The organism is Blautia sp. OM06-15AC (assembly GCF_003481425.1).
GTDB lineage: Bacteria > Bacillota > Clostridia > Lachnospirales > Lachnospiraceae > Fusicatenibacter > Fusicatenibacter saccharivorans.
On record NZ_QULD01000004.1, the window covers coordinates 1 to 57671 of the forward strand.

Annotated in this window: 48 protein-coding genes and 1 tRNA gene (1 of these 49 running past the window's edge); 4 read left to right on the plus strand and 45 right to left on the minus strand. The window is 43.7% G+C overall.

What is annotated here, in order from left to right; translation table 11 throughout:
* Window positions 1-134 precede the first annotated feature (134 nt).
* The 6 genes from DXB83_RS07065 to DXB83_RS07095 form a co-directional block, all read right to left on the minus strand.
* Window positions 135-2402, minus strand: a complete 2268-nt coding sequence (locus tag DXB83_RS07065; protein ID WP_118601126.1) for a hypothetical protein — start codon at window positions 2400-2402, stop codon at window positions 135-137.
* Between the two features lie 212 nt (window positions 2403-2614).
* Entirely contained in the window at window positions 2615-4255 is a 1641-nt protein-coding gene (locus DXB83_RS07070) for a TIM barrel protein (protein WP_158555011.1), read from the minus strand.
* Between the two features lie 206 nt (window positions 4256-4461).
* Entirely contained in the window at window positions 4462-4635 is a 174-nt protein-coding gene (locus DXB83_RS07075) for a DUF4250 domain-containing protein (protein WP_022461670.1), read from the minus strand.
* On the minus strand, window positions 4632-7238 hold the full coding sequence (gene clpB / locus DXB83_RS07080) for an ATP-dependent chaperone ClpB (protein WP_118697384.1): 2607 nt from the start codon (window positions 7236-7238) through the stop codon (window positions 4632-4634). Before clpB ends, DXB83_RS07075 begins: the two co-directional genes overlap by 4 nt.
* Before the next feature lie 304 nt (window positions 7239-7542).
* Complete coding sequence (locus DXB83_RS07090) at window positions 7543-8766, minus strand: tyrosine-type recombinase/integrase (protein WP_118044997.1); 1224 nt, start codon at window positions 8764-8766, stop codon at window positions 7543-7545.
* Between the two features lie 231 nt (window positions 8767-8997).
* Window positions 8998-9192, minus strand: coding sequence for a hypothetical protein (locus DXB83_RS07095; protein ID WP_118044984.1), 195 nt, complete (start codon window positions 9190-9192; stop codon window positions 8998-9000).
* A 653-nt stretch (window positions 9193-9845) separates the two neighbouring features.
* Here DXB83_RS07095 and DXB83_RS07100 point away from each other — a divergent pair.
* A complete protein-coding gene (locus DXB83_RS07100) occupies window positions 9846-10406 on the plus strand; it encodes a helix-turn-helix domain-containing protein (protein WP_118044985.1) in 561 nt (186 codons plus the stop codon).
* Between the two features lie 167 nt (window positions 10407-10573).
* On the opposite strand, the gene DXB83_RS07105 is transcribed toward DXB83_RS07100, so the two are convergent.
* The 37 genes from DXB83_RS07105 to DXB83_RS07290 all read right to left on the minus strand — a co-directional run bounded on the left by DXB83_RS07105 (window position 10574) and on the right by DXB83_RS07290 (window position 54815).
* The gene (locus tag DXB83_RS07105; protein ID WP_118044986.1) at window positions 10574-12040 is read right to left on the minus strand and encodes an RNA-binding domain-containing protein; all 1467 of its coding nucleotides are present in this window, start codon (window positions 12038-12040) and stop codon (window positions 10574-10576) included.
* A 29-nt stretch (window positions 12041-12069) separates the two neighbouring features.
* Window positions 12070-12798, minus strand: coding sequence for a TatD family hydrolase (locus DXB83_RS07110; protein WP_118044987.1), 729 nt, complete (start codon window positions 12796-12798; stop codon window positions 12070-12072).
* On the minus strand, window positions 12795-14165 hold the full coding sequence (gene qatC / locus DXB83_RS07115) for a Qat anti-phage system QueC-like protein QatC (protein ID WP_066544715.1): 1371 nt from the start codon (window positions 14163-14165) through the stop codon (window positions 12795-12797). Before qatC ends, DXB83_RS07110 begins: the two co-directional genes overlap by 4 nt.
* 2 nt (window positions 14166-14167) lie before the next feature.
* A complete protein-coding gene (locus DXB83_RS07120) occupies window positions 14168-14851 on the minus strand; it encodes a hypothetical protein (RefSeq protein ID WP_066544717.1) in 684 nt (227 codons plus the stop codon).
* A gap of 1 nt (window position 14852) precedes the next feature.
* Window positions 14853-16700, minus strand: a complete 1848-nt coding sequence (locus DXB83_RS07125) for a KAP family P-loop NTPase fold protein (protein ID WP_158581091.1) — start codon at window positions 16698-16700, stop codon at window positions 14853-14855.
* A gap of 42 nt (window positions 16701-16742) precedes the next feature.
* Window positions 16743-19844 carry a type I restriction endonuclease subunit R gene (locus DXB83_RS07130; RefSeq protein WP_118044988.1) on the minus strand — a complete coding sequence of 1034 codons (3102 nt, stop codon included), beginning with the start codon at window positions 19842-19844 and terminating at the stop codon, window positions 16743-16745.
* Complete coding sequence (locus DXB83_RS07135) at window positions 19841-21148, minus strand: restriction endonuclease subunit S (RefSeq protein WP_158581092.1); 1308 nt, start codon at window positions 21146-21148, stop codon at window positions 19841-19843. Before DXB83_RS07135 ends, DXB83_RS07130 begins: the two co-directional genes overlap by 4 nt.
* 1 nt (window position 21149) lies before the next feature.
* Window positions 21150-22910 (minus strand): type I restriction-modification system subunit M, encoded by a 1761-nt coding sequence (locus tag DXB83_RS07140; RefSeq protein WP_118044990.1) that lies wholly within the window; start codon window positions 22908-22910, stop codon window positions 21150-21152.
* Window positions 22911-24626 (minus strand): N-6 DNA methylase, encoded by a 1716-nt coding sequence (locus DXB83_RS07145; RefSeq protein WP_118044991.1) that lies wholly within the window; start codon window positions 24624-24626, stop codon window positions 22911-22913.
* 109 nt (window positions 24627-24735) lie between these two features.
* A complete protein-coding gene (locus tag DXB83_RS07150) occupies window positions 24736-25425 on the minus strand; it encodes a DUF6040 family protein (protein ID WP_118044992.1) in 690 nt (229 codons plus the stop codon).
* The gene (locus DXB83_RS07155) at window positions 25382-26623 is read right to left on the minus strand and encodes a relaxase/mobilization nuclease domain-containing protein (RefSeq protein WP_181976075.1); all 1242 of its coding nucleotides are present in this window, start codon (window positions 26621-26623) and stop codon (window positions 25382-25384) included. The genes DXB83_RS07150 and DXB83_RS07155 overlap by 44 nt, the downstream gene beginning before the upstream one ends.
* Entirely contained in the window at window positions 26572-26952 is a 381-nt protein-coding gene (locus tag DXB83_RS07160; RefSeq protein ID WP_181976076.1) for a plasmid mobilization protein, read from the minus strand. Before DXB83_RS07160 ends, DXB83_RS07155 begins: the two co-directional genes overlap by 52 nt.
* 351 nt (window positions 26953-27303) lie before the next feature.
* Window positions 27304-27501, minus strand: a complete 198-nt coding sequence (locus DXB83_RS16660) for a hypothetical protein (protein ID WP_199696590.1) — start codon at window positions 27499-27501, stop codon at window positions 27304-27306.
* Between the two features lie 223 nt (window positions 27502-27724).
* Entirely contained in the window at window positions 27725-28177 is a 453-nt protein-coding gene (locus tag DXB83_RS07170) for a hypothetical protein (RefSeq protein WP_118044993.1), read from the minus strand.
* Window positions 28174-29118 carry a ParM/StbA family protein gene (locus tag DXB83_RS07175; protein WP_199696591.1) on the minus strand — a complete coding sequence of 315 codons (945 nt, stop codon included), beginning with the start codon at window positions 29116-29118 and terminating at the stop codon, window positions 28174-28176. Before DXB83_RS07175 ends, DXB83_RS07170 begins: the two co-directional genes overlap by 4 nt.
* 250 nt (window positions 29119-29368) lie before the next feature.
* Window positions 29369-29683 (minus strand): helix-turn-helix domain-containing protein, encoded by a 315-nt coding sequence (locus tag DXB83_RS07180; RefSeq protein WP_118044995.1) that lies wholly within the window; start codon window positions 29681-29683, stop codon window positions 29369-29371.
* 148 nt (window positions 29684-29831) lie between these two features.
* Window positions 29832-30179: a TnpV protein gene (locus tag DXB83_RS07185; RefSeq protein ID WP_118044996.1), complete on the minus strand. Its 348-nt coding sequence runs from the start codon at window positions 30177-30179 to the stop codon at window positions 29832-29834.
* A 238-nt stretch (window positions 30180-30417) separates the two neighbouring features.
* Entirely contained in the window at window positions 30418-31500 is a 1083-nt protein-coding gene (locus DXB83_RS07190; protein WP_117510090.1) for a hypothetical protein, read from the minus strand.
* Window positions 31501-31672: 172 nt separating this feature from the next.
* Window positions 31673-32617: a CobW family GTP-binding protein gene (locus tag DXB83_RS07195; protein ID WP_117805215.1), complete on the minus strand. Its 945-nt coding sequence runs from the start codon at window positions 32615-32617 to the stop codon at window positions 31673-31675.
* Between the two features lie 32 nt (window positions 32618-32649).
* Window positions 32650-33711 (minus strand): NAD(P)-dependent alcohol dehydrogenase, encoded by a 1062-nt coding sequence (locus tag DXB83_RS07200; RefSeq protein WP_022461674.1) that lies wholly within the window; start codon window positions 33709-33711, stop codon window positions 32650-32652.
* 143 nt (window positions 33712-33854) lie between these two features.
* Complete coding sequence (deoC, locus tag DXB83_RS07205; protein WP_118601127.1) at window positions 33855-34541, minus strand: deoxyribose-phosphate aldolase; 687 nt, start codon at window positions 34539-34541, stop codon at window positions 33855-33857.
* The gene (locus DXB83_RS07210; RefSeq protein ID WP_055220242.1) at window positions 34538-35257 is read right to left on the minus strand and encodes a GntR family transcriptional regulator; all 720 of its coding nucleotides are present in this window, start codon (window positions 35255-35257) and stop codon (window positions 34538-34540) included. The genes deoC and DXB83_RS07210 overlap by 4 nt, the downstream gene beginning before the upstream one ends.
* A 294-nt stretch (window positions 35258-35551) precedes the next feature.
* On the minus strand, window positions 35552-36253 hold the full coding sequence (locus DXB83_RS07220; protein ID WP_173827592.1) for a hypothetical protein: 702 nt from the start codon (window positions 36251-36253) through the stop codon (window positions 35552-35554).
* A 240-nt stretch (window positions 36254-36493) separates the two neighbouring features.
* The gene (locus DXB83_RS07225) at window positions 36494-37849 is read right to left on the minus strand and encodes a C40 family peptidase (RefSeq protein ID WP_117510092.1); all 1356 of its coding nucleotides are present in this window, start codon (window positions 37847-37849) and stop codon (window positions 36494-36496) included.
* A gap of 197 nt (window positions 37850-38046) precedes the next feature.
* Window positions 38047-39117, minus strand: a complete 1071-nt coding sequence (locus tag DXB83_RS07230) for a BMP family ABC transporter substrate-binding protein (protein ID WP_147326117.1) — start codon at window positions 39115-39117, stop codon at window positions 38047-38049.
* A gap of 165 nt (window positions 39118-39282) precedes the next feature.
* The gene (locus DXB83_RS07235) at window positions 39283-42027 is read right to left on the minus strand and encodes a hypothetical protein (protein ID WP_117805218.1); all 2745 of its coding nucleotides are present in this window, start codon (window positions 42025-42027) and stop codon (window positions 39283-39285) included.
* Window positions 42028-42214: 187 nt separating this feature from the next.
* Window positions 42215-43900 (minus strand): formate--tetrahydrofolate ligase, encoded by a 1686-nt coding sequence (locus DXB83_RS07240; RefSeq protein ID WP_022461681.1) that lies wholly within the window; start codon window positions 43898-43900, stop codon window positions 42215-42217.
* Window positions 43901-44128: 228 nt separating this feature from the next.
* Window positions 44129-45895, minus strand: coding sequence for a sulfatase-like hydrolase/transferase (locus DXB83_RS07245; protein ID WP_117805219.1), 1767 nt, complete (start codon window positions 45893-45895; stop codon window positions 44129-44131).
* A gap of 231 nt (window positions 45896-46126) precedes the next feature.
* A complete protein-coding gene (locus tag DXB83_RS07250) occupies window positions 46127-46750 on the minus strand; it encodes a V-type ATP synthase subunit D (RefSeq protein WP_022461683.1) in 624 nt (207 codons plus the stop codon).
* A 20-nt stretch (window positions 46751-46770) separates the two neighbouring features.
* Window positions 46771-48195, minus strand: coding sequence for a V-type ATP synthase subunit B (locus DXB83_RS07255; protein ID WP_022461684.1), 1425 nt, complete (start codon window positions 48193-48195; stop codon window positions 46771-46773).
* 14 nt (window positions 48196-48209) lie between these two features.
* A complete protein-coding gene (locus DXB83_RS07260) occupies window positions 48210-49976 on the minus strand; it encodes a V-type ATP synthase subunit A (protein WP_022461685.1) in 1767 nt (588 codons plus the stop codon).
* Window positions 49969-50556 (minus strand): V-type ATP synthase subunit E, encoded by a 588-nt coding sequence (locus tag DXB83_RS07265; RefSeq protein ID WP_055220230.1) that lies wholly within the window; start codon window positions 50554-50556, stop codon window positions 49969-49971. Before DXB83_RS07265 ends, DXB83_RS07260 begins: the two co-directional genes overlap by 8 nt.
* 23 nt (window positions 50557-50579) lie before the next feature.
* Window positions 50580-50888 carry a V-type ATP synthase subunit F gene (locus DXB83_RS07270; RefSeq protein ID WP_055220228.1) on the minus strand — a complete coding sequence of 103 codons (309 nt, stop codon included), beginning with the start codon at window positions 50886-50888 and terminating at the stop codon, window positions 50580-50582.
* A gap of 50 nt (window positions 50889-50938) precedes the next feature.
* The gene (locus tag DXB83_RS07275) at window positions 50939-51373 is read right to left on the minus strand and encodes an ATP synthase subunit C (RefSeq protein WP_022461688.1); all 435 of its coding nucleotides are present in this window, start codon (window positions 51371-51373) and stop codon (window positions 50939-50941) included.
* A 127-nt stretch (window positions 51374-51500) separates the two neighbouring features.
* A complete protein-coding gene (locus tag DXB83_RS07280; RefSeq protein WP_373142148.1) occupies window positions 51501-53447 on the minus strand; it encodes a V-type ATP synthase subunit I in 1947 nt (648 codons plus the stop codon).
* A gap of 11 nt (window positions 53448-53458) precedes the next feature.
* Window positions 53459-54499 (minus strand): V0D/AC39 family V-type ATPase subunit, encoded by a 1041-nt coding sequence (locus DXB83_RS07285; protein WP_022461690.1) that lies wholly within the window; start codon window positions 54497-54499, stop codon window positions 53459-53461.
* Window positions 54500-54503: 4 nt separating this feature from the next.
* Complete coding sequence (locus DXB83_RS07290) at window positions 54504-54815, minus strand: hypothetical protein (protein WP_022461691.1); 312 nt, start codon at window positions 54813-54815, stop codon at window positions 54504-54506.
* A gap of 414 nt (window positions 54816-55229) precedes the next feature.
* Between DXB83_RS07290 and trmB the strand changes: the two genes are divergently transcribed.
* Entirely contained in the window at window positions 55230-55880 is a 651-nt protein-coding gene (gene trmB / locus DXB83_RS07295; protein ID WP_117801545.1) for a tRNA (guanosine(46)-N7)-methyltransferase TrmB, read from the plus strand.
* 73 nt (window positions 55881-55953) lie between these two features.
* Entirely contained in the window at window positions 55954-56262 is a 309-nt protein-coding gene (locus tag DXB83_RS07300) for a hypothetical protein (protein ID WP_117805220.1), read from the plus strand.
* Between the two features lie 211 nt (window positions 56263-56473).
* Here DXB83_RS07300 and DXB83_RS07305 read toward each other — a convergent pair.
* Window positions 56474-56546 (minus strand) — tRNA-Lys (locus DXB83_RS07305).
* 210 nt (window positions 56547-56756) lie between these two features.
* On the minus strand, window positions 56757-56906 hold the full coding sequence (locus DXB83_RS16425) for a hypothetical protein (RefSeq protein ID WP_158565933.1): 150 nt from the start codon (window positions 56904-56906) through the stop codon (window positions 56757-56759).
* A 177-nt stretch (window positions 56907-57083) separates the two neighbouring features.
* Between DXB83_RS16425 and DXB83_RS07310 the strand changes: the two genes are divergently transcribed.
* A protein-coding gene (locus DXB83_RS07310) for an MATE family efflux transporter (RefSeq protein ID WP_118601128.1) crosses the window boundary here: on the plus strand, window positions 57084-57671 show its 5' portion. Its footprint extends 780 nt past the window's final position; only the first 588 of its 1368 coding nucleotides appear in the window; the start codon lies at window positions 57084-57086; its stop codon lies beyond the right edge, outside the window.

Consider the following 57671-nt stretch of genomic DNA (forward strand, 5'->3'; position numbering starts at 1 on the left):
CTTTTTTCGAATTTTCTTATTTTTAGAAAAATATAGTTAATTCTGCATATTTTGTATTTTATCTGACTATTTACAATCTATCCGAAACCGTCCAAAAGAAAAGGCGCCTTCCGGCGCCCTTTCCCTTTCAACTCTTATTTCTCACGTTTACGATAAACAACTGCTCCGACCACTGCTGCTGCAGAAACGCCGAGCAGGATCACCCACAGCATCACCTGTGTGCGGTCTCCCGTGTCCGGACTCTTTGTTGCTTTCTTCAGATAGAATACGGTATCCGCCTGGCCCTTGCTTGAAACGATCGAAATCGTATGCTTGCCTTCTGCCAGACTCTTTGTATACTCGGCCTTCAGCGTAACCTGCGTATTCTCTTTTCCAGCCGTCACATAATTCTTCGCATCAATCTCTTTCTGGTCGATGAGAACCTTTTTGAGATCCTTTGCTTCAAAATCTGCGGTGAAGGAAAGCTCCTTGCCCTGCATACCTGACTGATTGACTCCTTTGGTAATCTCCGGAAGATTCTGCGCAGTCATCGGTTTCTGTTTCAGGCCGGCAATCGCTTTTTCCAGCGCTGCCGCATAACCATCCACCGTCTTCTGCTCCGTGATATTCTTTCCGCGTACAATCGCTGCTTTTGCATCATTGACTGCTTTTACGCTCTCGTCCGTGTATTTCTTCAGATCGTTTGGAATCTTTTTCACTGCGGCATCTACTTTGCTGTAGTCCGCATCTTTATACGTAAGGCCGGCAATCGCTGCCTCGATCTTTTTTGCGTAACCGTCTACGCTCTCCTGCTCTGTGACCGGCCGCTCGGTTACGACGCTGTTCTTTGCATCTTCCAGTGCTTTTACAGACGCATCGGTATACAGACTGAGATCCGCCGGAATCTTTTTGATGGCTTCCTCTACTTTGGAATAATCTGCTTTCCGAACCTGCAGTCCTGCCAGTGCATTTTCAATTGCTGCTGCCCAGCCGTCTACTTCTGCCTGATCCAGAATGGTTTTTCCGCTTTCTACGCTGTTGATCGCTGTCTGAAGCGGCTGAATGCTTTCTTCCGTATAAATACTCAGATCATTCGAAACTTTGGCAAGAGCCGCGTCTACGGCGCTGTAGTCCGCCGGTTTCAGGGTCAGTCCGTCAAGAGCTGCTTTCAGGTTTTCTGCAGACTGATCGACTTCCTCCTGTCTGCTGTCATCCAGATCCCATACAATGGCTTCTTTTGCCGCATTCAGTGCTTTTACACTCTTTTCGGTATAAATGGATAAGTCTTTCGGAATCTTTCCCAGGAGTTCTTCCACTCCCTGATAATCTGCCGGAACCGGTTTGCGTACCAGTGCTGCAATTGCATTCTCCAGTGCTTCCGCATAAGCATCAACTGCCTGCTGCTCTTCTACCGTTTTGGTGCGGTCGATGGATGCGATGACTGCATTCAGTGCTTCCACGCTTTCTTCCGTATAGATAGAAAGATCTCCCGGAACTTTGGCAAGTACTGCATCAACTTCTGTGTAATCTGCGCCAAGAAGCGTCAGTGCGTTTACTGCTGTCTGAATGGCTGCCGCATAACCATTTACGGTTTCCTGTTCAGCTGATGGCAGGTTCTCTTTTACCGCATCTTTTGCTTTCTGAACAGCTGCCGCGCTTTCTTCTGTATACCGGCCCATGTCCTCCGGGATCAGCGCCAGCGCTTCTGTTACTTTGGTGTAATCTGCGGCTTTTACAATCACAGTGAATTCCTGTGTGAAGTCAACGCCGGTTTTCTTTCCGTCTTTGATTGTCGCCAGAAGTTTTACGGTTCCGGCATTCGTTACTTTCAGGTTTGTGCCGTCTAAAACAGCACCTGTCATTCCGGCATCCGTGATTTCCCATGTGATCTGTTTCTGATCTGCATTTTCTGGAACTGCTTTGCCCGTCAGTGCGGTGATTCCCGGGATTTCTTTCGGTATGCCCTGGATTTCTGTTACAGCTACGTACTCATAGGTTCTTATCTGGATTTCAATGGCATCTTTTGTTTCCGTTTCTGCGATCTTTGTTACAATCCAGCTTCCGTTCCAGCTGTCTGCCTTTTTAAGCAGATAATCTGCCGGAGCCTTTTTGGCCTTTTCCGTAAGATCCTTCAGATTCCAGGAAGCCGCCGCTGCGATCACAGCCTCTTTTTCTGTTTTTATTCTTTCTTTGTCATCTTTCTTTTCATCCAGATTTGTTTTTTCTGAAAGTATTCGGATTTCTCTGTTCTCTGCATCATTTTTAATCTCCGTATCTTTGCCGAGAACGTCGCCTGCTTTCAGCGAAAGCTCTCCGAACTTCCACGTTTTGGCTTCCTCTTTTGCGAATGCCATGGTTGGGAACATCGTCACGATCAGAAGCATGGACAGTACAAACGAAAGCATTTTTTTCGTTTTCTTCATAACACAAATCCTCCTTTCCTTTTGATTGTTTTGCAGCCGCCAGGGGCCGCAGTTTCTCTTGTTACTTTCATTATACGTGTGTCAGAAAAAGAGTCAACGGGCCGTAAAAATTCGTAAGAATTCTTGTGCATTTCTGCTAAAATACTTTCAACGTTTTTTCACAATACTTCCATGAATTTTTACGGCCCGTCAGATTTTCTTAAGATATTCCTTTATTTGTGATGAAGCACATATTTCACATACGCAATTCTGCGGCTGTCCGGTGCCCAGGAGTTGACGTTGATACTGCCCTGGCCGCCGAAAAGATCCAGCACTTTTTTCTTATTCTGTCCGTCATAATCCATCATTCCAAGCGATACATACATGTTCGGCAGATGCTCATTCGGTTCCAGCTCACCTTTAGCGAAGGTCAGGTAAATGACGTGTTTTCCATCCGGCGAAACGTGGCCGAACCAGTTGTTGGCATCGAAATCGGTCATCTGGGTGAGACCGCTGCCGTCACGGTTCATCCGCCATACCTGCATCAGACCGCTTCTGGTGCTGTTGAACCAGATGTGCTTTCCGTCCGGTGAATACTCCGGACCGTCGTTGTAGCCTTTGCCGTCCGTCAGGCAGGTTTCCTCGCCGCCGTCTGATGGAATCGTACAGATCTCAATGCGCATAGTCTCCTCCTCCGGCTTTTTGCGGAAGGCACAGTACGCAAGCTCTTTTCCGTCCGGCGACCAGCCGTGCAGATAGCTGAGACCCGGTCCGGTGAGGTCTTTTGGTTCACCGCCTGTCATCGGGAGCACGTAGATGTGGGATTCATACGTTCCATCTGTGAGTTCCGGCGGCATGCAGCTTACCGCCAGCAGCTGGTTGTCCGGTGACGGAATGTGGTCATTGTTGCACTGCACGCAGAAACCGGTATCAACCTGCTCCACATGGTCTTTGTCGATCTCATAGCGGTAGATTTTTCCATCCGCATTATAAAGCAGGGTGTTTCCATCGTTCAGCCAGTTCGGTGCCTCGATGATTCCCGGAAACTCATGCAGCACGGTTTCTTCTCCGGTCTCCACATCCATCGTGCAGAGAATGCTGTCGGTGTTGTCTCTGTCCCCTGTCCATCCGGAGAGCATTTTTCCGGCGCGGCAGGTATCCTCCAGTGTTGCCGCATCCATATCCACAATCTGCAGTGCACCGTTTGCACGGGCGAACTGGAAGCAGGCTTTCAGATCAACCATGCCTTTTCCAAGCGGCGCTTCCTGGCCGGTGATTTTCATATCTTTATAATGAACGGCTTTGACTCGGTCCGCATGCGCCCAGAGGAACTCTTCCGGGTCGACGCCGCCGCAGTACATCCAGCCGACATCTACTTCTGCTCCGACTTTTTCACCGCAGGCTTCCAGGAGATATTCGTACGCTGTTTTTCCATTCACGCGGATACAGATATCTTCTTTTTCGTTGTGAATCAGAAGACCTGCTCCGGCTTTTTCCAGTTCTTCTGCCAGTTCGCGGTATCTTGCAGCGGTTTCGTCCAGAACATCTTTTGTCAGGCGTGCCGGGCTCTTTACGACAAACCAGGAAATGTGGTATTTCTGCGCCAGTTCTGTAAGAATGGCAAGTTCTCTTTCATAGTGGTATTCATCCAGGAAAATGTGGACCGCATGAACCTCAATGTGGTATTTTGCAAGCAACGGCATTGCCTGCTCCAGATCCTCCGGGATCCAGAAACCGTAGTCCCTGGCATCAACACGGAATCCGAGACACGGCTCGATCTGGCGGTAGCCTGCCTCATAGATTTTCTTTAAAAATCCTTCGGGATCCTGTTTCCATTCTTTGGATACCCCATACATCTGTACACCAAAATACATATTGGTTTCCTCCTTCTCCAGATCCGCTGTTTCCCCATTTTCAGCGGATTTTCTTTTCCTCCATTTTACCACATTTCTTCTATTATAGATATGATTTTTCCTGTCAGTTATAAGAAACACGCTTTGCGTAAAAAAGGCGCCCCGTATGTGTTTTTTCCACATACGGAACGCCTTTTTCCGCCATTTTTTTCAGGGCCTGGTTATTCTTACACAAACTGGTTCGTTTTCTCATCGTACTCATAGTCGATGAGCGCCAGTTTTTCCCGCAGATCGGATTCCTCTGTCTGCATGGCCGCGCAGAATTCTGCGAGCGACGGGTAAAAATCTCTTAACTGCGTATTGACATAGCTCAGCAGCATTACGGGATCTTTCGGCATCATTCGTCTACTACCTCCACACCTGGTTTGATCATTGCCTTCAGGCCGCCGTTTTCCACATCCAGAAGGATCGTATCGCCCTCGCTGACCTGACCGCCAAGGATCAGTTTTGCGGTGCTGGTTTCTACCTCTTTCTGTACGAAACGTTTCAATGGACGGGCGCCGTAAACAGGGTCGTAGCCGCCCTCAATGACAAACTGTTTTGCAGCCGGGCTCAGTTCGACGGTAAGCTCCTGGTCTGCCAGACGTTTGTTCAGTCCTTTCAGCAACAGATCTACGATATGACCAATGTTGTCTTTTGTCAATGGTTTGAACATAATTGTTTCATCCAGACGGTTCAGGAACTCCGGACGGAAGTGTGCACGCAGATCCTGCATGACCAGGTTTCTCGCCTCTTCGGAGATGCTGCCGTCATCCTGAATGCCGTCCAGCAGATACTGGGATCCGATATTGGAGGTCATGATCAGGATCGTATTTTTAAAGTCTACGGTACGGCCCTGGGAGTCGGTGATACGGCCGTCATCGAGTACCTGCAGCAGAACGTTGAAGACGTCCGGATGCGCTTTCTCGATCTCATCGAACAGAACAACAGAATATGGTTTTCTGCGCACTGCCTCAGTCAGCTGGCCGCCCTCCTCGTAGCCTACATATCCCGGAGGCGCTCCGATCAGACGGGAGACGGAGTATTTCTCCATGTATTCACTCATATCGATTCGAACCATGTTGTTCTCATCATCAAACAGCTTTTCTGCCAACGTTTTCGCAAGCTCTGTTTTACCGACACCGGTAGGTCCAAGGAACAGGAACGAACCGATCGGTTTTGTCGGATCCTTGATTCCGGCTTTGGAACGGATGATCGCATCCGAAACCTTGGTGACTGCTTCATTCTGGCCGATAACTCTCGTGTGAAGTTCATCTTCCAGGCCGAGGATCTTAGTTCTCTCGCCTTCGGTCAGTTTTGCAACCGGGATTCCGGTCCAGCGGGAGACAATTCTGGCAATCTCTTCATCCGTTACACTCTCGTGTACCAGTGAGAGATCTTCATTTTTAACTTTTTTCTCTTCTGCTTCCAGCATCTGCTGTAATTTCGGGAGTTCACCGTACTGCAGTTCAGCGGCGCGGTTCAGATCGTAATCATTCTTTGCTTTCTGGATCTGGCGGTTCATGTCCTCGATCTGCTCACGCAGTTTGGACAGTTTCTCAACGGAACTCTTTTCATTTTCCCACTGTGCCTTTGCAGAATTGAAGGTATCCTTTAACTCAGCCAGCTCTTTCTGCAGTGTTTCCAGACGCTCGCGGCTCAGATTGTCGGTCTCTTTTTTCAGTGCGGCTTCCTCGATCTGCATCTGCAGAATCTTACGGCGCTGCTCATCCAGCTCGGCCGGCATGGAATCCAGTTCTGTCTTGATCAGGGCGCATGCCTCGTCGACCAGGTCGATTGCTTTATCCGGCAGGAAACGGTCGCTGATGTAACGGTTCGAAAGGGTTGCGGCTGCAACGAGGGCACCGTCGGTGATTTTTACGCCGTGATAAACTTCGTAGCGCTCTTTTAAGCCACGCAGGATGGAAATCGTATCCTCTACGGTCGGCTCATCAACCTGAACCGGCTGGAAACGGCGCTCCAGGGCGGCATCTTTTTCGATGTACTGGCGGTACTCATCCAGCGTTGTGGCACCGATGCAGTGCAGTTCGCCTCGTGCCAGCATAGGTTTCAGCATGTTTCCGGCATCCATCGCGCCGTCGGTCTTTCCGGCGCCGACGATCAGGTGCAGCTCATCGATGAACAGAATGATTTTTCCGTCGCTCTTTCTGACTTCCTCCAGAACGGCTTTCAGACGCTCCTCGAATTCGCCACGGTATTTTGCTCCGGCTACCAGGGCTCCCATATCGAGGGAGAAAATGGTTTTATCTTTCAGGCTCTCCGGTACATCGCCGTTGGCGATTCGCTGGGCCAGGCCTTCTACGACTGCGGTTTTACCAACACCAGGCTCACCGATCAGAACCGGATTGTTTTTTGTCTTACGGGACAGGATACGGACAACGTTCCGAATTTCGGTATCACGGCCGATAACCGGGTCCATTTTCTGGTTTCTGGCTTTTTCTACGATATCCTGGCCATATTTTTCCAGGGTGTCGTATGTTGCCTCCGGGTTGTCGGTGGTAACTCTCTGGTTTCCGCGCACGGTGCTTAATGCCTGCAGGAAACGTTCTCTTGTGATGCCGTACTCCTGAAACAGTTTTTTCATGGACGGGCTTGGGTTTTTCAGCATTGCCAGGAAGAGGTGTTCTACGGAAACATACTCGTCTCCCATGGCTTTCGCCTCATCCTCAGCATTTATCAATGCTTTATTCAGATACTGACCGATATACGGCTGACCGCCGGATACTTTGACGCGGTCGTTCAGCGCCGTCTCGACACGGTTCAGAAAATGTTCTTTGTTGATTTCCATCTTTTCGATCATTTTCAGAATCAGGCTGTCGTCCTGATGCAGGAGGTTATACAACAGATGCTCCTGCTCTATTTCCTGGTTGCCGAAATCGTATGCGGTCTTTTCCAGGTCCTGTACAGCCTGCAGCGATTTTTGTGTGAATTTACTGATATTCATAATCGGCTTCCTCCTTATCTATTTGGGTGCTAACATTCGCTCCGAACAAAAAGAGCGTTGATGTGAATTTTCTTTTCTTTCTTTGTTCTAGTCGTACTATAACACTAGTTATTAGCACTGTCAAGTGGTGAGTGCTAATTTTTTTGTGAAGAATTTGTGAAGCCTTGATTTTACGGGCTTCACAGGGATTTTTCACTTGCTTTCGCACTCGATTTTCTTGATTTGACCACATTTTTACGACAAATCTTTTGAAAAATATATTTGTCTGATTTTCTTACCACATTTTACGACAACGACTTCTGGTTTATACCACAGCAGGTACGTTTTCCGGCAGGTTCATTTTAGACATCTCGTTCTCCACGTGAGACTTCTCAGCAATATGATTATAGACATTCATTGTGATCTGTGCATCTGAATGGCCCATCACATACTGCATAACTTTGGGATTGACGTTGTTTTCACCCAGTCTAGTACATCCCGTATGACGAAGGGTATGCGATGAAATAGGAGGCATCAGCTCCGGCTCTCGCTTCTCTTCTTCTGCCAGTTTGCTTTCTTTTTTATTATAGGCATTGACAATATTTTTCAGAAAGCTGTTCACTCCCGCCGGCATGATCGGACGTCCATGCTTTGTATTGAAAATGAATCCACTGCGTCCACCGATCTCCACATTGCTCTGCAAACCAAGCATCAGGTTCAGCTCTCTCTGTTTACGGAACGCATCATATACCATCTGTGTCATAGGAATATCTCTGATTCCCGCATCCGTTTTGGTTTCTGAATCATGGAAACAATATCCGTCATCACCTTCATAATACACAAGCTGTCCACCTACATGGATCTCCCGGTTCTTCATATCCACATCTGACCAGGTTAAGCCGATGGTTTCACTCACTCTCAAGCAAGCCCCAAACATAACCTGCATCATTGGAAGATGAGGCTTATACACATTACTCTGTTCAACAAACTTCAGAAGTTTTTCCTGCTGTTCCAGTGTCAGTGCTTCCTTCTCTTTTGCCGGAGCCCCATAATCTCCAAGTGTTCCTGTTACCGGATTCTTACGGATAATCCCATCTTCCACTGCCAGTTCAAAACTGGGATTCAATAAGCCATAAAGACCTTTGATCGTACTGTGTGCCAGTCCTTCATCTGACAATGCGGAAAAGAACGTCCTTACATGTGATGTCTTGAAATCCACAACACGAATGTTTCCAAGAGTATTTCGTATCCGGTAATCCCACATACGGATATAATTCTTCTTCGTTCTTTCCTTGATATTCTTTGTTGCCATGTATCGCTCAAACAACGTATTCACAGTCAGCTTCTTGACTGATGCATCTGTAATAAGCAGATCATCCATATCCTTATTGATCTTCTTTTCCATTTCTCGTAAACTCGCCAAATCAGCTGCATAAACCGAATTACGCTTTCCGGTAATTTCATCTTTGTAGCGATACTCATAACGTCCATCAGGACGCTGGTATTCACCTGTTTTTAAATTTCTGCCTTTATTATCTTTTCTTGCCATATCAATCATTCCTTTCACTTCATTTTTCGTTATTCGGAATGATTTTTGTCCTGTCGGTATCAGTCATATACTGTCTGATATCTGCTCACAGATTAACATAATATTTTATGATTTCCAAGGGTAAATTCCTGCAAAATGCTAATTTTTATTTGCCTGTTTTACAGGAATATTTTCCCTTTTTTGCTTTTCATTCCGAAGGAAAGTTGTTGTATTTTATCTTCTCATCTTTCATTACACTGCCATTGCATCAAGATATTTTTTTATCTTATCCACGTTATAAAGAACACGTCTTCCAATAATCACTCTTGCTTCTGCATAATCTGCAATTTTCTTTGCAGTTACTTCTCCGCAGGATAACATTGCCATTAATCCTTCAATATCTACCGCCAGACGATTCTCAGTCTTATACTCTGTTGTTTTTCTCATGATGCACATACCTCCTTTCCTCCGTATTCTTCTGCATCACCTCCCAGACAGCGGTTATGCCCGTTGTCAGTACACTCTACTTTTTGTTTAGACTTCTTACGATGATTTTCCATTCCGTTCGGCGTGTTGGCTTCCATTTGTACACCTGCTGTCAATGTTACAATCAACCTCTATCAGAATTATTCTGAATGTCGGCAGCTTCTTTCCAAACATACCGACCGTTTCCGGAGTATCTTCAACGCTCCCCATAAAAAGCTATGGATCTTGGCATCTGTGTTAGCTACATTTTCTATAAAGGAAAATATGGTGTACAGCTCATTCAATTTTCAAGATACAAGAAGGATTTTAAATATCCCCTCATCTATACAGCCCTGCGAGGGTAAAATGTTATTCGATTTTTGGAATTTTAAAAAATCCTTTCACTAATAAAGCCTGACAGAAACGATTTACCAACCTGCTTTTGCGATAATTCACAAAATATTTACATTTCAGCTTTCACTTTCGCTTTAATGCGAACTTTATTGTTCTGTCATTATAATTCGCTTTAATGTTAATGTCAAGTATTTTATTCGCTTAGTTGCGAATGTTTCTGTTTACATTCTGAGATTTTGATAGTAAAATGGAATTATCAAATAGAAAGCAGGAAATCTGATATGACAATTGGTGATAAAATAAAAAGAATCCGGACATTCCGGAATATGACACAGGCAGAACTCGGTGCAGCTCTTGGCTGGGGCGATAAAGGTGCAAACCGCCTTGCCCAATATGAAACTAATTACCGGGTTCCCCGTAAAGATCTGGTTACTGAAATGGCTAAGATTTTGGATGTGAATCCACTGACACTGCATGAGCCAACTACGATGAATGCTTCTGAACTGATGGAAATCCTGTTCTGGATTGACGAATTTAATCCTGGCATGATTAATCTCTTTCAATTAGAGACTTATCCAAGCGAAAAATCAAATTCCAGTGGCGATACCGCTATCCGCTACCATGATTCTGATAGTTGGCCTGCTCATCCGCCTATTGGTATGTGGTTTAATTATGGGATTCTCAATGATTTTCTAAAAGAATGGACACTTAGAAAAGAAGAACTGACATCTGGTGCGATTACCAGAGATGAATATTTTGAATGGAAAATCAACTGGCCACAGACCTGTGATGATTGTGGTAAACGGGAACCGTCGAAACAGTGGCGGAAATCAAGCGAGTAGAGCTTAGTGAAACTTAGCAAAACTTAAATTTATTATATTTTTTTCTTTTTACTCAAGGAAAAGGCACTGAAAAACCGATAATCCATTGTTTTCAGTGCCTTTTTTGCATATTTTTCTATTAAGATTCTCTCACATGCTTATATAAGTGAAACTTAGCGAAACTTAAATTATGCCCAATATGGAATGTACTTTTTATATCTTGGTGCTGTATCCGGGTCCATTACTTTAATATATCCACCTTCGACAGCACTGGTAAGAAGTCTTGATGCCTTGGCCTTCTCTTTTTCTCCCAGACCAAATATTTTTCGAATATCTGAATTAGAAATACCTTCAAAATTGACATATGCTAGACACGCCTGCATATAGCAAGTCCGCATCCGATCTTCTTTGGTAGTTAATTCAAATGGTACTTTTGCAAACAATATTGCTTTTGTGAATTGGTTATTCTGATTTTCAATTCTCGGAGCAAGCAGCTCATTTTTACCGGTTGCTTCAACAATCTTATCATAACCACTGCCACGCTCCTCACAAATACCACATTTGTGCATAAATCCGGCAATGTTTTCATTTCTGGATACTGGCACCGAATCTACAATTCTTTCGATTGCCACCAATGGTGCTCCGGCATTTGAAAACTCGATTCGATTTTTAAACACCTCCACCATTGGATTCGTTCCCCTTTGCTGAAGATCCTGATGTATCATAGCATTTGCCAGCAACTCACGGATAGCGATTTCTGGAAAACTGACAACAGATTTTCTCGTAGTTTCCACAATGACTTCTTCTTGCGGAATAATTGTCATAATATACTGCACGATTTCTTCATGTGAAAATGCATAACCTGAACAAAATTCCTTTTCTCTTATAGCATCCAATCTGGAATTTTCCTTGTACCAAATAACTCGAACCGATCTCCTATGCAAAGATTCGAATTTTTTCAAATCTTTTGCAATCATCAAAGCACCCATATTCGTGATATCCCATGTCCCGGCATCATTTTTCATAATAAATTTTTCATGTTGCAGGTCTTCTAGTACCTTATCTCGATTTCTCGGAATCGGCATTTCAAGTTTGTCATAATATTTAGAATAATCCAGTAATGACACCATTTCATCCTCATTCAGATTTCCCATCGCAATTCGCAATTCATATGGTGTGGAATCAAATGTTCTCCACAATTCTCTTTCTTTATCCGGATACTCTTTTAAGTTCTTTTTATTTGTTCCAATTCTTATATACTCCCCACCAGCGAACTGTACCGGCTGTTTTTCTGCACAAGGAATCTCCATCAGCACAACCATTCCTTCATCCATCGGAACCTCAAAAAATCGGAAATTAATTCTTGGTGAAAGCATCCTGGAAAGCCATGCTTCCAATTCTTCATTTCCCTTTTTCATTTTGCGATACTGAAATTCAGTGCCTACAATTTTGTGCGTTGCATCATCCACACCCCAAACAAGATATGCTTTTGGTCGTTCGCATAATGCTGCTGAATTGCTCAAAGCAGAAATATATTCACCAATCATCTGTGGCTGTTTATTATTACATTTAAATTCTACCCACTCAGTCTCATCCGGAAGTTTTGCAAGTTCCCGGACAAGGCTTTGCAGATATTCTACTGATCGTATTGCCATAAAATCACCCTCTAACTTTGCAATTAACACTATTTTGAAAGAATATCTCGAAAATTAGCATAAACCATCTTAATAATGTCTGGTTCATTATAATATCGTGCAACTAACTCGTATATTTTTATTAAGTTGTTAAATGTGTACTTTTTTCCATCAATTTTTGTAAACGGTCCATCACTTTCAATTAATACTCTTGTTTTTGGTATCAAATACAATTTTTCTTTATTCTTTTCATTTGTTACCATGTTAGAATTAAGTGAAAAATAACATCCTATATCCACTAATTGTTGCAATTGCTCTCCGTTTCCATTAAACCAATGAATAATGCACCTACGAGGACAATATTTTTTCAAAATAGATATTGCTTCTTCCTCCGCTCTTCTAAGATGCACAGACATTAATTTATCCTTTTCTGCACACACTCTTACAATTTGCTCAAAATACATACATTGTTTATTACGCGAAATATAACTTTGTCTTGAAAAATCAAGTCCTATTTCTCCTACATAATTAGTTGTATTTACCAATTGCATAAAATCATAAAAATCCGCATCTTTCAGTGATACATCCTGTGGATGGAATCCAAGTGCAAATTTCAAATATTTTGTTTCCGGATATATGCGTTTACAGGATATATATACTCCAGGCGAATTCGTCATGCACAATGTATATTGTTTTCTTTCATTTATTCCGTCATATATTTTTTGATGCTCTTTGTAATAATCCAGATGAAAGTGTGTATCAATAAGGTGTTGAATCATAATCCCAGATACTCCTTCATTCTCTGATCTGCGGAAAAAAGTTGTACTAAATCCTCTATACTTTTCTTGTATAATGATAAAAATTTTTCAACTTCCTCTTCTGTTAATTCTCCTACGCATCTAATATATCTTTTTAATTCTTTATCCGAAGAATGTTTACAACGATAGATACTTCCAAGCACCGCTCTTAAATCTGCACTCTTCTCACTTTCTTCATATTCTATCAAAAAATCATAAGCTTCTCCCTGATAAGAATATTTTTTTATCTCATCTATGTCCAAAAGTGAACTTTTGCGTATCAAACACGGATAACAGTATCCACAGTTTACAGGATATTCTTTAGAACCCTTTTTATTATATCTTGCTAAACAAGGATGTGAGCATGAAATTGTATCTGCATAACAGCTTTTAAATGCATCTGTATCTTTAACTTGTCCTACAATCTCTCTCTTTGTATTGTACGCGAAAAAATTGGTAATAGTATTCTTTATTCCTACCTTTTCTAAGATATCATTAAATTGTCTTAAAAAGTACGGATGAGTAGTTCTTGTGCTGCAAGTCCCTTTTCTTCCTCCCGTTAATGGAATATTGAGTCCGATAAATCCATTTTCTGGAATATAAACCGGTACATTTTCTCCCAAAATACCAGCCACACTAAGTGCTGCACATAAAAACAGTAATGATCTGCCACGAGAGGTATTTTCACTCCCCTTTAATATTCCTTCTTTTTCACTTATAGGAGCTCTGGAATTTGCTGTAAAACTAATAAATTTAACGAATTGTTCTGGATAAAGATCCTGAAAAGTCCTGGCAAATAAATTCTGTCTTTTTGCAAGTTTAGGATATTCATTGTGTCCGATTAGACAAGGAGACTCCCCTTGTTCTAACAGTTTAATCGCACCACAAAAAGAATCCAATCCTCCAGAAAACAAGCATACACAATTACAGTTTTGAACATTCAAATGAATTCTATTTGCATGTTCCCTATAACTATATATTATCTCACTTTTTCTAAATGTAATATGCCAATGATCCCCTGTCAAAAATCCCAGTATGTTTTCCCATTGCAATTCCGTACGCTTCCATTTCTCATATTCTAATACTGGAATAGATACGCTTATCTCTCTAGTCCAACAGTCTTTAAATTTTCTTCTGGACACTCTTTTATCCAAAGCAAAAATACTCAAACCTATTATGAACAAATCTTCGTATATTGTAGAAATCTGCAGTTGATCCATTCGGTACCAGCTATCCGTTATATTGGTAAAAATCGTACTATATTTTTTTCGGTTAATTGAAAAGACATATGCATCTTTCCATTCAGCATCTGGTTTTTTCTCTTGTTCTTTATCAATCCAAAACTGCATCCTTAATCCTCCCCATAATACTTTTCAAATACAGATAAGGCATCGCTTAATGCATCCTCCACAATTTGCGATGTTCCCATGTTAGAAAAATCAACCGATTTCAAATTATCCAAGTTCAAATCACCGTCAATACTGTTTTCTATATATTCATGCATGTCATTTAAAATTGCAGATGTTTGTGCAGGTGTTTTCCCTTTGGATATTTTTTCTTCATATCGAAAATCAAAGTTTTCTTTTATGTATTCTTTCAACATTTCCTTCAGTAATATATCAACTGAAACATTCCCTATATCCGCAATATCTTCTATTTCTAAATTCTCCATAGCCTGTGACAATGCATCCGCTGCCATATTATCTTCTACCGATGCACCATAATTTGTAAATTCATGAAGTAATTCTGTCCAAACAACTTCTGACGATTTTCCAATAAGATCTTCACGATGATACTCACGTAATGCATTATCTATGCCTCCAGAGGCAACCTTTTGTGCAAAACCTAAGACTCCTGCTGCCGCCGATTGAAAACTACCACCTGTCGACATATCTTTTTTCATTGCGGTTGCATATTTACTGGCCGCTTTTGCTTTAGAATCAAAGTCTCTATTATTTATAAAGGCCGTCACTGCTCTTTTTGCGGTTGACCAATGCGGTGTTGTTGGTGCTATATATCCTTTTGATGTACCCATATTAGCTTTCCCTCTGCTCTTTTATTTCTGTAATCTGCTCGTCTGTTAACGTTCCTCTTTTTACCATGTTTTCTAATACAGTATTCATATTTTCCATATCACTATTATACATTGTTCTTAACGCAGCCATATCACCTGCTTTAATAGGAACTGTTGATTTCCCAATTGCATCCACTATTTTTCCTTTATATGCATCAAAATTCAAAAACAAATCTCTTACAACAAAAAATTTCATTTCACCTTTTTCGATTTTAGATGCAACAACCTTAAATGTATCCGCAATTTCTTCTGCACTCAATTTTTTCATATCTTTTATAATAGCCACCATTTGACCAGATTTAGCTCGTCCAATTCTTTCTAAAATTTCTTTCGTATTTTTACTGAATCCAGACTCGTCAATACTAGATCTTTTCAAATTTTCTCTTGTCAAATAAAAATATTTTTCCAATCGATATTTTTCTAATTCAACAGGTTTGCATTCTAGCCACTTTTTTATTTGTGCTGTGTTCCACGGATTCTGAGCATCAACCTTTCCTTCCTTCACTTTTGTTCGAATTTCCTTAAATTCTTTATTTTCAGTATCAAATTCTTTATTCCATTCATTCAATTGTATAAACAAGTCATTATCCAGCTTTTGCAGCACTAATAATTTAGCTAAAATGGAAATATCAATTTCATCACCATAATAAATTTTTGCCAACTGGCGTTTGGTAATAAATGTGTTCAAAAAACGTTTTGCCTGGCGTGGATTGCCTTTCAATGTAGAAGCAACAATTTCCCTTATTTCATCAATAATTTTCGCCGTTTCTTTAAAAGCTGTTTTTCCCCCATCTTGCCAATTCAACCCTAACTCATCAATCAACTTATTAATTTCTTCTAATGTAATTACATCCCCAGAAATTGTTCTTTTTTCTTCAAATATCTTATCTATTAGATGCTTAAAACTCTCTTGTTCCAAATAGCTTTGTGTGACCAGTAATAATAGATAATTTTGTATATCCTTTGCCGATAACTCCGGGATATATATTGGCAATTGAATAATTTTTTCAATGTATTCTTTGTCCAGTTCTACATCAAATCCATTCATTGGTGGATACTTTTCACGGATAGAGTACTTTATAACATTTTCATCTGCAGCAATAATAAATGTTGTCCTGTCAACAGACAAGAATAGTTTAATTACTTCCAATATTTCAATTATTCGTTCTGGACGACATCTGTCTAAATCATCTATCATTACAACTACATTTTTAATATCGTCACTTTTCAATGCATCAGAAAATTCCTCTCTAAATTTTCTGATATTGTTTATCGTGCTTTCATCATTTGATACATCTTCCTCTTTCCAATATTCATCTTTTAATGATTGTATGGAATTTGCTGCATTTTTGACTGTATTTCCAATTTCTTCAGCACTTCCCGTTACATTCAACAACATAGGCAATGGATTTCCTGTGGCCACGCTTGCAACTACAGGTGCAAGCGTGGATATTGCTTTTGTTCCTAACTTAAACCAGTCAACTCTTTTTATTAATTTTCCCAATTTCTTTTTAGTTTCTTCTACAGGAACTTCTTCTTTAAGTTCCTGTAACAAAGCCTCCATAATTGCGGTTTTAGCATCGTCATATGATTCAAACATCCATGCATTAATAGTTACACAAATAATTCCGTCCTGACTCTTAAGTTTTTCACCTATTAACTTCAATAAGGTTGATTTTCCTGCTCCCCATAATCCAAACACACCGACTGTCAATGGATTATATTGTTCATTTTTTGCAATATCGGCAATTATTCTTGCATACGGCTCATAAAATAAAATATCAATATCTGACGCATTATCTAGCCACATAAAAACCCTCCCTTGCCTTTTCATACCATCATAGTTTCTTTTTTACTTTCCATATTTAGCTGGTTCTTCCGCCACCATTTGAACCTGTTCATTTCGTTCGATTTTCCGGTAGTCCACGGTCTTTTTAGAACGCATTTCCCTATAAATCACCCCTGCTAACGCACTCATTACAGCATCGTACTTGCTTTTGTCCTCAAACAGTGCTTCATAACTGTCCTGGGCCTCCATATAGCTTTCCATTGCTGCATTTCCAAACGCTGATGGAAAAATACTTTCTGTAAATATTCTTGGATCAGAAGTGCGAGCCGAGCTTGCCAGTTTATCATCTGCAATCAATTTATCATGCAAAGCACCCAGCATTACCCGATCACCTTCTGAAAACTGCCCTTTATACTTTTCATTAATCTTGTCCAATATTTCATCCAATGTGCTTTTCTGTCTGTTTCCCTGTACTCCCTGTTTCTTGGAAGGAACATACTGACCATCAACTTTCTCCAGTGTTATTGCACCTTCGAATGTTTTCTGCAGCTTATAATATTCCAGTTTCAATTTTCCATCCAGATCAACTGGTTCTTCTTTTTCTTCTGGAAGCAGTCCAATCAGATAACTCAGAAACAGGTATTCCTTATGCATATCTTCATCAAACATGCGAACCACCTGTGTGATATAGCTGTACCATCGGATCAGCTTTCTTACCAGTCTTCTGAATTGATACCGTTCTTCCGGATTCTTCAAATTGTATCTGTCTGCTATCGGTTTCAACACGCTCGTCATTTTTCCCATGGCAGTTGCATCTTGTTTTCCCGGATGATTCCATACATTTATAAAAGCATTAATATCATTCTCATTATAAATCGCATAATCCAAAAGTTCTTTTTCTGTCTGGTAAATCAAATCCACATTTACTTCCTGCTCAAGGCTTGTCTCTTGATAAAATGGTTGAAATGCTTCTAGAATATCCTCTTTCTTATTTGCGAAATCCAACACAAATGTATCTACTTTTCCAGGACAGGTACGGTTCAAACGTGATAATGTCTGCACAGCCTTTACATTTTTCAGTTTTTTGTCCACAATCATAGTATGTAGCAAAGGCTCATCGAATCCTGTCTGATATTTTTCTGCAACAACCAGGACATTAAAGTTATCATGAAACTCTTCCTTTGTTTGACCTTCTGATATATGACTTCCATCTTTTCTTACATTTAATCCGGACTCTGTATATTCTTCGTCACCATCCTGCACGCTACCGGAAAATGCCGCTAAAATATCCATATCTGCATAATGCCGTTCTTGAATATATCGTTTAATTTCATGGAAATATCGAACTGCAGCCAGTCTGGAGTCTGTGACTACCATCATTTTCCCTTTTCCACCAATTTTATTTTTGGTCGTTTCCCGAAAAGTTTCTACAATAATTTGCGATTTCTGGCTGATATTATATGGATGCAATTTCTCATATTTTTTGATAATCTTTGTTGCTCTGCTCTCCGGAAGCTCTGGATTTTCCGGTGTATCTTTTGCAATTTTGAAACAGGTACTGTAAGTCATATAATTCTGCAAAACATCCAAAATGAATCCTTCTTCAATCGCCTGTCTCATGCTATAAATATGAAATGGATGGAAACTTCCATCTGTCCATTGACTGCCAAACATCTCTAATGTCGCTGGTTTCGGAGTCGCTGTAAACGCAAAAAATGATAAATTCGGATGTTTTCCATGGGTCAGCATTTCCTGAACAAGTTTATCATTCCTGTCAATTTCATCTTCTGCTTTTCCTTCTATTTCTGCGTATTCCCGTAATGCTGCCTCTGTATCTGCAAGCGCAGCCTTCAATTTCATAGCAGAACTTCCCGTCTGTGAAGAATGTGCTTCGTCAACAATGATTGCGAAGTTTCTTCCGGCAACCTTATCCACTTCCTGATAAATCACCGGAAATTTCTGCAAAGTAGTTACAATAATTCTTGCACCATTATTAATTGCATCTCTCAAATTTTTTGAATTCTTTTTATCATCAATCGTTTCTACTGCACCTATCGTATGGTCAAATCCTGAAATCGTTTCCTGTAGCTGAGCATCTAGCACAGTTCGATCTGTCACTACAATAACACTGCTGAAAACAGATATATCATTGGCATCATGCAAGGATGCCAGTCTATATGCTGTCCAGGCAATCGAATTTGATTTTCCAGATCCGGCACTGTGCTGGATCAGATAATTGTGCCCCGTTCCTTCTTTCCGTACATCTGCAATTAACTTACGCACCACATCCAACTGATGATATCTTGGAAATATCAGTGTTTTCTTTTTCGTAACCTGCTCTGTGCCATCCGACAAACGTTTCTTTTCTTCTTTGATTTGCAAATGGATAAACTTCTGAATGATATCCATCATACTGTCTTTCTGAAATACATACTCCCAGAAGTACGCCGTCGGATAGCCATTCGGATTTGCCGGATTTCCTTTTCCACCATCCTTTCCGGCGCCATTGGAACCTTGATTGAATGGAAGAAAATATGTATTTTTTCCTTCTAACTTTGTTGTCATCCAGACTTCCAACTGATCGATGCAGAAATACCCTAAAATTCTTTTATTGAACTGAAAACAAATTTCTCGTGGATCACGACCATACATCCACTGACGCTTTGCATGGTCTACGTTCTGTCCGGTATACTGATTCTTTAATTCCAATGCAAATACCGGAATTCCATTCACAGCCAGAACCATATCTACAGAGTTATGTGTATCTTTAGAATAAAACCATTGCCTGTTACAGGTAATCTCATTTTTTTCGTATAAAGACATCGACGTCTGATTCAAACCTGATTCTGGTCTAAAATAGCAGACTTTAAATGGAATTCCTCTGTGCTTGAAACCATGGCGTAACACAGAAATAAGTCCATCCATATCACAGGCATTATTGAACGCAAGACAGAATTTCCGTTCCGGATCTACTTTGTTCTGTAATAAAAAGCGTTTCCATTCCTTCGGCTGTGTTTTCTGAACAAAACGTAGCAAAGTATCTTTATATACGCCAAGCTGCGGATCATATGTATCATAATTGTGTGTATATCCGCCTGTTGCTGACAAGAAGAATTCTTCAATGTCCGATTCAAAACGTTTCTCTGTGGTAACATCTATGCTCAAGATTCCGGCACCTCCTTCTTTCCAGTGACATACTCGTAAATCAGGGATTTTTTGTAATTTTCCAGTTCACTTATGAACTGCTCTTTCTTAGAAATAGCAGTCTCAATGCAGCCGCATTTTTCTTTCAAATAATCTACAATTTCATTCTGCTCTTCTATACTTGGCAAAGGAATTGTAAATGCTAATACCTTGCTTGAACTTGTACATGCTAAATTCGTTGTTTTCACCGCAGTAACATCAAAGTAAGTGCGTCCAACAGATGAAGCTGTTAAATATTCCAAATAATATGGATTTAACAGTTTCTCTTTTACTTTAACTGCAAAAATGTGATTCTGATGTAAACATGGTGCAATTCTTCCATCCCAAACACAACCTCGTCCCAGTTTATCTCTATCTCCACCTTCTGTCATAAGGACTTCTCCAGCAGATAAACTATACTTCTCTATTTCATCTTTACTTACTCGAAGAACAGCCATATCGTTCGTATCCACATAACCATCCTGAACATTTGCTACTCTTAAATATGGCATTTCGAACACTTCGGTATCTTTTGAATACGTTTTTCCTAATGTTATTCCAGATCGTATACTTGCACAATGTCGTAATTGTGTAACTTTCCAATCTTCTGGAATATTTCCTATCCAATTAACACCACTCTCTTTCATTAATCGCCCAGGTGTAATTCCATTTGTAACAGCCTGAGTGATAATAGATTGCTTTAATTTTTGATATTCTTTAACAGAATTTTGCACTTTTTCTGTCGCAAGCCTTAATTTTTTACATCTTTCATCCAAGAAATCTGCAATCTTATCTTGCTCGTCCTCCAGCGGTACCGGAATTTTATAGTTAAACAATTCTTCAATTCCTAGGGTCCATCTATTCTCAAAAGAAACACCTTTCCCATGTGCGAACATTGCCATTGACCAGTATTGTGTTTTAAAGTAATAATCATAGAATCTTGAACTATAGCCACCTTTTGCACGAAGATTGATATAAGCTGGACTAATAACTCCTTCAACCATTGAAATACTACAATTAGCACCACTGTATAAATCCATTGGATTCAATAACAAATCCCCAAATTCTACAGGATTATAGTTGTAATAGCTTTCTGCTATTTGTCCTTCATTTTTTGATAAATCACGTACTTTTACTCCTGCCCTTGCAAGCGATAAAACAACTGGATTTTCTTGATGTGCTTCTGTTTTTTTTCGAACAAATGCATTTTTTACACGTTGCAGATTCCAATCTTCCGGTATCTCCCCAATCCATTCAACTCCAGAATCTTTCATCTCTCTACTCATATCATTCCTCCCCAAACAAAGCATCCAAACTGCTCTGAATATCCAGTTCCAGTTCATGCAAACGCACTGCAATTTCTTCCATTGGTTCCGGAGCCTGATATTCATAGAAATATCTTGTCATTGGAATCTCATATCCTTTTTTTGTTTTCTTCTCATCAATCCATGCTTCCGGTGCGTATGGTAATACTTCTCTCTTAAAATACTCCTTGATATCTTCTGTCAGTGGCACATTTTCTGTATCACGCAGAGATGTATCTGCTACAGGCTTTCCCTTCTTTAATACAATTTCTCCACTTTCATCTCTCTGGGGCTGTTCTACGACAATCTTCTGATATCCAAATTCCTCTGTATCAAATATTTTGCTCTGGCAGTAAATACCATTTTTATCTCCATATACAGCACCATTTTCAAATGCACCATATGCCTTTACAATCAACTCACGACACTGGTCTGTAATATCATTTCTTTTTGTTCCGATGCTTTTTCTTCTTGCTTCATAACAATGGGATGCATCTATCAACTGCACTTTTCCAGTTCTATGCAACGGTTTATCCTTGGAACAAATCCAAATGTAAGTACTGATGCCTGTATTCATAAACATGTCGGTTCCTAATTGCACAATTGCATCCAGCCAGTCATTTTCAAGAATATATCTTCTGATTTCTGACGGTCCGCTTCCCGCATCTCCTGAAAACAGTGGTGAACCGTTCTGAATAATTGCCATTTTCCCATTTGGTGCAAGCTTTGAAAGACCATTTAATACAAACAACTGCTGACCATCTGATATTTTCGGAAGTCCCGGTGCAAATCTTCCCAGATCACCTTTCTTTGCTTCTACTTCCACTGCTGCCTTTTCTCTTTTCCAGTCGATTCCAAAAGGCGGATTGGAAATAATATACTGAAACTGATAACCGCTAAACTGATCTTCTGACAAGGTATCACCGAACCTCATATTATTCGGATCACCGCCCCGAATCATCATATCTGCTTTCGCAATCGCAAACGTGGACGGATTGAACTCCTGACCAAAGCAGGTAACTCCAATATCTGTATTTAATTCCTGGATTCTTTCTTCCATACAGCTAAGCATCTGAGAGGTTCCCATTGCCATATCATACACAGTTACATTTCCACCCTTACTCAGATCTGCATCAGATAAAAGTAAGTCCGTCATTAAATAAATGATATCTCTGCTGGTAAAATGTGCTCCTGCTTCTTCACCAAAAGACTCTGAAAATCTCTTTACCAGATCCTCAAAAATATAGCCACAATCTACAGCACTAATTTTATCCGGTCCCAGGTAACCTTTCTGGGAATTGAATTCTTTGATAACCAGATATAATGTATTGCTTTCTACCATTCTACGGATAATATTGTCAAAATCAAACTTCGATAACACATCCTGGACATTTGCAGAAAATCCATTTAAATAATCTCTGAAATTTGCTTCAATATTTTCCGGATCAGCAAGCAATGAATCAAATGTATATTTGCTGATATTATAAAACTGATACTGAGAGGCTGTTGTCAAAAATCCATCAATAACTGCAAATTTCTTTACTTCCTCATACTTTTCAAGTACCGCTTTATGCGTTGGCAATAAACAGTCATGAAATCTTTTTACTACTGTCATCGGCAGAATTACCAGACCATATTCATGCGGTTTGAATGGCCCTCTAAGCATATCCGCTACATTCCAGATCATTGTCGCTTTTTCTGCTATGTTGGTTCCAACTACATCAAATTTATTATTCTCGTCCATTTATTTTTCCTCCGTATAAATATGTTCCAATTCTTCTGTCGCCTTTTCCAGTTTGTATTTTAATTCTTTAATCTCACTTAGCTTCGCATAATATTGATCTGCTATTTTTTTCTGACTTTCTAAATCTGGCAACGGAATTATCACCTTTTTTAATCCTTCCACCGGTAGATTTAACAAAGTGGCCCCTACTGCAACTCTGGATAAAGCTGCCTTTCCACTTTCGCTTTCCAGATACGCTTTTAAAAAATAAGGATTTATCTTATCTTTATCTAGTTCAATAACATAGAGATTTCCATTTGCCAAAATCTTATTGCCTTCTTGTATGGACACAATCGCCATTTTCACCGGTGATGCATTTTTGGAAATTACCAGACTTCCATTTTTTATACAATATTTTTCATATTTAGAGTCTATTCCTTTTAAATATGGAAGTTCGTCACTAATAATTCCATCCTGTAAATTTGCCAACATCAAGTACTGCATGTTCGTCGGTTCATCTGATACAATTTCATCTAAAACAGATGCTTTAATTTGTGCTCCTCTTGTTATATTCTTTATTACAGTTTCAAAAAACACACCATTTTTTACAACTGTTTCTCGTTGAAGATATCTTGACGGATTAAGAACATATTCATTTTCCGCTACCTCTTCAATAGAAATCAATCTTGAATTTTTGTCATCAGTATTCAACAATTCAACAATCTCAGAAATATTTTCATCACTAAGAATGTTCTGTCTCCGTCCGACCGATACCATTTCTGTTGCATCTATCATTCTTATATTTTTATTATTTCTGCTTAGCACCAGTAATGAACATGCAATTCCTGTATTCAGATATAAATTTTGCGGAAGAGCAATCACTGCTTCCACAAATCCTTGTTTAACAAATTTTTCACGAATGATTGTATTATTTCCACCATTCCAGGTAACTCCATTACTTACCGAAATAACAGCCTTACCATTTTTATTAAGGTGATTCATGACATTTATAATAAATATCCAATCTCCTGCTGCCACCTTCTGTACTTCTGGTATCACATCATATATTACTTGCAATGCTTCATTACTTCCAATGCTGTCTTTTGCTTTTATCCCCCACGGATAATCACAGAATATTTTATCAAACATCAAATTGTCATTTATATTTAAAACTGATTTTTGCTCAATTTTTACCCGATCAGATATCAGTTCTGTACGGATTGCTGACACTTCTTTTACATCTCGCATAATCTCTGTACCATAAAATTGTGATTCTGGACTCTTTTCTATGGCTCTCACAAGAAACGAACCAATTCCGCTGCAAAAATCTGCCACCTTATCATTTGAAATCTGAAGAATCTCATTTGCCAGCTTTACAACACTCTGTGGTGTTTCACATTCTCCCATGAAACGATTTCCCTGTAATTGCCACCATAAAACAGTCGCTAAAAGTGCAGCTTCTGAATATTCTTCTGAAATTTCTATTGCAACATTCCATAAATTTCCAATATTTTCTTTTATGAAACTGACTCTTTCTGGTGAAAAAGTCAGCTCCACATATTCTTTTAACTGGTTTATATCTGTTATCTTATTTTTTAAGGATACATAGGCCACATATGCTAAACAAAACCCACCGTACATAGAAGCATTTCCAAATTCTCTTATCCTGTTTAAAATATTCCAACTAATCTCTTCAACTTTTAAGCTTTCTTTTAGCTCTTTAATCGAAGTATTCAATGTTGTTTCCTCCTTTGGTTATTCACAATCATTTTCTATAATTTTACTATAGCACCTAGTTTCTTGATTGTCAATAATCAAATTTGGTTTTTGATAACCATCGTTGATTTTAATGTATTTCATTAGCTCCACGACAATAAATTCTTATTTCCATGACAGCGATATTTATCATTCCAAATAATACCACAAGATTTATTGGCATAAATCTTCTTAGTGCATCGCCTGATATAATAATCATCTCTAAGCTGACCACTATAAGCCGTATGGAATATTTATCCCACACTCTTCGATACTGTTCTATTTTTTTCAAAACAAACATTTCACCTGCAATTACAATTCCAACAACGATAACAATTGCCATAACTCGCAAACACCACGACCATTCTGTTGAAAAATATTCCTTCTCCCCCAAAATATTTAATTCTGATGGACGGATTACCCATTCTACATACCTACACCAAACTCTTATCGGAACTTTTATACAAGCAAATAAATCGTTCTGAACTACTGTGCTTTTTATCATCTCAAATACTAAAAAAATAATATATACCATCTGCCAGAAACTTGTTTTTTCTTTCATTTCTTGTTTCAGACTTTTTATTTTCTGATCCGCCTTTTCTTTCATCGTTTCTTCATTCTCTTGTAATTTGTTATATTGACATTGTATTGTCCTTACCTTCTTTTCAGCTTCTTCCTGTTTCTGCTGTGCCTGTTCCACCGCTTCCACAGATGATTGGTTCACTTGTATCTGTAATTTAGAGTTCTGGTCCCGAACGTCTTTTATTTCTTCTTCGAGCAACTCTTGCTCGCTCCTGCTCTTCAAACCGTTTCTGTTCCTCAGATCGTCGTTGCTCTGCTGAAGCGATTGATTCAGCTTCTGCGTTTCGGACAATTCGGTTGTCAGACACTGAATTTCTACGGTTGATTTCCGAACTTCTTCTCGCAATCTCTGCCTGTCGGATAAGATTGTCTGTTTCTCTTCTTCCAGCATCTGTATCTGCTTTTTCTGTGTCCGCATGAACTCTTTCGCTCTCTCGAAACTCTGCATTAGAAGATCTCTTTCTACTTTGAGCTTGATCGGTGATTCCTCCGGCAGCTGCGATGGCTGTGTCAAGTTCTCTGTAATAATTTCTGAGTTCTTCGGCTGCTCTGCTGTCTCTGATTTCAATATCTCTGGATTTTTTCCTATTTCCATTAAATTCATTCTCTAGTTCCTCCTTGCTGATATCCAAATGAAATGTTTTGAACAGATTACTGTCACGTACTTTCTTTCCCTCTTGGTTCTGAAAAGTAATGTGCTTCCGTTTCTCTGTCCAGTTTACGTTCCATCCGAACTGCTTCATTTTTTCTATAAACTTTTCTTTGCTGATACAATTTTCCAGTGCTTTTAACACTGCCATTGCACAGTCCGCTACAAAGCTATCCTTTACCTGCTGACGGAACAGATTATATTTGTCTTTGCTCCATGCAATGACTTCCCCTTTTTCAATCTGACTTCCATCAAAATGCTTTCCTTTTTCGGCAACGGTCAGTCCTCGTTCCCGGCACATCTGATTGGTAAGCTGTTTCATACGTTCCAGATCTTTTCTGGTGTTATGCAGCTTTCTCCCATCTTCATAACTCACTGAATTAGTAACCAAATGGCAGTGGATATGGTCTTTATCCTTATGCACAGCCACTAAGGTCTGGAATCCACTGAACCAATTTTCTGCAAACTCTTTTCCAAATTCTAATGCCTGCTCCGGGGTGATCTGCTCATCCTTATGCCAGGAAATAATGTTGTGGGCATACATTCTCCCTGTATCTTTATTCCACATCTTCTTTTCTTCCAAAAAGGTTCTGTACACCAGATCATAATTAATTTCATTGTGACAGTACGGGCCTGTTACATAAGTAAGCAGCTCACTTGTCTTGTCCTGCCGTAAAACATATTCAATACAATTTCTCATTGCTCCATGTGTATTTGTCCGCTTATTAATTGTCTTATTAACTGCCATATCCTTTCACTCTCCTTCCGATACTTGAGAATATTTTTATTGAGGAAATACAGCATACTGTCGTTTGGGATTTCTCCATCTGTATGCAGTTTTCTTGCAATCTGGTTGATATTTGTCGTAGCTCCCCGGAGCTGACAAAGGATATCCGCAAACATCTGGTTCAGTCTTTTCAGTTCTTCTATTTCCTCTGCCGATGCTATCTTCAAGTCTGCGATTGCTTTTATCACAACTTCCTGCTGTGTTCTTCCGGATTCTTTAACCTTGCTCTGAAACAAATCGTATTCCTCTTTATTCATCCGTATGGTTACTGTATGATTTCGTTTTCTCATAGGCTTTTGTCTCCTTTCATTGCTTGATTTTCATTCTTTGTTAACAGCCACAGCATTCTGGCGGCATATTGGCAGGAGATTTATAAGAGAGTGCAACGCTCTCTTATACAGGTGCAGGACAGAGTCCTAGTCAATCAGTAAGTATTCCGTAGGAATGTCCGGTGGACATTTCGCAGAAATACTTACGTCATTGACGTGCCGGGGTTTCAAGGGGCAGAGCCCTCTGGCAAGTTTAGGAACAGCCCAACGGCTGTCTCCGGTGCAAAGTGGCTTGCCACTTTGCGAAACTTGCCTGTCATCTCCCCACCACTGAACCGACACCCACCAAGCCATATTTTCCACCCTACGTTATCAGATCAAAATGGAGATGACGGTGGTTTTGTGGTGCAGGGACAGACTGTGGAAGAAATAGAAAAGCTCCCATTTCGATAGATTTTCTCTTTCTGAAACTGGCTGTTCATGCATCACTCCGATGCGAAGTATCGGACAATCATGTGCCGTATCCGGCACTCTATTCTTTTCTTCGCCTTGCTTGTTCCATTCACCCATCTGCCAACGCTTTTCTGTTGTATTTTCCTGTTATTTCTGTCTTTCTTTTTTTGGATCTCTTTCCATTCCTGCTAAAAGACATAAAAATAGCAGTCATAAACATTTCTCCAATTCATAATGTCTGAAATGTAACCACTGCCATTGTCTTTTTCTGCTATTCTGTTTTTGTAAAGCTATTCCTTACTGTCAGTCTGTTTTCCTGTTACTGCTATTTCATAACTATCTAAAAACTGTCTGCAAAATCCAATGCTGCATCCATATTAGCTTCTTTCTCCCAGTCCAGATTATCTTCTGCGATCTCTCCATCCGTTTTCTCCATTGTTAGTGTTCTGTCTGGCAGATTAATTTCTCCTACCGATTCTTTTACAAACGGTACAAGCATTTCCATCAGATTCTTCGCTATAGCCATCGGGGCAGATTCTTTCACTCCATCCCGGACAGCTGTTTCCACTCTTTCCAGAAAAGCATCTTCCTTTTCTCTGGTTTCCAGATACGGATCTGCTTCATTCCTATACTCTCTGGAAAAATAATCGTTTAAAGCAACTACAACTGCTCTGGTGTACGATTTATATTTTTCCCTGTCCATCGTCTGCAAATATTCCCATGCCTGCCTATCCTGTTCATCACAAAGATTCAAACGAATATTTGTGTTGATGATTTTCCGTTCTTTTCTCATACAAGCATCCCTCCGTTTCTCTGGATTTTCCTTACGGTCATTGCTTCATAGCCTTTCGCTGTGGCACAGATGTTCCGTACAATTGTCACCCGGCTCTTGTCATATTCTCCAAAATTCTGGATCATACAACCGCCACCGCCGACCACATACAGACGCATCAGTTCTGGATTATATTCCCGTTCTCTCAGCTTATGAAAGATTTCTTTCGTATAATCTCCGGCAGCTTTACGAATGACTGTCAGATATTTCTCACCAATATCTGCTGTCCCGGTACGGATCACCTGCTCAATCACCAGATCGTCCACCACTGTTCCAAGTTCTTTCAGCATGGATTCCCTGACTGCAAGCACACACTGATGCGTTCCATATTTCTCTGTAAAGCATTTCTTCTCTAATGGACGGGAATTGTTGATATACATGATGTTCATAGTTCCGTTTCCAATATCCACAAGCATGTTGATTCCTTTGAAATCCTGTAAACGGTAAAAGGCTGCTGCAAATCCCTGTGGGTAAATATCAGCACCTGCAAACTCCACATGATATTCTTTATTACGGAATGTAAAATCTACACATTCATTCTGGAGAAGATATTTCTGAAAGTCTTCTTTCTGTGTAGCTACCCAGGTAAGCGGAAGTCCGGCTGCAATGTGTACCTTTGCCTGATTCATTCCTTTCCCATCCAGTTCCCTTGCGATAGCCGCCAGTGTCAGCACATAATAATCCTCGTCCTGCGTTTTTTCTGCACAAAACTCCTTGTGTTCCTCTCCTATCTGGTAATACATGCCATTGTAAACAAGAAGATTATTCTGGAAGATTGGCTCCTTGTCATATCTGGCTACACCGGATGGAAAGCATCTGGTAGCTGTTTTCATGTTTCCATAACCATGATCAATCCCGATCACCATAATTGTTTCATTTCTGTTATTTTTCATCATTCTCATAATCATACCTCATTCTTTCTTTTCTTATCCAATCCTATTAATACTTACGTGAATTGATAAGATGGATATTTTATTTACTGGTTCTTTAATAATTCATATTTGATAACATGGATTATTAATAGCAACGGTTTGTCCAATATTGGATTTACCATATCTGGTTTTCCTATTTTCTGATGTCCGGAGATAGGAATTTCCTATGACCTGATTGTCCAAAATCGGACTATCCACCATTAGGCATTTTCTCCTTCGCTTAATCATTTTCTTCTCCTAATGGAACTTCCCGGATAATATATTCGGTATCGCCATAAAAGCCATATTCATTACGCAATCTATGGCGTTCCACATATCCATGATGCTCTAATTCCTTAATTGCAGAACGAACAGAATCAATCCCATCTCTGCTCAGTGTTGCCAGTCCTTGCATATTGTAATTCCAGTCATCTGGTAAACTTAACATCAGTGACAATAGACCTTTCGCTTTTAATGTCAGATTCTTATTCTTGAAATGGTGATTACTCATTATCGTAAAATTCTTAGTTTTCTCTACACGAAAAATCTGTGCCATGCTCCTATCCTCCTTTCCAGTTCATAAGAAAAAGCGTAAGTAATATCTCTATCACTCACGCCTTCTCTAATCATTTTATTCTTTTTTTCAATGAATTTTTAATCTGTCCTATTACCTGTTCAATCCTCAGTCACAAGCTTAAACTTTGTTAAACATAGATCAGTTCATTCAAAATAATCTCTTCTGCAATCGCTCTATGCTGATTGGCAGCCCTTACCCATGCCATTTGATCTTTCTCCTTATCCGGCAATGGATCTTTTTCTTCCAACTGTTTCAGAATAATTTCTTCCCGTTCTCTGGCTGCCTTGTCCACTTCCAGCAGATGCTCACCTATCGTATCCTGCAAAAGCATCATCTGATAAGTTGAATTTCGATGGTTCTTCAGATAATCTCTGCGAAGAAAACCATACTTGCCCAGTTGCTCCATCTGCTCACCGGATTTATAGGTGAGATTCGGGATCAGATATCCATTTACATTTGTATACGTTAATTTCATTTTATTAGCACTCTCCATTTCTCATCATTTTTTGACCACAAATTTACGACATTTACGACAAATCTGACACTGCTTTACAATACCAGACAAAATGACTGATACCCCGGAAAGCCTGTAAAACAGGAACTTCTAGGATACACAAGACAGGACAAAAATCGACTTCCATTATCAAGAGGTGAGTGCTAATTTTTTTTATTTTTCCCGACGCTCCTTTTCTCCCTCCCCCCCTAAAAGATTTTTATTCATCGCCGTACACAGCAATAAAATGAATCAGTGCCTCTGTTTCGGAACTGGCATACTTTTTGGCAGATGCTTCCAGCGGCTGTGATTGATATGCTTCAAACGAATCGCCCTCGTCGCGTCCAGATATGTAGCGATTATCATTTAGTTTCCACTTCCTCATTTCTTCAAAATAAGCAGTATTCGCCATTTCCGAATTCCAGTCCATTCGCTCCAGCAGATAATACTCCATTCCATGATAACATTCTTCGCAAATTCCCGTAAAAAATTCTTCTGCTGTCTGAGATGTTAAATGCTCTGGAGCATACCATATTTCGTTCTCTTCATTATTATATAATGCAACGCAATTCGATGATCCTGTCTCTTTCACATACAGCGGAATTTCGGGAATTCCAAGTCGTTCTGTTTCAAGCCGTACCATCTTCTGCGCTGCAATTGTTCTTTCTTCCAGTGTTTTTTGCCTCCATTCGCTCTCCTTTAAGCTCAGCAGAAATTCTTTATTTTCCTGAAAAATGTTCTCCTGATTCTGGACGAGATTATAGTCCTTTTTTCGTTCGTAAAGTTCTGCCACTCCGGACGGAGACTCAAGCTTCCAATATATCATCATACAAGTCGGTACCATACTCACGCATACTGAAACAAACAGAAATGCGTTTAAGTCACTTCTTTTTAATCTCCAGAATTTTTTCGGAGAATATTTTCGTTTTTTTCTATGTAAATCTCTTAAAACCGTAACAAGAAATATCCCATCCAGCACTGCAAGAAACAACACAATTTTCAGTGAATATTGGGCAAATAAAAACAGCATCAGTATGCTCGGCGGAAATGTATAGAATAAAACTTCATTTGCAGTTCCATCTGCGCAGTAGCTTCGAATGGGTGAGGCCAGCCACAAAATCAGGCACAGCGCATAGGCAAAAAGCATTGTCCCCGACGAAATATGGACGGAACATTCTGTAATATATACCTCAACCTGTTTCACATACATCACATACAAGATACAGATCGGATATAAAATCGAGCTTTTGCTCAACCAGTATGCCGCTGATTTTCTTTCCCGTCTTCTTTTCTGTTCCTCCATATCAGATCCCCCCTGATTTTTCTTTTGTTTTATTTGAAATACTTGTATGTTTATTTTAGCGTAATTTTTCGTTTTTGCCTATCCTTCGTTTTTCAGTTGAATCTTTCTGTAAAAACCAAAATTGCGAAACCCTGTTTTGGCAGGACTCCGCAATCTCTTTTTCCTATTTACTTTATGATACATGACGGGCAGCATATTTCATTTTCTGGTTTCCGGCGCATTTCTTAAAATACTGCCGGATCGCATTTTCGTTCATATCGTTTCCGATAAACACAGCCTGGCCGGCGTTTTTCTGTTCTGTGCCGGTGATGCTGTAGCGGTGATCGGCGACATCAAATTGGAGAAACTGGTCTCCGGCTGCGAACTGTCCTTTTGCACGGATGATATTTCCAAACGCTCCGCGAATGATCTGTTCCAGAAAACACCACAGGGTTTCCGGTGCCTCCATTCGGATATTTTCGAAGGAGAAGGTCTCCGGCATCTTTTCGCCGCTCTGCGTATCCTGTACTTCTTTCTCATATCGGCCGCCCAGCAGCAGGCTCTGGTAATCTTCCCGTGTCATCGTGGATGCATAATCCGTGATGATTTTTGCCTGCGGGTTAATTTCCTGCAGAAATTTCTGGATGCGCTGTTTTTCTTCCGCCTGGCATGCTTCTGTTTTGGAAACAATGATCGTATCCGCGCTTCGGATCTGATCCTGATACAGCTCGGGATATTCCGCCATATAGCGGCGGTAACTGTAAACATCCACAATAGTGACCGGCGAGAGAAGCTGAATTCTCTCGTACTCGATCTGACGCAGATTTTCTATAATCCGGGCGAGACTTCCGACGCCTGTCGGTTCTACGATCAGGTATTCCGGGTCTACCACATTGGCAATGGTCAGCACGGATGCTGCAAAATCCTTTTTCCCGATGCAGCAGATGCACTGCTCTGTCATTTCCCATACATTTTTCTGCGTTCCTTGCCGGTTCTGGCCAAGACGTGCGCCGTCGATTCCTGCGGCTCCATATTCATTTTCCAGTATGGCAAACCGCTGATCGACGTTCCTGGCCAGCCGTTTGATAAATGTTGTTTTTCCCGCGCCCAAAAAGCCGGATACGATCAATATTTTCATACGTTTCCTTTTTCAGTCAAATTTTCAAATCATCAGTCAGCCAATTTAACGACTGGTTTGATTAAATCCTTCGGTTTATCTCTCATGAGGAACAGTGCTTCTTCCAGATGATCCCATCCATCAAACACATGTGTGGACAGCGGGCTGACATCCAGCTTGCCTGCCGAAACAAGAGCTCCCAGTTTTTCCATGCGGAGTCTTCCGCCAGGCATCAGGCCTCCGTTAATCTGTTTGTGACCCATTCCAACGCCCCACTCTACACGCGGAATATCAATGTTGTCACCGGATCCAAGATAGTTTACATTTCCGATCTTTCCGCCCGGTTTCAGGCATTTTACTGCTTCTGCAAAGGTTTCTACACCACCGCCGGCGATGACTACTTTATCAACACCTTTTCCATCTGTCATATCAAGTACCTGCTGGAAAATCGGTCCGTTCTTGTAGCTGACAAAATCCGTTGCGCCGTATTTTTTTGCCGCTTCTACGCAGACCGGTCTCGTTCCGACAGCAATGATTCTCGATGCGCCGCGCATATTCGTTCCGGCTACCGACATCAGACCAACTGGTCCGATTCCGATGACAAGAACTGTATCACCAAACTGTACATCGGCAAGCTCTACGCCGTGGAATCCGGTCGGCACCATATCGGAAAGCATGCACGCGTCGACAACATTGATGTTTTTCGGAAGCAGCGCAAGGTTTCCATCGGCATCATTTACATGAAAGAATTCAGAAAAGACACCATCTTTGAAGTTGGAGAATTTCCAGCCTGCCAGCATTCCGCCGGAGTGCATGGAATAACCAGCCTGTGCTTCCAGAGAATTCCAGTCCGGAGTGATGGCCGGCACAAGAACCCGGTCTCCCGGTTTGAAATCTTTTACGAGCTCTCCGACTTCCACAACCTCTGCACAGCACTCATGGCCCAGAATCATGTTATGACGGTCACCGATGGCCCCTTCCCATAAAGTGTGGACATCTGATGTGCAGATGGCAACTGCCAGTGGACGGCAAATGGCATCCATCGGCCCGCATTTCGGGCGTTCTTTCTCGATCCATCCGGATTCACCGATTTTCAGCATTGCATAACCTTTCATATCTTTTGCTCTCCTTTCAGATTGTTAATGATTTATCGATTCCTATGATTCGAATATATCACTAATAGGTTACTAATTCAACAGAAAAGTCACGGAATATCGTAGAATATTCCGTGACTTTTTTATAGCTTTTGCACAATAGATTACTTATAGATACTTTTTATCAAATTCTGTACCGACCGCATTCCCATACCGAAACGGCTACAGCCGGCTTTCTGCATTTCCTGTATAGTTTCCAGACTGCGGATTCCACCGGCGGCCTTGATCTGAATGCGACCGGCGGCTTCACGGCTCATGATTCGAACCTGCTCCACGGTGGAAGGACAGCCGGGATACCATCCGGTGCTCGTCTTTACATAATCCGCACGGCCTTCCACACACAGATCCACTGCCTGGCAGATTTCCTGCTCCGTCAGCTGCGGTGCCTCGATGATCACCTTAAAAATCGCCGAAGGCACCTGCTCCCGGATGGCCAGAAGTTCTTCTTTTACATAAGAAAATTCGTGGCTTCTGAATGCCGTAAGATTCATCACCATGTCGATTTCCCGGCAGCCAGCCTCCCACAGTTCTTTTGCCTGCCACTTCTTCTGTCCGGTCGTATCTCCGCCGCCCGGAAAGCTTACCACGCCTCCCGCATGGATTTCTCTGGTGTCCTGCAGCCGTTCTGCCACATGGGCGCTGAACGCCGGCAAGGTAAACACAGCAGCCAGACGATATTTCTTTGCCAGCTCCACCATCGCATCAATTTCATCCATTGTATGAAATGCCTGTACACAGCTGATATCAATCTGCCGCATCAGTTTCTTCTGTTCTTCTGTCTCATCGCTCATTTACTCCGTCCTTTTCCCGAAATCTCCACCTCGTACTTGCTTCCGATGATCCGCACGTGGTCAATGCTCACCGGCCGGTTCTGCCAGTAGGTGACTCTGTGCACCACAAGAAGCGCATCCTTCGGCTCCGTTTTCAGAACCTGGGCTTCCATAAAGGTCGCGGATTTCGCTGAAATTCTGTCTCGTGTCTCATCAATCTGCAAGCCGAATTTCTCCTCCAGAAACTGATACAGCGCTACAAACTGATTCTCATACGCCTCGATGCCAGGGACTTTCGCATATTCGATATAATTTTCCATCAGCGTAACAGGCTCTTCATCCGCAAGCTGCAGCCGCTGAATCCTCGCCACGCTGGTTCCCTCCGGAATTTCCAGTTCATCGGCGAGCTGTTTGTCCGCCGAAATGATGTCGATCATCATATCTGACGTCGTTACCCGATATCCTTTTTTCATCAGGGATTCCGTGACCGATGTGACCTTGTTATAATTCTGAATTGCCTTATGATTCAGCACCCTCGTTCCAGAACCCTGGCGAACCTCAACCAGTCCCTCCTGCACCAGCATCTTTACTGCATTCCGTACCGTAGTACGGCTGACCTGATAGATTTTCTCCAGTTCACACTCCTTCGGCAGAAATCCCCCGACAGGATATGTTCCCTTATTGATCTCGTTTTTCAGTCTGCTGTAAACCTTCACATAAGCCGGTGCATTTTTCATCTTCTTCCCCTCCCGTGAAATATCAATATCCGCTTTTTGATCCTTTTTGCAGTATACCATATTTTGACGGCACAATCGAGTCCCAAAGAAGAGTTCCTGTTTTCTGCTTTGTCACCGACACATACTCTGCCAGACGCACAGAAAAAAGGCAGACGCATGTCATTTCTTTATGACTCACGTCTGCTCTGCATGAATCTTCTTTTTTCTGCTGTCTGCGAAATACTTCCATTCTCCAGAAGCAAATCTCTCTTTCTGCGGTGTAAATTTTTGTTACAAATTTTTTATTGTTCTTTTCTATTTTTTCGTATCAAACCGCGTCACCGCCATGTGCACCACGTACGGCACCAAGATGACCGGGATTGCCAGGTATGCCAGGATGCTGTACGCCTTCTGGATCAGCGTCAGCAGACCAAACTGTGCGATAAGGAAGTCCGCGATGCAGCAGACAAGCGCGGCAAGGATCTGGGTGCGGCTGATTTTGCCTGCGGTTTCTGTTCTGCTGCTTCGTTCAGCGAGACCGGCGTGGATTCGTTTGACCATGGCGGCAACCATGTTGACGGCTGTGGATACGGCACCGAGGATGATCAGTACGGAAATCAGCGGTGTCATGAATTTACTGCCGACGCCCTGCTGAACCATAAATAATGTCGGGACGCTCTGCTGGATCATTTCCGGGTTCTGGTATACGGTCATGATTCCGAGGACGACCATGATCATCAGAAGGGCATTTAATACGGCACCGACTGCCATGCTCTTTCCGGCATCCTGCGGTTTTTCGAAGGATTTGGCATGCTGGACGAAGACTGCGACATTGGCAAGCTGGAAGGTTCCGTAGAGGAATGCGGCGTACAGGGCTTTGCCGAATGGGAGGTCTGCGGTTTTCATGGTGTTTACAGTATCGCCGATCTTTCCGGCTCCGGCGATGATGTTCGGGACGTAGACGATCAGCAGACCGGCAATAATGCAGATGGACAGCACTGACGCTACTTTCCGCACCAGATCCGTTCCGAATACCGAAACGACGAAAATAATTTTCCAGTTTCATAACGATTCTCCCTTCTTCCTAACAAGCAAAAGGGCATACTGACCTTCTGTTGGTCAATACGCCCTTGTATCTCCGATGTGCTTTAGTATATCACAGTTTTAACGCGAATGCACTCAATTTTAAGCAAAACGCAAAAGATCCCGGGATTTTTCTCTCCCGGGATCTGAAAATTCTTACTATGTAATTCTTTTTTAAACCACACGTCTTACCGCAAGAATCGTGGTATACGCTGCGTTGCTGCTGATCTTGATACCGTCGCGCTCATTGCTTGCGTGTACGATTGCACCGCCGCCGATGTAGATGGCTACGTGGCCGCTGTAGCAGATAATATCGCCCGGCTGAGCCTCTGCATAAGATACACCGCGTCCTACACCACGCAGTGCACTGGAGGAATGCGGAAGGTCGTATCCGAAGTGTGCGTAAACGCTCATGATAAAACCAGAGCAGTCAGCTCCGTTGGTAAGGCTTGTGCCGCCCCATACGTATGGATTTCCAATAAACTGTGTTGCATAGGATACGATGGCACTTCCGGTTGCGCTTCCGGTGCTGCTGGAGCTGCTGGAATCATCCGAGCTGCTGGTATCGCTGGACGAAGAATCATCGTAAGAGCTTCCTCCGTTAGACGGTGTTGTTGTCGTGGTGGAGCTTCCTGTGCTGGACGGTGTGTTGTCTGCCGTTGTTGTATTATTTGCAGCACTGCTTGCGGCTGCTTCTGCTGCTGCCTGTCTTGCTGCTTCTGCCTGGCGGGCTGCCTCGGCTGCTTCTGCTGCCTGACGGGCCTCTTCGGCTTTTCTTGCTGCCTCTTCGGCTGCAATCTCCTCCTGGATCTGCTGGATCTTTGCGTTCTGCTCTGCCAGTACTGCGTTGTACTGTGCAGCCATGTCGTTCAGGTCTGCGATCTGGTTTTCGTAGTCATCGGAAACGGCTTTTTTCTGCTCAAGCATTGCCTCAAGGGACTGCTGCTGTGCTTCCTGCTCTGCCTCACTGGCTTCGAGATCTGCTTTTTCATCTGCAAGCTGATTGCTGTAGTCTGTTACCTGCTGTACAAGATCCATGTACTCCTGCAGGCACTCTCTGTCGTATTTGTATAACTTCTGGGTGTACTCAGCCTGGTTGAGAATGCTGCTTAAATCTTTTCCCTCCAGAAGAAGTGCTGCCCAGCCGTTGTCTCCGCCGCTCTCATAGAGGAACTGGATTCGTTTTTTCATCAGCTCGTACTGCTCGTCCTCTTCAGCCTGGGACTGTGCCAGTTTTTCCTGTGTTGTTTCAATTTCTGTCTGTTTCTCTGCAATTTCATTTTTCAGATTTTCCACGGATGCCATGGTTACGACAAGCTGTGCGTCCAGGTCATCAATCTCGCCGGTAATCTGATTCTTTTTGGTTTCCAGATCGTCGATTTCTGCTTTTGCGTTGTCAAGCTGTGCGCTGGTCTCTGCCTGTGCTGCCTGCTGCTGCTGTAACTGCTCCTGTTTCGAGGCGCTTACTGTCATTACCTGAGCTGCACTTACGATCACTGCTAAACTTAAGGCAAGAAATTTTTTTCTCATTCTTTCACTCCCAAATTGATTCGTTGTATGTAGGTTTCTTTGTTTCAGGTTTCCCTGTTTCTTAGAAATTCAATTATTCTGTAACAATTTTGAAATATTTTTCCCAATTCTTTTACATAATATCACAATTCACAAATGGATGCAAGGAAAAATATCCCGACTTTTTGTAAACAATTCGTGAACAGTAACGATACATGTTATTTTACCTTCTGTACACTCACACAACTCAATTTGTATTGATCCGGCGAGGAAAGCGCATCGCCGTCAGGGATTGAAAAGTCCTCTGCGGAGAATTTCGCACAGAGTGCCCGGTACTGATCCTCTGTAAAGTACGGCACCGCATCCTGATTCCATTCCAGACTGATTTCCTGATCGGTCACGCCGCGCGTTACAATTTTCCCGCCTTCAAAATCCTTTTGTTTCATTTCTTTTAACGCATTGTAAACTGCAGTTCCATAATCCAGACGTACTTTCAACACGGCATTGGCGTACTCCTCCACGCCGCCGTTTGCGATCAGTGCTCCGCCTGCCGCAGATGCTGCTGCGCCAAGTACATTCTGATACGATGCACCGTCCGAGAAGAGAATCTGTCCGCCCTCACCATACCAGCTTTTGATTTTTTCCAAATACGACGGTGATACGCTGCTGCTTTTCCGATACGTATAATCCAGCGTGATGCTGTTTTCTCCAAGTCCCAGATCCGCAGCGGCCGCCTCTGCACCGAGTGCATAACCTGTCCCGTACTTTGTTCCGTTCTCTTCGTTTTTCTGTCCGATATAGCCCAGGTGCGTGTAGCCGGCCTGTACTGCCGCATATCCTGCCAGGTAGCCGGCCTCTGATACATCAATTTCCAGGCTTTCTGTATTTCCGCGGAGACGGCTGCGGCCGCTCTCACTGACCGGTTCTGCCTCCAGCAGCAGAAAACGGACATCCTTCCAGTCGCGCTGTGCATCGTAAACGGCGCGGCTCATGCTCGTTCCGACACAGACGATAACGGATGCTCCCTTCTGCGCCGCCTCTTTGATGGTGTTTTCATAGTCCTCTGTTGTCCGTCCTGCCGGAACACTTGCTTCATATTTCAGACCGCTCTCGTCTCCATACTGCGCAAGACCGTTCCATGCTGACTGATACACGGCATCGGAAGCTACCTCACTGCCGTCGGTTACCAGCACCAGATCCACTGGTTCCGTCTTTTCTTTTCCGCAGCCGCCCAGCAGCAGCAACGACACTACGCCAAGACAGAGCGCCCATTTCCAGCTCTTTCGCATGTTTACTCCCCTTGTATTTTTATTTTCCAGATTTTTTCTTTTGTATTTCTGATCTGCGTCTTTCACGCACCTTCTAGTATAGACAATTCCAGCGCAAAAAGAAAGAGAGAATACACGAACTACAAAGTTTTTTTGTATTCTCTCTTATTTTTTATAGAAGATATTTTACTGGAACAGATCGTTCAGGATTTCTGCCGGTTTCTTCCTGCGGTAGCCTTCACTGTCACTTAAGATACTGCTGCTCCAGGTGAAATGATTCACACCGGTCAGATAGGACCGGTCAAGAACTTTTACACCATACCGCTCATACGCAACCGGATAATACATTTTCATGTATTCATTTGCCAGCTCAATAGCTTCACTGTTAATGCTTCCTGTTGAAGAAACGGTTCCGCCAAGCTGAATATACGGCGGTGTCGCATGAATGACAACCACGCTGCCGTCCGAGCACTGGCCAATGACAATCCAGACATGACCGCTCTTGCTGACCACATCACCCGGCGTAAATTTCTGGGATGTATCGCCTGTCACGCAGGTTCCCCAGCCTTTTCTTGCAAAGTAGGCCGGCATTCCAGTGGAGGTTGTCGTTGCATACTCTTTCGTCACCTGATGTGCGGTCCATCCGACATAGCCGGAACAGTCAAGACCTTTTCCGTACTCATACAGATGATCGGAATAGTTGTAGGTGGAATTCTGTGTATTGAAGAATTGTTTCCACTGCGCATTGACGCCGTAACTCTCTGCCTCTGCGTCTGTGTGGCCGCCTCCCCAGATATACAGGGTGTTTCCAAGCGGAAGCAGTGCATTTTTCAGAAAGTTCCGTACGGTGCGGACACCGATCTGCGCGGACGGTTCAAATCCGTCCGGACTCTGTACCAGCTTGCCGTCCTCATCGAACACATACGTTTTTCCGTCGATCACCTGTTTTCCGGTTATCATGCCGCCCCAGTTTCGGAAATAGTATGTATTTCCGCCAATCGACTGCCAGCCGATTGCCATTTTCGAGTCAGATCCAAGGTAATAGAGGTTATTATCATAGGTAATAAACGCATTCTTGTACATGCCGCCCCAGCTTCTCGGATAATAATAGTTATAATCCCAGTATACCCAGCCGCTTGTCGCCATAACGCCGTTTTTGTCTACATAATAATAGTTTCCGTCGTACTGAAACAGCTCGTCATCTCTTCTGGTTCCATTGGCGTTGATCCAGTAATGCGTTCCGTCCAGAAGCAGCCAGCCCGTATGGCTTGTGCCGTCCTCATCGAAATAATACGTTTTTCCGCCGTTCTGCACCCAGCCGGTGGCAAATGTTCCATCTGAATTGGCATAGTATGTTTTACCGCCGATGGTAAATGTCTGATCATGGTACAGACCGCCCCAGCTCTGGAATGCGTATTTTGTTCCGCCGATGGTATGAATTCCGGTGTACATGCCGCCCCAGCTTCGGAAATAGTAGCGGTTTTTGTCGTAGGTGATCCATTCAGACGATGCCATCGTACCGTCTTCTTTCATCCAGTACCAGTTGTTGTCATATTTCACCCAGCCGGTCTGAAGCGACGTATCCTTGTTGATCCAGTAATACGTTCCGTTGGTCAGATACCAGCCCTCTTTTGTAATCTGCTCGCCGTCTTCCAGAAAATAGTATTTCTTTCCATTGATATCGCAGACACCTGTATAGAAGGTTCCGTCATCCTTTGCCCAGTATTTCTTTCCCTGCCAAGTAAAAGATTCGTTATGGTAAACGCCGCCCCAGCTGTGGAAATAATATCTTGTTCCGTCAACCTCTTTCATTCCGGTGTACATCACACCGTCACCGTCGAAATAGTATCGGTTGTTGTCATACGTGATCCATTCAGATGCAGCACGTGTGCCGTCCGCTTTCAGCCAGTACCATTTGCCTTCCAGCTTCAGCCAGCCGGTCTGAACAGAACCATCCTGATTGATCCAGTAAGTCTGATCTCCCAGCTGAACCCAGCCGGTCTGGCTGGCATGATAGATCGATCCGTCATTCTGCGCTATGTAGGTTTTTCCTTTTACGGTAAAGAAGGTGTTTCGATATACACCACCCCAGCTCCGGAAATAATACTCGTTTCCTCCGATGCTCTGGAAACCGTTTTTATAAATGCCGCCCCAGCTCTGGAAGTAATACAGATTGTTGTTGATTTCTTTCCAGCCGGATGCCATCATGACACCATTATCATCAAACCAGTACCAGTTATCATCGTACAGCAGCCAGCCGGTCTGCAGGACGCCGTCTTCTCTTACCCAATAATATGATGTGCCTTTTTTCAGCCAGCCTTTTTGTGTGATCTGCGCTCCCGTAGTATCATCAAATGCGCAGAGATCACCATGTCCATTCATTGTTCTGACTATTCCACGGGCAACGATACCATTTTCCTGTACATAGTACATTTTTCCACTGATGCTGAGATACACATTTCTCTGAATGCCGCCCCAGCTCTGGAAATAATAAAGGTTTCCATCTACTTCCTGAAAACCATTTTTATAGATTGCTCCGTCTCCCTTGGCATAATAAAAATTATTATCGTATGTGAACCAGCTGTTTTCTGCCATGCGGCCGTTCCGGTCCGGATCCAGCCAGTACCAGTTTCCATTCCGGTAAAGCCATCCTGTTTTCAGCTGTCCGTTCTCATAAAAATACCAGCCGCCGTCGCCTGCCTTAACCCAGCCATTCTGACTGGCCCGCACAGCAGCACCGCTGTCCTGTGAAGCCTGTGTCTGCGTTTCACTCTGTATCCCGCTCTGCTGATCCTCTGTCTCCACAGACTGGTCCATCACCGTGCTGCTCCCCACAGCACTCGCGGAAACAGTCGTCGGATGTACGCTGAGCATCAGCACCATAAAAAGTGTACCGCCCAGAAGACTTCTCAATTTTTTCTTCGATGTCATTGGCAAGTAACTCCCTTACTATATTATATCTGCTTTTCTCTCCATGTTATCATTAGAAATTATATTATCTTTTGTAATATTTTGCAATAAAAACGTAAAAAAAGAGACATTCACGAAGGAATGTCTCTTTTTTTCTGTGTTTTATTTCACGCTTTATTCTGTCTTTTCAAGACAATATCCTGTGTTATTAGAACAATCCTGTAATCTTTCCAGTAGCGTCTACATCGATACGCTCTGCTGCCGGAACTTTCGGCAGACCTGGCATGGTCATGATGTCACCGGTCAGGGCTACGATGAAGCCTGCACCTGCGGAGATTTTCAGGTTACGTACGGTAACTTCGAATCCGGTCGGTGCGCCGAGTTTGGTCTGATCATCGGTCAGGCTGTACTGGGTTTTTGCCATACAGATCGGGCAGTTGCCAAATCCGAGAGCCTCTAACTGTTTTGCCTGTTTCTGTGCATTTGCGGTCAGGACAACTCTGCTTCCGCCGTAGATCTTCTGAACGATGGCGTTCAGTTTCTCTTCGATGGAGCCTTCCAGATCGTATGCATAAGTGAAATCGTTCGGCTGCTCGCAAAGACGGACAACTTCTTCCGCCAGGGCTACGCCGCCCTCGCCGCCTTTTGCCCATACCTCGGACAGAACAACGTTGACACCGAGCTCTTTGCATTTCTCCTCAACCAGCTTCAGCTCTGCTTCGGTATCGGTCGGGAATGCGTTGATAGCAACGACACATGGCAGTTTGTATACGTTTGTGATGTTGCTTACGTGTTTCAGAAGGTTCGGCATACCTTTCTCCAGAGCTTCCAGGTTCTCGCCGTTCAGTTCTGCTTTCGGAACGCCGCCGTTGTATTTCAGGGCACGAACAGTTGCTACGACTACAACTGCATTCGGTTTCAGGCCTGCCATACGGCATTTGATGTCGAGGAATTTCTCAGCACCAAGGTCAGCACCGAAGCCTGCCTCTGTGATAGTGTAATCTGCTAATTTCAGGCACATTTTGGTTGCTGTTACAGAGTTGCAGCCGTGTGCGATGTTTGCGAATGGTCCGCCGTGAACGATAGCCGGAGTTCCTTCCAGAGTCTGTACCAGGTTTGGTTTCAGGGCATCTTTTAAGAGTGCTGCCATAGCGCCTTCTGCGTGCAGGTCACCTGCGGTTACCGGTTTCTGCTCGGATACTTTTCCGTAGGTATATCCGATGATGATCTTGGAAAGTCTTTCTTTCAGATCTGTGATGTCGCTTGCCAGACACAGAACTGCCATAACCTCAGATGCTACGGTGATGTCATAGCCGTCTTCTCTCGGCATTCCGTTTGTTCTTCCGCCAAGGCCGTCTACAACGCTTCGAAGCTGACGGTCATTCATATCTACGCATCGTTTCCAGGTGATCTTTCTCGGATCGATATTCAGAGCGTTTCCCTGGAAAATGTGGTTGTCGATCATAGCTGCCAGCAGGTTGTTTGCTGCACCGATTGCATGGAAGTCACCGGTGAAGTGAAGGTTGATATCTTCCATTGGAACAACCTGTGCGTATCCGCCGCCTGCTGCTCCGCCTTTTACACCGAAGACCGGCCCAAGAGATGGCTCGCGAAGTGCAACCATTGCTTTTTTACCGATTCTGGAAAGTCCGTCTACCAGACCTACAGAAGTTGTTGTTTTTCCTTCTCCTGCCGGTGTCGGGTTGATGGCTGTAACGAGGATCAGTTTTCCATCCTCCGCATTGGTGTCTTTTAACAGGTTGTAATCAATTTTTGCTTTGTACTTTCCGTACTGCTCCAGATATTTGTCATCAATACCTGCTTTTTCTGCGATCGCTGTGATCGGCTGCATGGTACATTCCTGTGCAATTTCAATGTCTGATTTGTAACCCATTGTTTTAAAATCCCCTTTCTTTTTTCCGCTTTGTCCGCCGATTGATAGCCATATTTTACCATGTTTTGTAAGATGATTCAATTGATAATTATTTATTTCACAATCTTTATACGTTTTGTACCAAAAAATGCAGAAAATTCCGCCAAAAGGCGGAGCGGCACAATTCTGCATTAAAAAAAGAAGGATTCCCGGCTTTTTGCTGCCGAAAATCCTTCTCTTTTTTATTTTTTAAGAATACTGCGACTCATCCACCTCAAACGGTTCGTCGCACGGTCCTTCGAGGAGGCGGTAGCTGCCCTGTGTGGAGAAGTAATACCATTTTCCGTCGATCAGTTTCCATCCTTTTACGGCGTAGCCGTTTGCGTCAATGTAATATCTCTGCTCGGTGTCGTTTGCATAGCGGTGCGGGTTCAGGGAAACCCATTCGCTTTTGGCCCATCGGTCTTCGTCTTCGATATAGAACTTCCAGCCCTCATCGGTTTTGGTCCAAATGGAGGTTACCTGATCTTCCATTTTTTCGAAGAATTTGGATTTCTGGGAGAGATCATCATTGAGCTGGTCGAAAGTCAGCTTCTCTGCAAGCGTCTGTTCACCTGAAAACAGGTTCGTTCCAAGACCGAGGCGGTCACCCTCAATGGTAGCTCCGAGACTTGCGATGGTGGTCGGGAACATGTCCATGGTGGTGAAACTTCTGTTTTTCTCCTGCTGCGGCTGGATCGGAGAGTTGATGATCACGTTGTATACGGTTCTGATGTAGTCCGGATCAATGTTCTCACAGAAATCGGAATCCATCGTCAGATGGTCGCCAGAAATTACGATCGTTGTGTTCTCGTAGAAATCCTGCTGCTGAATCCAGGAAACGAACTCGGTGACCTGCTTGCTGGAGCAGTGCAGAACCATTCCGTACTGGTTGTCACCGTCGTTTTCTTCATCGCAGAGCTCACACGGATAGCCATCCTCAAAATGGGTGTCTGCGGTCAGCATGGTGAAGTTGAACGGCTCTCCCTCTGCTGCGATTTCGGTCAGACGGTCTTTGGCAAAGGAAAAGAGTTTTTCATCCTCATAGCCCCACCATTCGTAATATCCTTCCGGGATCAGGCCTTTTTCCATAGCCCAGTTGTAATCGTCTACTTCGTAGTCGCCGTGCTCTTTAAAGTACTCTTCCCGGCCGCCGAACTGTCCGATTGAACCGATGAAGAAATACTGCTTGTAGCCTTCATCCGCCAGGACATCACCCAGGGTATTGATTTCCGGGAAGAAGCTGGCCTGATATGCCATCTCATTTCGCTGGATTCCGATGCTGAGAGGCAGACCGGAGGTCTGTGCGAAAATTCCGGCAATGGTCCAGGTTGCGTTTACGGTAGGCTGGCCGCCGCCGAGCAGCTCCGAATTGGAAAAACTGATGTTGTCTGCGGCAAGCTGGGTCAGCTCCGGGATATAGTTTTTATCGAATGCTCCGCCGGAAGCTTTGTCTGCGTAGGTGCTCTCCATGGATTCCAGATAGAGATAGATCAGATTTCGTTTCTGTTCCGGGAACGTGATATTCACGCGGTCCGGATCTACGTAGTTGTCTTCTACCACGGTATTGTACGTGCTCTGATTTTTCAGATAATCTTTTACGTCCAGTGCTGCCCACACGTCATTGATGGAATAGACGATGCTGGCGGCTCCTGCCGCGATACAGATCATCCCGAACGCCACATGGGCTTTGCGTTTTTCCCGAAGAAAAATGCTGACCAGAATCAGAAGGATGAGTGCTGCCGCTGCGATCAGCGCACTTGAGCAGATATAACTCATCAGAAGATCATGGCTGGTTCCGGCAATCGGGGCCTTTAACTGGTAAACAAGCTCTTCCATGCTCAGATTCGGCCATGTTTTCCGCATCCAGCGCTCGGACGTAAACAGCAGCACGCCAAGCGTTCCGATCAACACTGCAAACACAGCCAGCAGAATGCGCCCTGCTTTTTTCGTTTTTTTCTGTTTCTTGTGTTTCATCTTCCTACCTCCAAAAAGCATTACAGCTTACAAAATCTTAACTTTTCTTTACAATCGCCTTACGTATTATAGCAAAGACCGTTTTAAAAAGATAGAAAATTTTTATAAAATTTTTGCACAAAAAGTGCAGCCAAAAACATATTTTTTGCATGACACATAAAAACCCGCCCGGCACCGCAAATCTCTTCGCGGCCCAAGCGGGTTTTTCATCTCTATTCCGGGAAAGCCTTATCAGCTTGCCTTGTTCTTTCTCTGTTTGATGACCTTCAGTCGTGTGAACTCTTCGCGCTCCTTCTCCTCCAGTGCGTCCGCGATATCCTTGGACAACTGGGTGTAATGCGGAATCGTGATGTTCTTCAGCGCATTGGCGCGCTTCTGTGTTTTCTTGATTGCCGCAGCAAGGCGGTATGCCGAGTTCTCAATCATGGAAAGGTTTAAGGTCAGGTCTTTTACTTTTTCAAAGGCCTGTCTTGCCTGATCCAGGGACTCCTTCGTGCTGTAGTAAGCATAAGTCGGGGCCTGTCCGGACGGATCAGCCTCTACCAGCGGAATTTCCACGCCCATGATACTCCTTGTCTTGATCCGGATAGATTCCTCCACCGGAACGGTATAGGACACGGTCTGTACGTTGGTGATACCGATCTCCATGTTCGCAATCTGCAGCGCCGCATATGCTTCGCGGAACGTCACATCAATCTGACGCTGAATATCCTTTGCCTCATCGATCAGGCCCATGAGCTCGCGGATCAGAATATTCCGCTTCTTGTCCATCAGCTCGTAACCCATGTGGGCAAGTTTCAGAGAGTTCTTTGCAAGAATCAGGTTTCCCTTGGTAGGAAAGGTATTCGGGTCCATTCCGATCTCACTCCTCTCGCTTACTCATTCATGGCATCGGCTTCTGCCTTTGCTTTTGCTACTGCATCAATGGTGGTCGGATGATAATACTGATCCAGAACCTTGGTGTTGACACGGTCGAGCTCTTCTCTCGGAAGCAGTCCAAGAAGCTCCCATGCCTTATTCAGCGTATCTTCCATGGAACGGTTTTCATCCATTCCCTGGCCGATGAATTCATGCTCGAATTCATTACCGAATACCAGGTACTGTTTATCGATCGGAGAAAGCTCATCCTCACCGATAACGGATGCCAGGGAACGCGCATCTCCTACCTTTGCATAGCAGGAGAACAGCTGGTTCGCTACGTCCTGATGATCGGCTCTTGTGTAGCCCTCACCGATACCGTCCTTCATCAGACGGGAAAGACTCGGCAGCACGCTGATTGGCGGGTAAATAGACTGGCCGTGAAGCTGGCGGTCCAGTACGATCTGACCCTCGGTGATGTAACCGGTCAGGTCAGGGATCGGGTGCGTGATATCATCGTTTGGCATGGTCAGGATCGGAATCTGTGTTACGGATCCCTCTACGCCCTGTACGATTCCGGCGCGCTCATACAGCGTAGCCAGCTCACTGTACAGGTATCCAGGATAACCTTTACGGGAAGGAATCTCTCCACGGGAGGAGGAAACCTCACGCATAGCCTCGCAGAAGGATGTGATATCGGTCAGGATAACCAGGATATGCATGCCTTTCTCGAATGCAAGGTACTCGGCAGCTGTCAGTGCTACCTTCGGGGTGATCAGACGCTCTACAACCGGGTCGTTTGCCAGGTTCAGGAACATAACAACGTGGTCAGATACACCACTTTCCTCAAAGGTCCGACGGAAGAACTCTGCTACGTCGTATTTAACACCCATAGCGGCAAATACGATTGCAAACTTCTCATCGGAATCTCCAAGAGATGCCTGCTGTACGATCTGTGCTGCCAGCTGGTCGTGCGGAAGTCCGTTTCCGGAGAAGATCGGCAGCTTCTGGCCACGAATCAGGGTGGTCAGACCGTCGATTGCAGAAATACCTGTATGGATATAGTTTCTTGGGTATTTACGGGTAACCGGGTTCAGCGGCAGGCCGTTGACGTTTCTTCTTACCTCTGCGTCAATCGGTCCCATGCGGTCGATCGGTTTTCCGATACCATCGAAGGTACGTCCCAGGATTTCCTCGGAAAGTCCGATCTCCATCGGATGTCCGGTCAGACGGGTATGAGTATTGGTAAGAGACATGCTCGAAGTTCCCTCAAATACCTGAATAACGGCTTTGTCTTCGTATACAGCAACGATACGTCCCAGTTTTTTCTCATTGCCGTCTACGGTAAATTCTACGATTTCCTCGTAGGAAGCATTTTTTACACCTTCCAGAACAACCAGAGGGCCATTGACCTCACTAAGGCCTAAATATTCAATTGCCATGATGAATTCCCTCCTTAACCATTCTTCTCGAGTACCTTATCGTAGAAGGTGTCGATATCTTTTTTGTATGTGTCAAACAGATCCAGACGGTCATTCGGTACATCGTATTTAATAGAAACGACGCGGTCAAAGATCTTGTCCTCTTTCAGTACGGACATTGGCATGCCCATCGTCACGAGCGCTTTGGATTTCTTGTACAGATAAAGAATAACTTCCATCATCTTGTACTGTTTTTCCAGAGATACGCAGGTGTCATCCGGATGGAATGCGTTCTGCTGCAGGAAGCCCAGTCGAATAACTCTGGCGATTTCCAGGGTCAGCTTCTGGTCATCCGGAAGAACATCGCTACCGATCAGTTTTACAATTTCCATCAGGGAGCTCTCGGAGTTCAGGATTCCCATTAACTGGTTCCGCATATCTACAAAGTTTTTGTTTACGTGATCTTTGTACCACGGCGACAGATCCTGCAGGTATTCACTGTAGCTGGTCAGCCAGTGGATCGCCGGGAAATGACGGGCGTAAGCCAGAGATTTGTCCAGTCCCCAGAAGCAGCGGACGAAACGTTTGGTGTTCATGGTAACAGGCTCGGAGAAGTCACCACCCTGCGGAGATACGGCTCCGATGATGGATACGCTTCCCTCTGCGCCGCAAAGGGTCTGCATCATGCCGGCACGCTCATAGAAAGCGGACAGACGGGATGCCAGGTATGCCGGGAAACCTTCCTCGGCAGGCATTTCCTCCAGACGGCCGGACAGCTCACGGAGTGCCTCTGCCCAACGGGATGTAGAGTCTGCCATGATTGCTACATCATAGCCCATATCGCGGTAATACTCAGCCAGTGTCAGTCCGGAATACAGAGATGCCTCACGGGCTGCAACAGGCATGTTGGATGTGTTGGCGATCAGGGTGGTACGGTCCATCAGCGGGTTGCCGCTCTTCGGGTCGATCAGTTCCTGGAACTCCTCCAGAACCTGTGTCATCTCGTTTCCACGCTCTCCACATCCGATATAGATGATGATATCGGCATCAGACCATTTTGCGATCTGGTGCTGGGTCATGGTTTTTCCGGTACCGAATCCGCCAGGGATGGCTGCTGTGCCGCCTTTTGCGATCGGGAACATCGTATCCAGGATACGCTGTCCTGTGATCAGCGGAACGGATGCCGGATATCTTTTCAGGGTTGGACGCGGTACACGGATCGGCCATTTCTGTGCCAGTGTGATCTCTTTTTCGGTGCCGTCTTCCAGTTTCAGTTTTACAATCGGGTCAAGGATGGTATACTTTCCGTCTTTGGCAGCCCAGATAACCGTGCCGTTGACATCCGGCGGAACCATCGATTTGTGAACGATGGAACGGGTTTCCTGTGTTTCTGCAATGATTGCGCCGCCCATCAGCTCTTCGCCTTCCGAAACAGTTACATGGACATCCCATTTTTTCTCTGTATCCAGAGAATCTACGGTAAGGCCGCGGCTGATGTATTTACCGGACTGCTTTGCAATCTCGGACAGCGGACGCTCAATACCGTCAAAAATGTTGTTCAGGATTCCAGGTCCCAATGTAACAGAGAGGGCATCTCCGGATGCGGTAACTGTTTCGCCTGGTTTCAGTCCTGTGGTTTCCTCGAAAACCTGTACTGTGGTGGTATCCTTTGTCAGGGCAATAACCTCGCCGACCAGACGTTCTTTACCAACGTAAACCATCTCGGACATTTTAAATCCGGTGTTTCCTTTCAGATATACGACCGGACCGTTGATTCCATAGATAACTCCGGTTTTATTCATGCTCTACACCTCCGTGAAAGATGAAATTCTCCCGCTCTTCGTTCAGAAGGGTCTCGAAGGAATTATCGATCAGAATATTTTTCTCCGGAATGACCGCGCGCACGCCGCCAAGGAACGGCATGGCCGAAATGGTAAGGGTTACGGAGAGTTTCTGCTCCAGGGAAGCCTTATGAGCTTCGTCTGACGGATCCAGATATAAGGTCAGCTTGTCGTTTCCGGCAAATGTAACGGCTTCGCGGATTTTGCGCTCCAGATACTCCTCATAGGATGGATCCTTTTTATAAGCGGTAAGTTTTTCACGAACTTCTTTAAACAGTTTTTCTTTTAATTCCAGATTTTTACGGGACAGCTTCCGTCTGATATGAAGCTGATCCGCAGACAGTGTCTTATTGACATCACGTTTTGCTTTCTCGGTCTCGGCAGCAACTTCTTCTTCTGCCTGACGTCTTGCGGTTGCTTTATGCTCCTCGAAGATCTTATCCAGAGCTTTCTGGTGATCGCCGATCACACGTTCTGCTTCACGGTTTGCACTGTCCAGGGAATGATTATAAAAATTCTGAAGTTTCTCCTCAGTAGTCAATGTGTGTCACCTCCAGGGCATTCTTACAGTTTTAATCCAATAGATTCATTTACAAAGGAAGTGATAAAGTCCGGCGCTCTTCCGGTACCGTGACGGTCCGGAATTTCAATGAGCAGCGGAAGCTTATGGTTGAGGCGGACATCCTCCAGAATGTCCGGGAATTCCTTCCCGAACTTTTCTGTAAGGAGAATAATTCCGATCTCTTTGTCTGCCAGTGTTTTCTGCAGTGTATCATAAAGCTCCTCGCGCTCATGAACGACAACGCCTTCCACTCCGGCCAGGCGCATGCCCGTCTGAGTGTCTACGTTATCACTGATCAAGAACATTTTCATTTATGATTCCTCCAACTTAAGGTGAAGATCAATACCTTCCGGTTTTGGAATCAAAGTTTACCAAGAATCATGAAGGAGATGATCAGACCATACAGAGCGATACCTTCGGCCATAGCTACGAAGATCATGGATTTACCAAAGATGCTGCCGTCTTCGCTGATTGCTCCAAGAGCTGCGCTTGCGGAAGATGCAACGGCGATACCGGAACCAATACCGGAAAGACCGGTAACAAGAGCTGCACCGATGTAACCAAGACCGGTTGCAAGACCAGCGCCTGCTTCTGTTGCAGCAGATGCAGTTGTTGCGCCTGCGAAGGAAACAACGGTTGCGATCAGCAGAAGGCCGAAGAAGCCGCTTACATTGGCTGCCAGAGATTTTTTGTAACGATTTTTGTTGTGCTCACCTTTGAAGTAATAAGTCATAGGAACAACGATGGTTAATACCATTGCGATTGCAGTAAGTACCTGTACAAATGCTGAGTTCATAATAGTTTTCCTCCTGAAGTTAATTCATTAAATTTACTCTTTGCTGCGATCCGGAGCCATTTTCACTTTTTCCCGATACAGCTTCCCGCCATATTCACTTCCATTTCGCATGGCTCTGAATCCTCTTTTATTTCTCGCCTTTTTTCAAAAACGGAACAAATGGTTTTCCGTCTCCTTCATAGAACCGGCTGAACATCTCGTAATACTCCAGACGCAGTACCTGGATCGCTACCAGCAGTGCCTCAAGGCAGGCAACGAAGACATTTCCGAGAACAATAACCGGCCAGCTGATGCTGCCGCCGCCTGTTGCTCCGCCGAGCATCAGGACAACCTCCATCATAGCCGCATGGCTGACTGCATATGCGCCGACACGGACAAAGGAAATTGTGTTGGAGAAGTAGCTCAAAAGCACATCGAAGAGTTCGAAGAATGCCTGTACAAAGAACATTCCCTTTCCGGTCTCCGGAAATGCATTGCCCTTCTTCTCTACCATACGCTCCAGTGGCTCTTTTAAGAAGATCGCAAGAAGCGGAATACCGAACATGACTACCATCACGCCGACAGCCGGAGCTTTATGGCCGCTGAACAGGAGAACGAGTGTAACGGCAAGGGCTCCGTAGAAAATGAAGCCTGCCAGGGAGTTCTGGCTGAACAGAAGCTCGCCGAGCTTATGGTTTCTTGCTGCATTGATCATATGCAGAACCATTCCTGTCAGAATCATGAACATACCAAATGCAACCGCTGCGACAAATACGGTATTCATCGAACCGATGAACGGAAGCGTTGTCATCGCTTCCTTCGGATGCAGCCAGAGGGCCGGTATGACATTCTCAAATCCGAAGAAGCTGCCGAACAAGAATCCGAAGATCACAGAGAATACCGCGCAGGTACTCATGATCGCTGCCAGATCCATCTTCTTGTAGTGGTACAGCAGTGCGCCGCCAATCAGCAGACACAATCCCTGTCCTACATCGGCAAACATGATTCCGAAAATAAAGGCATAGGTGAGTCCTACGATAATCGTAGGGTCAATTTCATTGTAATTTGGCAGTCCGTACATCTTCACGTACATCTCAAACGGACGGAAGATTTTCGGGTTTTTCAGCTTTGTCGGCGGCTGACGCAGAACGTTGTTTGCATCATCCTCGATGAAGCAGAAGAGATTTGTGTCGTTTTCGATGTCCTTCTGGAAGGAAGCGGCATCTTTTTCCGACATCCAGCCGCACAGAATATAGAAGGTTTCCTTCTTGGATTTTGTGCAGGCCGCCAGGCGACGGACATCAAAGTTGCCGGAGAGCTGCTCTAACTGCTCTTTTGCTGCAACCAGATCCTCTGCGGAATCCGAAAGGCATTTTGCCAGTTTCCGTGAGCACTCGCTGAGTGCATCGTCTGTCTTTTTGATTTCTGCCTGAAGTGCTGCGTAAGCATCCTCCGGCGTTCCGCTGTACTCGTCCGGAACGTAGATTCTTTCGAAGTGCAGGGATGAGAATACGGCGTCCACTTTCGTGACCTGATCTCTTGGGCAGAAGTAAATGCCCCATACATACTGCTCATCGGAATGGCAGCGGTAGAATACCGTATCGCTGTTCTCATAGCAGTAGCTCTCAAATTTGTTGTAATACTCTTTTGTGATCTTTCCGAATCTGAATTTAATAAAGTGGAAATCCAGAATGGAGGAAAGATTGCAGTGCAGATCCTGAAACGGCTCGATTTTCTGTGCTTTTTCCATCAAGTCTTTCTTTTTTGCTTCCAGTTCTGTACGCTCCTGGTTCAACTGGCCAAGGGTGTGATCCAAACCATGGACACAGTTGATGGCATCTTCCAGGGAAAGTCTTTTCGTGGTGGTACGCTTCTCTTCCGGCAGAAGTGCTGTAAAATCTTCCGCCTGTTTTAAGGTCTCTTTGTATGGGTTGATCTGGATATACGGTGTGATATTCTGCATCGTAGACAGCTCCGTCAGAGCGTTTTCCAGATGTATCTCATATTTTGAGAGATAAGTGTTGACCACACGGTCAATGTCGGCTTTCGGCCCGGTGATGCTCAAAAATTTCATCTTGACAATCAATGAGTACACCTCCCCGTGTATTAAGTTTTTGCGATATGCTGCATTGCCTCGTCAGCGCTGATACGGTAACGTACGCACTCGAGTGCAATAATAAGCCGGTTTACCTCGTGCTCTTTGTGATAGAGGTATGAGTATATGGTGGCAACGGAATAAGGATCCTGTCTGGATTCACTGGAAAGTATGTGCTTCATAATGGCTGCATACATGGATTCCAGCGTATCGACTTTGAAGGAATCATACCGTTTCGCATAATAGGTTTGTTCCAGCAGCTGGGAAAATGCACTCATATTCTCGGCTTCTACCAGTGCCTTTACCACATCCTTTTTCAGCCGGTGATGAACCGGAATCAGCAGGGCGTAGATTTGTGCGCTGGTCATGTGATAATAGCGTTTGGAACGGTAGATCCACTGAAGGTTCAGCATGTCAAACTTGCTTCCCCATGCAGCGGTCAGCTCTTCCAGATCCCGCTTTGTCACTACTTTTGATCTGTCTTTCCACATCTGTGCAAAGTAATACAGATCCAGGGTCATCTCATAGTCGAACAGGGTCGGACGCTCGATATCCGCGAGCTGCGACAACGGGGCATAATATTCTGTCCCTTTCAGGTTCGCAATCAGTTCTTCGATCGTCCTGGAGGACGCCAGAAGATTGATGTCCAGCTGGGAATGCTTGTTAAAGAACTCGTCGAATATGGACAGGTTCAATACCACATCACGGTGATCAAATACCGTGTTCAGGCATTCTTTGATAACGGACACTTCGTATCGTTTAAAGTAGAGCGCAAGGAACTTTCTCTGCTCCACATTTGCAAAACGGTACAGCTTGGAAAAATCCCGGTATACCGTCAGGCGCAGCATTTTCTCGATCTGACCTCGGTGAAGGTCAGCTTCGTTGTAGCCCTCAAACAGATCCTCATAGCCTTTATGCTGCTTGAGGTAAGAAACTGCCTGCGGTACACTCTCCAATTCCACGATTTCCCGAAAATTCTGGTCGTTTAAAAGATGGCTCTGCATGGCTCTTATCTTTGTGGTAAGGCCGCTGTAGGATAATAGACCGCTCATCGTTTCACTTCCTTATAATGTTTTCGTAAATCTGCGTGGACAGTGTTCCGTGATTCTGTTCGTAATAAGCGTCCAGTGAAGATAGAAGTTCGGCGGCAGAGTCCCGCTGCTTTTTCTGATCCGCATCTGTAGTAGAATGAAGTTTTGTTGTGATCTCTTCAATCCGCTTTGCCGTTTCCGCTTCCAGATCTGCATCGAATTTTGCAATCCGCTCTTCCTGCTGCTCGTCCTGGAGCTTCTTCTGATTCTCGGCAGCCTGCATAATCTTAGTAGCAGCCGTTTCGATCTCTGCAAGTTTGTTAATTACAGATTCCATAGCATCGCTTTCCCTCCTTATTTATTTAAAAGACAACAAAGACGAGGAAAACTCCCCGCATCTTTGCTGTTAGTATTCTACACCTTTTTTTCCAAAGTTGACATATTGAAATCGTAAAAAAAAGTGGGATTTCGATCGACTTTTTAATTAAAAATAGACAATGGGTCATATTTTTTCTTCCAATCTCAATAGCCAAAAGATGGTCCCTCATATGATTTCGATATGGATCCAATCCGATTGTCATATTGCTGATAAGAAATGCTATGTGCAGGTTGATATTGTATACAGTATTTTGAAAACTTTGAAAATTTGAAAACGGGATTTTTCTGTTTTGCTTTTTCGGGAGCTATGATATACTGAATATGATTGGCTTTTATTCTAATATTTATCACTTAAGAAAGGAATTTTACGCATATGCGCCTTAGAAATATCAGAGGATCAAAAGATGTGATTGCTTCCTGTCCGTTCGTTGTGCAGGAGCCGGAGAGCTGCCGGGGACGGTGGGCTGAAATTTTTGGAAATGAAAATCCGATTCATATTGAGGTCGGTATGGGAAAGGGCCGCTTTTTGATGGATATGGCGGTTCTGCATCCGGAAATCAACTACGTCGGCATTGAAATGTACGACAGCGTGCTGCTCCGCGCAGTACAGAAACGGGAAAAACTGGAGACGGAAATCAAAAACCTGTTCTTTATCCGCATGGATGCACGCCAGCTTCCGGAAGTGTTTGCTGAGGGCGAGGTAGACCGCATTTACCTCAACTTCTCCGATCCGTGGCCGAAAGACCGCCATGCGAAACGGAGACTGACATCGCATGAGTTTCTTGCACGGTACGAGAAGATTTTAAAGAAGGACGGAACACTGGAATTCAAAACCGATAATAAAGATCTGTTTGACTTCTCTCTTGAAGAGATGAAAAATGCAGAGGGATGGGAACTCACTGCATTCACATACGATCTGCACCACGATGTGGTTCTCTCAGAAGGAAATGTAATGACGGAATATGAGGAGAAGTTTTCCTCAATCGGAAACCCGATCTGTAAGATGGAGGCACGGTTTCTGTAAAAAACATTTCTGCATGTAAGGGGGATTTGAAAACGAAAAGAAAAGTTCTGGCGGCACCAGTGCGACAGTGGCCATGGTAACGAAAGATGCGGACGGCACCTGGAACGAGGATCTTTGTACAAGCAGCTATGTCGGATACGGCGGTGTAAGCGAAACTACCGAATGGAACCGCAAAACACCGCGCGGACAGTTCAGCTTTACGTATGCCTTCGGCATTCTCCCTAATCCCGGAACGGAACTTTCCTATACCCAGGTGGATGATACGTATTACTGGGTCGATGATGTAAATTCCAGATACTACAATCAGTTCGTCACGACGAAGACAACGCCGAAAGCCTGGAATTTCCCGGCGGATGCATTTCTGTTCCGGAAGACCAGATGATCACGATTCTGAAAAATGTTCAGCCGGGCTGCCAGATTATTATTGATTCGGCGAGCGAGCTGAAGAACTATTGACATTTTTTACTTGGAATGCAAAACCGACAGTGAAAAGATCTATTTTTTTAAGATCTCTCCGCTGTCGTTTTTTTGTGCGTAAAACAAGAAAAACACCGTCCCCGCAGCTCTCAGGTCTGCAAAAACAGTGCTTTCGATGCGCCTTCAGGGACTCGAACCCTGGACAAATAGATTAAGAGTCTACTGCTCTACCAACTGAGCTAAAGGCGCTTACTTTTGTTTTTCTGTGTTTCATTGGATGATCCACTCGCTGAACACAAATAAGATTATAAAGGATTCTGCCGAAAAAAGCAACCTTTTTTTCACTGTTTCTTTACTTTTGTTAAAAACAGCGAAAACAGGTCTTATAATTCTATTAAATTTCACAATTTTTTCGTATATTTCCGTTTGTTTCGACGACGGCTCCAATGGCAGCCGAACCTACTTCCGTTTCTTGTCTTTCTTTTTCAAAAGCTTCTCCAGCTCCTGCATGGATTTCTGGATTTTATAAAGACAGCCGCTGCCGGCATATTTATTCTGATAGCAGAAATCCTGGAGTTTCTGCTGAAAGAAACCTGATTTTCTGATCAAACTTCTTCTCCGCTTTCCGGCGTACCGGACACGGGCACCGGAAAAGTTCTTTTTCTTCTATATTATACAGGGAATGTCAACATTGACCAGAAAATAGCTTGTTTTAGCCATTGTTTTCCCATTTTCTTTCCGCTATAATACAGCAAAAACTACTATTTATACTTTGGGGGAATTTTTATGAAAACACGAATGAATTTCAAGGATGAGTTTTACCAGAAATTAAAGCTCCTCGTCCTCCCGATTGCGATTCAGAACTTTATGCTGGCTCTCGTCAGCGCGACGGACGCAATCATGCTGGGATGGATTGACCAGACCTCGCTGTCGGCGGTTTCGCTGGCCGGGCAGGTGCAGTTTGTTTTGAGCCTTTTTATCTCAGGCATCGCGGCGGGCGCCGGTATTATGGCAGCGCAGTACTGGGGGAAACGGGATGCTGCTTCGATCGAAAAAGTGATTCCGATCGCACTTCGCACCAACCTGCTGTTCTCCGGCCTGTTTACCATCCTTGCCGGTTTCTGTCCCGAAATGCTGATGCGCATCTTTACAAATGATGCGGCCCTGGTTGCAAGCGGAAGCCAGTATTTACGCGCTGTTGCACTCTCCTACGTACTCTGCGGTATTTCGCAGGTCTATCTAATCCTGCTGAAAAACACCGGTCATGCAGCAGTCAGCTCCCGCATCAGTTCCACTGCGGTTGTACTGAACATCATTTTAAATGCCATCCTCATCTACGGTCTTTGCGGTGCTCCGGCACTTGGGATCCGCGGA

Bases quoted from the DNA above. Each gene is read 5' to 3' on its own strand.
- DXB83_RS07090 (WP_118044997.1), bottom strand. From the start codon at position 8,766: ATGGCAAGAAAAGATAATAAAGGCAGAAATTTAAAAACAGGTGAATAC.
- DXB83_RS07270 (WP_055220228.1), bottom strand. From the start codon at position 50,888: ATGAAAATGTTCTTGATCAGTGATAACGTAGACACTCAGACGGGCATG.
- DXB83_RS07255 (WP_022461684.1), bottom strand. From the start codon at position 48,195: ATGGCAATTGAATATTTAGGCCTTAGTGAGGTCAATGGCCCTCTGGTT.
- DXB83_RS16660 (WP_199696590.1), bottom strand. From the start codon at position 27,501: ATGGGTGAATGGAACAAGCAAGGCGAAGAAAAGAATAGAGTGCCGGAT.
- DXB83_RS07110 (WP_118044987.1), bottom strand. From the start codon at position 12,798: ATGATTCAACACCTTATTGATACACACTTTCATCTGGATTATTACAAA.
- DXB83_RS07125 (WP_158581091.1), bottom strand. From the start codon at position 16,700: ATGTGGCTAGATAATGCGTCAGATATTGATATTTTATTTTATGAGCCG.
- DXB83_RS07225 (WP_117510092.1), bottom strand. From the start codon at position 37,849: ATGAGAAAAAAATTTCTTGCCTTAAGTTTAGCAGTGATCGTAAGTGCA.
- DXB83_RS07200 (WP_022461674.1), bottom strand. From the start codon at position 33,711: ATGAAAGGTTATGCAATGCTGAAAATCGGTGAATCCGGATGGATCGAG.
- DXB83_RS07155 (WP_181976075.1), bottom strand. From the start codon at position 26,623: ATGGCAGTTAATAAGACAATTAATAAGCGGACAAATACACATGGAGCA.
- DXB83_RS07135 (WP_158581092.1), bottom strand. From the start codon at position 21,148: ATGAGTAGAGAGATGAAAGATTCTGGAGTTGAATGGATTGGGGAGATA.
- DXB83_RS07285 (WP_022461690.1), bottom strand. From the start codon at position 54,499: ATGAGCGGTCTATTATCCTACAGCGGCCTTACCACAAAGATAAGAGCC.
- deoC (WP_118601127.1), bottom strand. From the start codon at position 34,541: ATGAGCGATGAGACAGAAGAACAGAAGAAACTGATGCGGCAGATTGAT.
- DXB83_RS07100 (WP_118044985.1), top strand. From the start codon at position 9,846: ATGACAATTGGTGATAAAATAAAAAGAATCCGGACATTCCGGAATATG.
- DXB83_RS07275 (WP_022461688.1), bottom strand. From the start codon at position 51,373: ATGAACTCAGCATTTGTACAGGTACTTACTGCAATCGCAATGGTATTA.
- DXB83_RS07250 (WP_022461683.1), bottom strand. From the start codon at position 46,750: ATGGACCCGAATACCTTTCCTACCAAGGGAAACCTGATTCTTGCAAAG.
- DXB83_RS07170 (WP_118044993.1), bottom strand. From the start codon at position 28,177: ATGAGAAAAGAACGGAAAATCATCAACACAAATATTCGTTTGAATCTT.
- DXB83_RS07300 (WP_117805220.1), top strand. From the start codon at position 55,954: ATGGTAACGAAAGATGCGGACGGCACCTGGAACGAGGATCTTTGTACA.
- DXB83_RS07185 (WP_118044996.1), bottom strand. From the start codon at position 30,179: ATGAAATTAACGTATACAAATGTAAATGGATATCTGATCCCGAATCTC.
- DXB83_RS07180 (WP_118044995.1), bottom strand. From the start codon at position 29,683: ATGGCACAGATTTTTCGTGTAGAGAAAACTAAGAATTTTACGATAATG.
- DXB83_RS07095 (WP_118044984.1), bottom strand. From the start codon at position 9,192: ATGAGAAAAACAACAGAGTATAAGACTGAGAATCGTCTGGCGGTAGAT.
- DXB83_RS07245 (WP_117805219.1), bottom strand. From the start codon at position 45,895: ATGAAACACAAGAAACAGAAAAAAACGAAAAAAGCAGGGCGCATTCTG.
- DXB83_RS07065 (WP_118601126.1), bottom strand. From the start codon at position 2,402: ATGAAGAAAACGAAAAAAATGCTTTCGTTTGTACTGTCCATGCTTCTG.
- DXB83_RS07210 (WP_055220242.1), bottom strand. From the start codon at position 35,257: ATGAAAAATGCACCGGCTTATGTGAAGGTTTACAGCAGACTGAAAAAC.
- DXB83_RS07260 (WP_022461685.1), bottom strand. From the start codon at position 49,976: ATGAATAAAACCGGAGTTATCTATGGAATCAACGGTCCGGTCGTATAT.
- clpB (WP_118697384.1), bottom strand. From the start codon at position 7,238: ATGAATATCAGTAAATTCACACAAAAATCGCTGCAGGCTGTACAGGAC.
- trmB (WP_117801545.1), top strand. From the start codon at position 55,230: ATGCGCCTTAGAAATATCAGAGGATCAAAAGATGTGATTGCTTCCTGT.
- DXB83_RS07235 (WP_117805218.1), bottom strand. From the start codon at position 42,027: ATGACATCGAAGAAAAAATTGAGAAGTCTTCTGGGCGGTACACTTTTT.
- DXB83_RS07240 (WP_022461681.1), bottom strand. From the start codon at position 43,900: ATGGGTTACAAATCAGACATTGAAATTGCACAGGAATGTACCATGCAG.
- DXB83_RS07230 (WP_147326117.1), bottom strand. From the start codon at position 39,117: ATGCGAAAGAGCTGGAAATGGGCGCTCTGTCTTGGCGTAGTGTCGTTG.
- DXB83_RS07190 (WP_117510090.1), bottom strand. From the start codon at position 31,500: ATGGAGGAACAGAAAAGAAGACGGGAAAGAAAATCAGCGGCATACTGG.
- qatC (WP_066544715.1), bottom strand. From the start codon at position 14,165: ATGCAGTTTTGGATTGATAAAGAACAAGAGAAAAAACCAGATGCTGAA.
- DXB83_RS07070 (WP_158555011.1), bottom strand. From the start codon at position 4,255: ATGTATTTTGGTGTACAGATGTATGGGGTATCCAAAGAATGGAAACAG.
- DXB83_RS07290 (WP_022461691.1), bottom strand. From the start codon at position 54,815: ATGGAATCTGTAATTAACAAACTTGCAGAGATCGAAACGGCTGCTACT.
- DXB83_RS07195 (WP_117805215.1), bottom strand. From the start codon at position 32,617: ATGAAAATATTGATCGTATCCGGCTTTTTGGGCGCGGGAAAAACAACA.
- DXB83_RS07105 (WP_118044986.1), bottom strand. From the start codon at position 12,040: ATGGCAATACGATCAGTAGAATATCTGCAAAGCCTTGTCCGGGAACTT.
- DXB83_RS07175 (WP_199696591.1), bottom strand. From the start codon at position 29,118: ATGAGAATGATGAAAAATAACAGAAATGAAACAATTATGGTGATCGGG.
- DXB83_RS07120 (WP_066544717.1), bottom strand. From the start codon at position 14,851: ATGGGTACATCAAAAGGATATATAGCACCAACAACACCGCATTGGTCA.
- DXB83_RS07075 (WP_022461670.1), bottom strand. From the start codon at position 4,635: ATGATGCCGAAAGATCCCGTAATGCTGCTGAGCTATGTCAATACGCAG.
- DXB83_RS07160 (WP_181976076.1), bottom strand. From the start codon at position 26,952: ATGAGAAAACGAAATCATACAGTAACCATACGGATGAATAAAGAGGAA.
- DXB83_RS07140 (WP_118044990.1), bottom strand. From the start codon at position 22,910: ATGGACGAGAATAATAAATTTGATGTAGTTGGAACCAACATAGCAGAA.